The sequence below is a fragment of the Salinivibrio sp. ML198 genome, from assembly GCF_001996015.1.
GTDB classification, from domain to species: domain Bacteria; phylum Pseudomonadota; class Gammaproteobacteria; order Enterobacterales; family Vibrionaceae; genus Salinivibrio; species Salinivibrio siamensis.
This window is the reverse complement of sequence record NZ_MUEZ01000003.1, coordinates 115,344-173,014: the sequence shown is the minus strand read 5'-3', so window position 1 is coordinate 173,014 and position 57,671 is coordinate 115,344. Positions and strand designations below refer to the sequence as shown.

General features: G+C 49.7%; 51 protein-coding genes. 30 read left to right on the top strand and 21 right to left on the bottom strand.

The window, feature by feature from the left end:
• The first annotated feature begins 304 nt into the window (after positions 1 to 304).
• The 6 genes from betI to choV are packed head-to-tail and all read left to right on the top strand — an operon-like array spanning position 305 to position 7,257.
• Positions 305 to 907 (top strand): transcriptional regulator BetI, encoded by a 603-nt coding sequence (gene betI, locus BZG25_RS03260; RefSeq protein WP_046073607.1) that lies wholly within the window; start codon positions 305 to 307, stop codon positions 905 to 907.
• A gap of 54 nt (positions 908 to 961) precedes the next feature.
• On the top strand, positions 962 to 2,422 hold the full coding sequence (betB, locus tag BZG25_RS03255) for a betaine-aldehyde dehydrogenase (protein WP_077638522.1): 1,461 nt from the start codon (positions 962 to 964) through the stop codon (positions 2,420 to 2,422).
• A 20-nt stretch (positions 2,423 to 2,442) separates the two neighbouring features.
• Positions 2,443 to 4,167 (top strand): choline dehydrogenase, encoded by a 1,725-nt coding sequence (gene betA / locus BZG25_RS03250; protein ID WP_046073605.1) that lies wholly within the window; start codon positions 2,443 to 2,445, stop codon positions 4,165 to 4,167.
• Positions 4,168 to 4,186: 19 nt separating this feature from the next.
• Positions 4,187 to 5,146, top strand: coding sequence for a choline ABC transporter substrate-binding protein (locus tag BZG25_RS03245; RefSeq protein ID WP_046073604.1), 960 nt, complete (start codon positions 4,187 to 4,189; stop codon positions 5,144 to 5,146).
• 55 nt (positions 5,147 to 5,201) lie between these two features.
• Positions 5,202 to 6,044, top strand: coding sequence for a choline ABC transporter permease subunit (gene choW / locus BZG25_RS03240; protein WP_046073603.1), 843 nt, complete (start codon positions 5,202 to 5,204; stop codon positions 6,042 to 6,044).
• A gap of 10 nt (positions 6,045 to 6,054) precedes the next feature.
• Complete coding sequence (gene choV / locus BZG25_RS03235) at positions 6,055 to 7,257, top strand: choline ABC transporter ATP-binding protein (protein WP_046073602.1); 1,203 nt, start codon at positions 6,055 to 6,057, stop codon at positions 7,255 to 7,257.
• Positions 7,258 to 7,408: 151 nt separating this feature from the next.
• On the opposite strand, the gene BZG25_RS03230 is transcribed toward choV, so the two are convergent.
• A complete protein-coding gene (locus tag BZG25_RS03230) occupies positions 7,409 to 7,903 on the bottom strand; it encodes a fasciclin domain-containing protein (protein ID WP_077638521.1) in 495 nt (164 codons plus the stop codon).
• 415 nt (positions 7,904 to 8,318) lie between these two features.
• Between BZG25_RS03230 and BZG25_RS03225 the strand changes: the two genes are divergently transcribed.
• Positions 8,319 to 8,624, top strand: a complete 306-nt coding sequence (locus BZG25_RS03225; RefSeq protein WP_077578518.1) for a hypothetical protein — start codon at positions 8,319 to 8,321, stop codon at positions 8,622 to 8,624.
• Positions 8,625 to 8,710: 86 nt separating this feature from the next.
• On the opposite strand, the gene yjjG is transcribed toward BZG25_RS03225, so the two are convergent.
• Both yjjG and BZG25_RS03215 read right to left on the bottom strand, forming a co-directional pair.
• Positions 8,711 to 9,388, bottom strand: coding sequence for a pyrimidine 5'-nucleotidase (gene yjjG / locus BZG25_RS03220; RefSeq protein WP_077638520.1), 678 nt, complete (start codon positions 9,386 to 9,388; stop codon positions 8,711 to 8,713).
• A gap of 133 nt (positions 9,389 to 9,521) precedes the next feature.
• Positions 9,522 to 10,745: a NupC/NupG family nucleoside CNT transporter gene (locus BZG25_RS03215; protein WP_046073598.1), complete on the bottom strand. Its 1,224-nt coding sequence runs from the start codon at positions 10,743 to 10,745 to the stop codon at positions 9,522 to 9,524.
• 548 nt (positions 10,746 to 11,293) lie between these two features.
• Here BZG25_RS03215 and BZG25_RS03210 point away from each other — a divergent pair.
• The 5 genes from BZG25_RS03210 to BZG25_RS03190 all read left to right on the top strand — a co-directional run bounded on the left by BZG25_RS03210 (position 11,294) and on the right by BZG25_RS03190 (position 18,070).
• Complete coding sequence (locus tag BZG25_RS03210) at positions 11,294 to 12,910, top strand: BCCT family transporter (protein ID WP_197075735.1); 1,617 nt, start codon at positions 11,294 to 11,296, stop codon at positions 12,908 to 12,910.
• 427 nt (positions 12,911 to 13,337) lie between these two features.
• Complete coding sequence (locus tag BZG25_RS03205) at positions 13,338 to 14,954, top strand: BCCT family transporter (protein ID WP_198531467.1); 1,617 nt, start codon at positions 13,338 to 13,340, stop codon at positions 14,952 to 14,954.
• A 160-nt stretch (positions 14,955 to 15,114) separates the two neighbouring features.
• Entirely contained in the window at positions 15,115 to 16,992 is a 1,878-nt protein-coding gene (locus BZG25_RS03200) for a DUF294 nucleotidyltransferase-like domain-containing protein (RefSeq protein ID WP_046073595.1), read from the top strand.
• Positions 16,993 to 17,001: 9 nt separating this feature from the next.
• Complete coding sequence (locus BZG25_RS03195; RefSeq protein WP_046073594.1) at positions 17,002 to 17,733, top strand: 3'-5' exonuclease; 732 nt, start codon at positions 17,002 to 17,004, stop codon at positions 17,731 to 17,733.
• A 133-nt stretch (positions 17,734 to 17,866) separates the two neighbouring features.
• Entirely contained in the window at positions 17,867 to 18,070 is a 204-nt protein-coding gene (locus BZG25_RS03190; protein ID WP_046073593.1) for a hypothetical protein, read from the top strand.
• A 106-nt stretch (positions 18,071 to 18,176) separates the two neighbouring features.
• On the opposite strand, the gene BZG25_RS03185 is transcribed toward BZG25_RS03190, so the two are convergent.
• The 6 genes from BZG25_RS03185 to dinG all read right to left on the bottom strand — a co-directional run bounded on the left by BZG25_RS03185 (position 18,177) and on the right by dinG (position 24,744).
• Positions 18,177 to 19,607, bottom strand: a complete 1,431-nt coding sequence (locus tag BZG25_RS03185; RefSeq protein ID WP_077578512.1) for a sodium:alanine symporter family protein — start codon at positions 19,605 to 19,607, stop codon at positions 18,177 to 18,179.
• Between the two features lie 581 nt (positions 19,608 to 20,188).
• Complete coding sequence (locus tag BZG25_RS03180) at positions 20,189 to 20,371, bottom strand: DUF2496 domain-containing protein (protein WP_077605903.1); 183 nt, start codon at positions 20,369 to 20,371, stop codon at positions 20,189 to 20,191.
• Positions 20,368 to 21,294, bottom strand: a complete 927-nt coding sequence (locus tag BZG25_RS03175) for a histone deacetylase (protein ID WP_077638519.1) — start codon at positions 21,292 to 21,294, stop codon at positions 20,368 to 20,370. The genes BZG25_RS03180 and BZG25_RS03175 overlap by 4 nt, the downstream gene beginning before the upstream one ends.
• 14 nt (positions 21,295 to 21,308) lie before the next feature.
• Positions 21,309 to 21,860 (bottom strand): primosomal replication protein, encoded by a 552-nt coding sequence (locus BZG25_RS03170; RefSeq protein WP_046073589.1) that lies wholly within the window; start codon positions 21,858 to 21,860, stop codon positions 21,309 to 21,311.
• Between the two features lie 23 nt (positions 21,861 to 21,883).
• The gene (locus BZG25_RS03165; protein ID WP_077578509.1) at positions 21,884 to 22,657 is read right to left on the bottom strand and encodes a TSUP family transporter; all 774 of its coding nucleotides are present in this window, start codon (positions 22,655 to 22,657) and stop codon (positions 21,884 to 21,886) included.
• 14 nt (positions 22,658 to 22,671) lie between these two features.
• Complete coding sequence (gene dinG, locus BZG25_RS03160; RefSeq protein WP_077638529.1) at positions 22,672 to 24,744, bottom strand: ATP-dependent DNA helicase DinG; 2,073 nt, start codon at positions 24,742 to 24,744, stop codon at positions 22,672 to 22,674.
• A gap of 538 nt (positions 24,745 to 25,282) precedes the next feature.
• Here dinG and BZG25_RS03155 point away from each other — a divergent pair.
• Both BZG25_RS03155 and BZG25_RS03150 read left to right on the top strand, forming a co-directional pair.
• On the top strand, positions 25,283 to 26,290 hold the full coding sequence (locus BZG25_RS03155) for a porin (protein ID WP_077579191.1): 1,008 nt from the start codon (positions 25,283 to 25,285) through the stop codon (positions 26,288 to 26,290).
• A gap of 88 nt (positions 26,291 to 26,378) precedes the next feature.
• Complete coding sequence (locus BZG25_RS03150) at positions 26,379 to 27,023, top strand: DUF2057 domain-containing protein (protein ID WP_077579192.1); 645 nt, start codon at positions 26,379 to 26,381, stop codon at positions 27,021 to 27,023.
• Between the two features lie 134 nt (positions 27,024 to 27,157).
• On the opposite strand, the gene BZG25_RS03145 is transcribed toward BZG25_RS03150, so the two are convergent.
• Positions 27,158 to 27,541, bottom strand: a complete 384-nt coding sequence (locus BZG25_RS03145) for a hypothetical protein (protein ID WP_046073585.1) — start codon at positions 27,539 to 27,541, stop codon at positions 27,158 to 27,160.
• 423 nt (positions 27,542 to 27,964) lie between these two features.
• Here BZG25_RS03145 and BZG25_RS03140 point away from each other — a divergent pair, with 423 nt between their 5' ends.
• The 9 genes from BZG25_RS03140 (at position 27,965) to BZG25_RS03100 (ending at position 37,834) form a co-directional block, all read left to right on the top strand.
• Complete coding sequence (locus tag BZG25_RS03140; protein WP_046073583.1) at positions 27,965 to 28,372, top strand: YbaN family protein; 408 nt, start codon at positions 27,965 to 27,967, stop codon at positions 28,370 to 28,372.
• Positions 28,373 to 28,409: 37 nt separating this feature from the next.
• Positions 28,410 to 28,955 carry an adenine phosphoribosyltransferase gene (gene apt, locus BZG25_RS03135; RefSeq protein WP_077579261.1) on the top strand — a complete coding sequence of 182 codons (546 nt, stop codon included), beginning with the start codon at positions 28,410 to 28,412 and terminating at the stop codon, positions 28,953 to 28,955.
• Between the two features lie 57 nt (positions 28,956 to 29,012).
• Positions 29,013 to 31,277 (top strand): DNA polymerase III subunit gamma/tau, encoded by a 2,265-nt coding sequence (gene dnaX / locus BZG25_RS03130; RefSeq protein WP_077579193.1) that lies wholly within the window; start codon positions 29,013 to 29,015, stop codon positions 31,275 to 31,277.
• Between the two features lie 24 nt (positions 31,278 to 31,301).
• Positions 31,302 to 31,631: a YbaB/EbfC family nucleoid-associated protein gene (locus tag BZG25_RS03125; RefSeq protein WP_046073581.1), complete on the top strand. Its 330-nt coding sequence runs from the start codon at positions 31,302 to 31,304 to the stop codon at positions 31,629 to 31,631.
• A 3-nt stretch (positions 31,632 to 31,634) separates the two neighbouring features.
• Complete coding sequence (gene recR / locus BZG25_RS03120) at positions 31,635 to 32,243, top strand: recombination mediator RecR (protein WP_046073580.1); 609 nt, start codon at positions 31,635 to 31,637, stop codon at positions 32,241 to 32,243.
• A gap of 322 nt (positions 32,244 to 32,565) precedes the next feature.
• On the top strand, positions 32,566 to 34,461 hold the full coding sequence (htpG, locus tag BZG25_RS03115; protein ID WP_046073579.1) for a molecular chaperone HtpG: 1,896 nt from the start codon (positions 32,566 to 32,568) through the stop codon (positions 34,459 to 34,461).
• Between the two features lie 157 nt (positions 34,462 to 34,618).
• Positions 34,619 to 35,263, top strand: a complete 645-nt coding sequence (adk, locus tag BZG25_RS03110) for an adenylate kinase (RefSeq protein ID WP_046073578.1) — start codon at positions 34,619 to 34,621, stop codon at positions 35,261 to 35,263.
• Between the two features lie 205 nt (positions 35,264 to 35,468).
• Positions 35,469 to 36,443, top strand: coding sequence for a ferrochelatase (hemH, locus tag BZG25_RS03105; RefSeq protein WP_077579194.1), 975 nt, complete (start codon positions 35,469 to 35,471; stop codon positions 36,441 to 36,443).
• 89 nt (positions 36,444 to 36,532) lie between these two features.
• The gene (locus BZG25_RS03100) at positions 36,533 to 37,834 is read left to right on the top strand and encodes an inosine/guanosine kinase (protein ID WP_046073576.1); all 1,302 of its coding nucleotides are present in this window, start codon (positions 36,533 to 36,535) and stop codon (positions 37,832 to 37,834) included.
• A gap of 74 nt (positions 37,835 to 37,908) precedes the next feature.
• On the opposite strand, the gene asnB is transcribed toward BZG25_RS03100, so the two are convergent.
• The 5 genes from asnB to nagB all read right to left on the bottom strand — a co-directional run bounded on the left by asnB (position 37,909) and on the right by nagB (position 44,893).
• Positions 37,909 to 39,576, bottom strand: coding sequence for an asparagine synthase B (asnB, locus tag BZG25_RS03095; protein ID WP_046073575.1), 1,668 nt, complete (start codon positions 39,574 to 39,576; stop codon positions 37,909 to 37,911).
• A gap of 268 nt (positions 39,577 to 39,844) precedes the next feature.
• A complete protein-coding gene (locus tag BZG25_RS03090; protein WP_077638518.1) occupies positions 39,845 to 41,425 on the bottom strand; it encodes a cation:proton antiporter family protein in 1,581 nt (526 codons plus the stop codon).
• Between the two features lie 297 nt (positions 41,426 to 41,722).
• Positions 41,723 to 42,937: an ROK family protein gene (locus tag BZG25_RS03085; RefSeq protein WP_046073573.1), complete on the bottom strand. Its 1,215-nt coding sequence runs from the start codon at positions 42,935 to 42,937 to the stop codon at positions 41,723 to 41,725.
• A gap of 7 nt (positions 42,938 to 42,944) precedes the next feature.
• Positions 42,945 to 44,081, bottom strand: a complete 1,137-nt coding sequence (nagA, locus tag BZG25_RS03080; protein WP_046073572.1) for an N-acetylglucosamine-6-phosphate deacetylase — start codon at positions 44,079 to 44,081, stop codon at positions 42,945 to 42,947.
• 11 nt (positions 44,082 to 44,092) lie between these two features.
• A complete protein-coding gene (nagB, locus tag BZG25_RS03075) occupies positions 44,093 to 44,893 on the bottom strand; it encodes a glucosamine-6-phosphate deaminase (RefSeq protein ID WP_046073571.1) in 801 nt (266 codons plus the stop codon).
• Between the two features lie 317 nt (positions 44,894 to 45,210).
• Here nagB and nagE point away from each other — a divergent pair, with 317 nt between their 5' ends.
• On the top strand, positions 45,211 to 46,719 hold the full coding sequence (nagE, locus tag BZG25_RS03070) for an N-acetylglucosamine-specific PTS transporter subunit IIBC (protein ID WP_046073570.1): 1,509 nt from the start codon (positions 45,211 to 45,213) through the stop codon (positions 46,717 to 46,719).
• A 211-nt stretch (positions 46,720 to 46,930) separates the two neighbouring features.
• Complete coding sequence (gene glnS / locus BZG25_RS03065; RefSeq protein WP_046073569.1) at positions 46,931 to 48,598, top strand: glutamine--tRNA ligase; 1,668 nt, start codon at positions 46,931 to 46,933, stop codon at positions 48,596 to 48,598.
• Positions 48,599 to 48,650: 52 nt separating this feature from the next.
• On the opposite strand, the gene fcrX is transcribed toward glnS, so the two are convergent.
• Positions 48,651 to 49,097 carry a ferric iron uptake transcriptional regulator FcrX gene (gene fcrX / locus BZG25_RS03060; protein ID WP_046073568.1) on the bottom strand — a complete coding sequence of 149 codons (447 nt, stop codon included), beginning with the start codon at positions 49,095 to 49,097 and terminating at the stop codon, positions 48,651 to 48,653.
• Positions 49,098 to 49,281: 184 nt separating this feature from the next.
• On the opposite strand from fcrX, the gene BZG25_RS03055 reads away from it, so the two are divergent.
• Positions 49,282 to 49,782: a DUF4442 domain-containing protein gene (locus BZG25_RS03055; protein ID WP_046073567.1), complete on the top strand. Its 501-nt coding sequence runs from the start codon at positions 49,282 to 49,284 to the stop codon at positions 49,780 to 49,782.
• Positions 49,783 to 49,852: 70 nt separating this feature from the next.
• On the opposite strand, the gene fldA is transcribed toward BZG25_RS03055, so the two are convergent.
• The 3 genes from fldA to BZG25_RS03040 all read right to left on the bottom strand — a co-directional run bounded on the left by fldA (position 49,853) and on the right by BZG25_RS03040 (position 51,547).
• Positions 49,853 to 50,380: a flavodoxin FldA gene (gene fldA / locus BZG25_RS03050; RefSeq protein ID WP_046073566.1), complete on the bottom strand. Its 528-nt coding sequence runs from the start codon at positions 50,378 to 50,380 to the stop codon at positions 49,853 to 49,855.
• A 111-nt stretch (positions 50,381 to 50,491) separates the two neighbouring features.
• The gene (locus tag BZG25_RS03045) at positions 50,492 to 50,713 is read right to left on the bottom strand and encodes a DUF2788 domain-containing protein (RefSeq protein ID WP_021022467.1); all 222 of its coding nucleotides are present in this window, start codon (positions 50,711 to 50,713) and stop codon (positions 50,492 to 50,494) included.
• A 60-nt stretch (positions 50,714 to 50,773) separates the two neighbouring features.
• On the bottom strand, positions 50,774 to 51,547 hold the full coding sequence (locus tag BZG25_RS03040; protein WP_077638517.1) for an alpha/beta fold hydrolase: 774 nt from the start codon (positions 51,545 to 51,547) through the stop codon (positions 50,774 to 50,776).
• A gap of 99 nt (positions 51,548 to 51,646) precedes the next feature.
• Here BZG25_RS03040 and seqA point away from each other — a divergent pair, with 99 nt between their 5' ends.
• Together seqA and pgm are read left to right on the top strand one after the other, a co-directional pair.
• On the top strand, positions 51,647 to 52,192 hold the full coding sequence (gene seqA, locus BZG25_RS03035; protein ID WP_046073564.1) for a replication initiation negative regulator SeqA: 546 nt from the start codon (positions 51,647 to 51,649) through the stop codon (positions 52,190 to 52,192).
• Between the two features lie 28 nt (positions 52,193 to 52,220).
• Entirely contained in the window at positions 52,221 to 53,867 is a 1,647-nt protein-coding gene (gene pgm, locus BZG25_RS03030) for a phosphoglucomutase (alpha-D-glucose-1,6-bisphosphate-dependent) (RefSeq protein WP_077638516.1), read from the top strand.
• Between the two features lie 55 nt (positions 53,868 to 53,922).
• Here pgm and BZG25_RS03025 read toward each other — a convergent pair whose 3' ends face one another.
• Positions 53,923 to 54,732 (bottom strand): DUF1853 family protein, encoded by an 810-nt coding sequence (locus BZG25_RS03025; protein ID WP_077579200.1) that lies wholly within the window; start codon positions 54,730 to 54,732, stop codon positions 53,923 to 53,925.
• Between the two features lie 147 nt (positions 54,733 to 54,879).
• On the opposite strand from BZG25_RS03025, the gene BZG25_RS03020 reads away from it, so the two are divergent.
• Both BZG25_RS03020 and BZG25_RS03015 read left to right on the top strand, forming a co-directional pair.
• The gene (locus BZG25_RS03020; protein WP_046073561.1) at positions 54,880 to 55,077 is read left to right on the top strand and encodes a DUF2517 family protein; all 198 of its coding nucleotides are present in this window, start codon (positions 54,880 to 54,882) and stop codon (positions 55,075 to 55,077) included.
• A gap of 176 nt (positions 55,078 to 55,253) precedes the next feature.
• Positions 55,254 to 56,012 (top strand): Nif3-like dinuclear metal center hexameric protein, encoded by a 759-nt coding sequence (locus BZG25_RS03015; RefSeq protein ID WP_077579201.1) that lies wholly within the window; start codon positions 55,254 to 55,256, stop codon positions 56,010 to 56,012.
• A 112-nt stretch (positions 56,013 to 56,124) separates the two neighbouring features.
• On the opposite strand, the gene BZG25_RS03010 is transcribed toward BZG25_RS03015, so the two are convergent.
• A complete protein-coding gene (locus BZG25_RS03010; RefSeq protein ID WP_046073559.1) occupies positions 56,125 to 57,414 on the bottom strand; it encodes a citrate synthase in 1,290 nt (429 codons plus the stop codon).
• Between the last annotated feature and the right edge of the window lie 257 nt (positions 57,415 to 57,671).

Genomic DNA, 57,671 nt, shown 5'->3' with positions numbered 1-57,671 from the left:
ACGTCTCCGTCGTCGAGACAATGAAGCGTTTTTCTTCTTTATGCCCCTTATTAAAGCCAGCTTTTAGGGTTTGGTAAGGCGGTTTTTTACACGATTTGCTCACAAATAGTGCTATCATCACAAAATATTAGGTCTGGAATCAGTCAGGGTAAAATTGACCTAAATCATTGTTTTGTCTTTATCTAGCTGTTTTTTGGTAGGGGTGGGTGTAGCAAATTGGTTAAAAATAATGTTTGAGATCTAAAGATTAGCGTGTAAGATTATCTTTAACTAATCGTTCAATTAAAAACGAATGGGAGACGAAATGCCTAAGGTAGGGATGCCGGAAGTACGAAAACCGCAACTTGTTAGAGCCACCATGACGGTGATTGGTCGAGTGGGGCTACATGCGGCAAGTATTTCTCTGATTAGTAAGGAAGCCGGCGTATCGACAGGCATTATCAACCACTACTTCGGTGGTAAGCATGGCTTGCTGGAAGAAACGATGCGCGTGGTATTGCGCGAGCTTTCAGCCACTGTGATCGGCGCATTGAAAGAAATTCCGCGTCATCACCACCAAGCGCGTATTAACGCGATTATTAATGCCAACTTTGAAGGTTTTCAGGCCAAATCTGATGTGGTTAAAACCTGGTTGGCGTTCTGGTCTTATGCCATGCATGACAACGAGTTACATCGTTTACAACGCGTGAACGAGAAACGCTTGCTGTCACATTTGCGCATTGAACTTCGCGCACTATTGCCAGAAGAGCAGGCTGCGATGGTTGCTCAGGGGATTGCCGCATTGATTGATGGTATCTGGTTACGTGGTGCATTGAACCCTAAAGGTATTGATGCCAACAACGCACGCACCATTATCAATGACTATTTGGATAAGCAACTGACCTTTTATGGTCGTCCTCAGAGCTAAGCCTCAACAGAGCCTTACATGCACACTCGAACAGAAATGAATTCAGGATTAATCATGGATGCGAAAACGCTTTTTATTAACGGTCAGCTTACCTCCGCAACAAGCGGTGAGCAGTTTGCAACGGTAAACCCAGCAACGGGCGAGACACTGGCGCAAATTGGCCAAGCCTCGGCAGACGATGTGCAAGCTGCGGTGGATGCCGCTAAGCAAGGTTTTGCGGTTTGGTCACGTATGACGGCCATGGAGCGTAGCCGTATTTTGCTTAAAGCCGTTGCGTTGTTACGTGAGCGTAATGATGAGCTAGCTAAACTGGAAGTACTAGACACCGGTAAACCGATGCAAGAAGCGGTAGAGGTTGACGTGGTGACGGGCGCGGATGCGATTGAGTACTTTGCTAACTTGGTACCATCAATGCAAGGTGAGCAGCAACCGCTTTCTGACAACCAATTCTTCTACACCCGTCGTGAGCCACTGGGTGTGTGTGCAGGCATTGGTGCATGGAACTATCCGATTCAAATTGCCATGTGGAAGTCAGCACCTGCCTTGGCCGCCGGTAATGCCATGGTTTTCAAACCGTCTGAAGAAACGCCGCTGACCGCACTGAAACTGGCAGAGATCTTTGCTGAAGCGGGTATACCTGCCGGCGTATTTAATGTGGTGCAAGGTGATTATCGTGTGGGTCAAATGCTGACGGCACATCCTGAGATTGCCAAAGTCTCGTTTACTGGTGAAGTGGGCACGGGCAAAACCGTGATGGGTGACGCCGCGAAGACCCTGAAATCAGTCACGATGGAACTAGGCGGTAAATCGCCATGTATCGTGTTTGATGATGCCGACCTGGACAACGCGGTATCCGCAGCAATGGTGGCAAACTTCTACACCCAGGGTGAAGTGTGTACGCACGGTACACGTGTGTTTGTTCATGACAGCATCTATGACCGCTTTATTGAACAGCTTAAACATCGTACTGAAAAGCTTGTTATCGGTGACCCAACCGACATGAACACGCAAATTGGTGCGCTGATCTCAACCGAGCACCTTGAGAAAGTGATGACGGCTATCGAGACCGCAAAGCAAAGCGGCGCGACCTTGCTCTCTGGGGGGTATCGCGTGACTGAGAATGGTCTCGACAAGGGGAACTTTGTTGCCCCAACCATCTTTACTGACTGTGATGACAGCATGGCGCATGTTCGTGACGAGATCTTTGGCCCTGTGATGTCAGTGCTGCGTTTCTCTGACGAGGAAGAAGTGGTAGCACGTGCCAACAATACTCACTATGGCCTAGCGGCTGGTGTCTTCACCCAAAACCTATCGCGTGCACATCGCATTATTCATCAACTCGAAGCGGGTATTTGCTGGGTCAATACCTGGGGCGATTCGCCGGCTGAAATGCCTGTCGGTGGCTATAAGCATTCAGGGGTAGGGCGTGAAAATGGTGTCGAAACCCTCACGCATTATACCCAAACCAAGAGTGTGTTGATCGAGCTTGGCGACTTCGCCAGCCCTTACGCCTAATTTCTAACGGAGCGACCAATATGTCACAACGCTACGATTATATTATCGTCGGCGCGGGTTCGGCCGGCTGTGCATTGGCTGATCGGCTGACTGAGTCAGGCCAACATCAAGTGTTATTGCTGGAAGCCGGTGGTACCGATAAGAGCATTTTTATTCAGATGCCAACGGCGCTATCGATCCCGATGAATACCAAACGCTACGCGTGGCAGTTTGAATCTTTGCCTGAGCCAGGCCTTGACGGCCGCCAACTGCATTGTCCACGTGGCAAAGTGCTGGGTGGAAGCTCATCGATTAATGGCATGGTGTATGTCCGCGGTCACGCTTGTGACTTTGAAGAGTGGGTTGAGCACGGTGCTAACGGTTGGGATTACGCGAGCTGTTTGCCGTACTTTAAGCGCGCAGAAACCTGGTCTGGCGGTGCCGATACTTACCGTGGCGGTCAGGGGCCTGTGGGCACATGTAACGGTAACGACATGAAACTCAACCCGCTGTATCAAGCCTTTATTGATGCGGGTGTCGAAGCAGGCTATCCCGAAACCAACGATTACAACGGTTATCAGCAAGAGGGCTTTGGCCCTATGCACATGACCGTCGATAAGGGCGTGCGTGCCTCAACGTCGAACGCTTATCTGCGCCGCGCACTGAAGCGCAGCAACCTGACCTTGAAAAAAGGTGTGGTCACCCGCCGCATCTTGTTGGAAGGCAAGCGCGCGGTGGGCGTGGAATTTGAAAAAGGCGGCAACATCGAGCATGTGATGGCCGACAAAGAAGTCATTTCGAGTGCGGGTTCAGTGGGATCGCCACAGCTGCTGCAGTTATCAGGGATTGGTTCACGTGATGTGCTCGAGAAAGCTGGCGTAGATGTTAAGCATGAACTGCCGGGTGTGGGTGAAAACCTGCAAGATCACCTCGAAGTCTACTTCCAGTTCCACTGCAAACAGCCTATTACGCTTAATAGCAAGCTGGGCCTTATCAGCAAAGGCATGATTGGCACTGAGTGGATCTTAACCCGTAAGGGGCTGGGTGCCACCAACCACTTTGAGTCATGCGCTTTTATTCGCTCTCGCGAAGGATTGAAGTGGCCGAACGTTCAGTATCACTTCTTGCCTGCAGCTATGCGCTATGACGGCAAAGCCGCGTTTGATGGCCATGGTTTTCAGGTACACGTCGGCCCGAACAAACCAGAGAGCCGCGGCCACGTTCGGATCAAATCAGCCGATCCGCACGATAAGCCGTCAATCTTATTTAACTACATTACCACCGAGCAAGATCGCCAAGACTGGCGTGACACCATCCGTTTGACCCGTGAAATCATGGCGCAAAACGCGATGGATACCTTCCGCGGCGATGAAATTCAGCCGGGCAATGATGTTCAGTCTGATGAAGCGATTGACCGTTGGGTGAAAGACAACGTGGAAAGCGCGTATCACCCCTCGTGTACTTGCAAAATGGGCGCCGACGATGACGCATTGGCTGTGCTTGATGAGCAGTGCCGTGTGCGTGGAATTCAAGGGTTGCGGGTGGTGGACTCGTCTGTCTTCCCGACAATCCCTAACGGCAACCTAAATGCCCCAACCATCATGGTAGCGGAGCGCGCCGCTGACATGATCCTTGAAAAGCCACTCTTGCCTGCCGAGCAGGTGCCAGTATGGATTGCGGCTGAGTGGCAGCACAAGCAACGCAATCAAAACGCGCAGAGTGATGATGCCACCGTTGGTGAGCACACACTAGAAACTAATCAGTAAGCATTACAAGGAAACTAAGATGTCAATGAATAAACGTAAAACCAGCAAAACTCTGATGACCGCAGTCGGTTTGAGCTCAATGGTCGCTTTTAGCGCCGCCGCTAATCAGTGTGAGACAGTCCGCTTTTCGGATATCGGTTGGACAGACGTGACCTCAACGACTGCCATCACTACTGAAGTGCTGAAAGGCATGGGTTACGAGACACAAACCGATCTATTGTCTTTGCCGGTAACCTTCTCATCACTTGCGTCGGGCGACATCGACGTATTCCTCGGTAACTGGATGCCTACGCAAACAGGCGATATCAAAAAGTATCTTGACGAAGGCTCGATCGACAGCGTTCGCGCCAACCTGACAGGTGCCAAATATACCCTCGCCGTGCCTAAGTATGTTTACGATGCGGGTGTTACTAGCGTCGCAGATATCGCGAAATACGCTGACAAGTTCGACTCACGCATTTATGGCATTGAGCCAGGTAACGACGGTAACCGCCAGATCCAGAAAATGATCGATACCGATGATTTCAACCTGGGTGACTTCCGTCTTATCGAATCCAGTGAAGCTGGCATGGTGTCTCAGGTGTCTCGTGCCGTTCGTCGTGACAAGTGGGTTGCCTTCCTCGGTTGGGCCCCGCACCCAATGAACAGCAACTTTGATATGAAATACCTATCTGGTGCTGACGAGTACTTTGGTCCTAACTATGGCGGTGCCACGGTTCATACCAACGTACGTAGCGGCTATGTCGAGCAGTGTGCGAACGTCGGTCAAATGCTTGAGCAACTTGAGTTCAGCCTCAAGATGGAAAACGAAATGATGGGCAAAATCCTTAATGACGGAGAGAAGCCTCAGGCCGCGGCACGCGAGTGGTTGCGTAATAACCCAAGTGTGCTGAACAAGTGGCTGGACGGCGTGACCACCGTTGATGGTGAGAACGCGGTTGAAGCGGTCACTGAGTACCTGAAAAAGACTGAAGCGTAAATAAAAAAAGTGTAGAAGGAGAGGGCGGTGTTAACGCCGCCCCTAAGGTTTTATTGTGAATATTATTACAGATAACAAGATCCCACTCGGTCAATGGATGGAAAATGGTGTTGACTGGCTAACCATGAACGCCGCCGGCTTTTTTGATGCGATCTCAATTGGCTTAGATACGACCATCACACTATTAGTCGACATTTTTAAATGGATGCCAGCGGCAGGGCCGATCATTATGACAGCCGCCTTAGCATGGTACCTGCAGCGTCGAATTTCCATCGTGATCTTTGTTGTGAGTGCGCTCTTGTTGATCCTCAACCTGGGCTACTGGCAAGAGATGCTGGAAACCTTTGTTCTGGTATTTGCCGCGACAACGATTTCCGTATTAATTGGCATACCGCTTGGGATAATGGCCGCGCATCGGCCCTTGGTGTACACCATTATGCGGCCCTTATTGGACTTGATGCAGACGGTACCGCCGTTTGTGTACTTGATCCCAACCTTGGTGCTGTTCGGTTTGGGCATTGTCCCAGGTCTGATTTCAACCATCATTTTTGCCATCGCGGCGCCGATTCGTTTGACGTATCTCGGCATTACCCGTGTACCGGAAGAGTTGGTAGAGGCAGGACGCGCATTTGGTGCTAACCGTATGAAACTACTGTTTAAAGTGGAGCTTCCTGCGGCACTGCCTAGCATTATGACGGGTGTGACTCAGTGCATTATGTTGTCACTGTCGATGGTGGTGATCGCGGCGCTGGTAGGTGCTGACGGCCTCGGTAAACCAGTGGTTCGTGCACTGAATACCGTCAACATTTCTCAGGGTTTTGAAGCGGGTCTGGCGATTGTATTGGTAGCCATCATTCTTGACCGCCTGTGTAAAGCACCAAATCAAGGCAACGAATAAGGGGGAAACCATGGACGCAATCGCAATTAAAAATTTAGACGTGGTGTTTGGCGACAATGTTAAGCCAGCACTGGATCTGCTTGATGACGGATTAAGCCGCTCAGAGATTATCGAAAAGACCGGTCAAGTTGTGGGCGTGGACAATGTCTCACTCAATGTGAAAGAAGGTGAAATCTGTGTCTTGATGGGTTTATCAGGCTCAGGTAAATCGAGCCTACTGCGCGCCGTGAATGGATTGAACCCCATCAGCCGCGGTAGTCTTGAAGTCCGTGATGGCAACAGAATGGTCGACATGGCAACAGTTGACTCGCAAACGCTTCGCCACCTTCGTACTAACCGTGCATCTATGGTGTTTCAAAAGTTTGCACTTATGCCTTGGATGACAGTGGTTGATAACGTCGCCTTTGGCCTAGAAATGAAAGGTATCAGCAAGAAAGAGCGTCGTCGACAAGCGCTGGAAAAGCTAGAAATGGTCGGGTTGGATGACTGGGCTTATCAATATCCGCATGAGCTGTCTGGTGGTATGCAGCAGCGCGTTGGCTTGGCCCGTGCGTTCGCGATGGACAGTGATATTCTACTGATGGATGAACCTTTCTCGGCACTGGATCCACTGATCCGTGCGCAGCTACAAGATGAGTTGCTAGAGTTGCAGAAAAAGCTCAACAAAACGATTTTGTTTGTGAGCCATGATTTGGACGAAGCCCTGAAAATTGGTAATAACATTGCCATTATGGAATCAGGCCAGCTTATTCAACATGGTAAGCCTGAAGACATTGTGCTGCGTCCTGAGACGGATTACGTGCGTGACTTTGTTGCTCATACTAATCCATTGAACGTGTTGAAAGGGCGTTCGATGATGAAGTCTGTTGACGACTTACCTCATGTCGACAACCGTTGGAAAGTGTGTGAGCAGCGTGATATTTGGGTCACCGCAGAGCAGGGCGGTCGCTTGTCAGCCGCTGCAGGCTCACAGCCCCTACGAGTCGTTGAATGGGAAAAAGACGTTCAAGATCTGTCACAAGTTGGAGACGACACTATTGTGGTTGCCTCGCCTGACATTGAAATGCGTGATGCGATTGAAATTCGCTATCACACTGTTAAGCCAGTGTTACTCATCGAAGAAGGGAAACTGGTTGGTACCTTATCTGACCATGACTTCTACCACGCGCTGTTAGGTAAGTTTCAACAAAAGTGCACTGATAAAGCGGCGTGACATTCGGTGTATGATTTGTCTATAGACAGATGAATAAAACAGCCTGCTCCAAGAGCAGGCTGTTTTTTTACGTATCTATGTGTGTACCGAGGCTTGGTGCCTCACTCATATCGCCTCACGAGCGACCTTGTTGAGCGAGATGGACAAAGTACTAGGGCATTATCACGGTATCAATCACATGGATTACGCCGTTGGAGGTCATGATATCGGGCTTGACGACGGTAGCGTTATCGATTTTGACATCCCCGTACGATGTTTTGATCATTACGTCACTGCCTTGCACTGTGGTCGCGGAAGACATTCCCATCACTTGCTCTGCCGTTACTTTTCCAGGGACGACGTGGTAGGTCAGGATCTCGGTGAGTTTGTCTTTGTTTTCTGGCTTGAGTAGGGTGTCCACCGTGCCATCAGGTAACTTATCGAAAGCCGCGTTCGTGGGGGCAAAGACGGTAAACGGGCCCTTTCCTTTCAATGTATCAACAAGGTCCGCGGCTTTAACGGCTGCCACCAATGTTGAAAAGTCGTCATTTTTCATTGCTGTATCAACAATGTCATGCTCACCTTTGTGGTGGGCAGCGACGGCGCTTCCCACCCCAACCAGCAATGTCGCAGTGATGGCTAATTTCGTGATCGTGCGTGTTAACATCATTATTCTCCCTTTTACGTTCGTTTCCCCACCCAATAAGTTGCCTTATTACAACCCTTGGTGACGACTTGGGAAGTATCAACTTGTTGCAAGGGTGAAAACGAGGACGGAAGCGAAGTCGATCACTGGTAAGGAGAATATTCCCCATCTTCCTCTTTTCTACGCCTAATAACCGCCGCCGTCTTGTGAAATTTTTCGAACGAGTCATTCATATTATTGTGATTGTCGTCACGGTCTGTCAGGCGTAATCTCATTCTCGTTCCACGGCAATAGCGCAATGACAATGTCGAACCGTGATTGCGCCTTGATGAGTCTCTGGAGACAGATTTTTAGAAATGGAGACATTGAGGTGACAAATCACCGGCACAATTTGCGTTTAATAGCTGTCAACCCATTACGAAAGAGGAAACAAACCATGAAAAAACTTGCTGCAATCTTTGCCCTAACGTTCGCTTCAACGTCTGTCATGGCTGGTGGTCTGAACCTCGATGTAGACCCTGCAGAAGGGGGCGCTTGGGTAACGGTCACTGAACAAGGCCAAGCGGTAAAAGGCGCTAAAGTCGCCAATGAGTCGGGTCTTGATGCGAAGGTAACGGATGAGTCTGGTCGTGTATTTATCCACGCTCAGAACCAAAACAGCCGCTCAATCAACTTTGTGGCTAGCACCGATCAAGGTGAGCGCGCAGAGCAAGCCGCATTCATCAAAGGCGACCACAGCTAAAAGACACGCGATTGAGTTCAAGCCGCCGTTAACAATGGCGGCGCCGATAAAAAGAGAGCATGTTTGCTCTCTTTTTTTGTCACTGTTTAGGTTGGCAGTAGCCAATTTTTTAATTGATGTAGAGAGTCAACTTGGTGTGTCGGCGCAATATCTTCAGGGACAGGAGTATTATCGACATTTAACCAACATGTATCGATGCCGGCTTGCATGCCACCGAGAACGTCAGAATGTGGGTTATCACCCACCATCAAGATTTTTTCTTTAGGCGGATGCCCCATTTTTTCAAACGCATGTTCAAAGATACGTGGGTCAGGCTTAGCGACACCGACCTGCTCAGAAATGACCAACGTAGAGATCGCCGCCTTCAATCCTGTTTTCTCTAAACGAATATCTTGTAAAGCCGTAAACCCGTTGGTGATGATACCAATATGGGCATGCGGGGAAATGGCGTCGATGAGCTCCCGAGCCCCTGGCAATGGTTCACAGATGTCTGCCATGGCATCTAAAAACCCTTGGTTTAAGGAAGAAGGGGCGACGTTTAAGCGCTTTCCCCAGTCCGTAAAGCGTTCGGCCTGTAGAGTCTGGGCATCAATTTCCCCATTTTGATACTGTACCCACAGCGGTTTATTGCGTGCGGAGTATTCGGCAAACGCCTGCTGATCAAAATCGACATCGTAATGCGAGAACAGACGTTGTAAGCCGGAGAACGCATCAAAGTGAAACAAGGTCTCGTCGGCATCGAATAAAACCCATGGGTATCGCATGTTATTACATCTCTTTACGTGAAGTTAACTAAGTGTAACAGAGTGCCAGTGCGGTTTTCGAGTCCATTTTTGTTTACTCACCGTCCATGGTGAGAAACAGCGTGAGTGGTCGCGAGCGAATACGCTAGGGGAATCACAAGGAAAGGTAGAGACCTGCCAAGGTCGCACTCATCAGGTTGGCGAGTGTCGCCGCGAGAATGGCGCGCATACCGAGTGTCGCAATATCGCCTCGGCGTTCGGGTACGATGCCGCCTAGGCCTCCCATCAGCATGGCAATGGAGGTCAAGTTGGCAAAACCACACAGCGCAAACGTCACGATAGCTTGACTGTGGGCGGATAATTGGCCTTTTAAGTTCATAAAATCGGCAAAAGCAACAAACTCGTTCACTGCGATTTTTTTACCAATCAAGGTGCCTGCGGTCATGGCTTCATGCCAAGGAATGCCAATTAACCAAGCCACCGGCGCGAACAGGTAGCCAAACAGCCATTCAAGGCTCAGCTGAGGCAGGTTCAAAAGAGGACCAAGCTTACCTAACCCACCATTGATGAGCGCAATCATACTGATCACGGCCAATAAACTGGCACCCACTGCCATGGCGATTTGTAAGCCACTTAAGGCGCCTTGCGTGCCGGCATCAATCAGGTTCACTGGTTTGTCCTGTGTGTCTTGCACTGATTGATGTTGCGTCGGGGTCATCGGTGTTTCGGTTTGTGGCACGATGATCTTGGCCATCATGAGTCCTGCCGGTGCCGACATAAACGCCGCCGCAATAAGGTACTTCATTTCCACACCGAGCCCTGCATAGCCTACCATGGTGCCGCCAGCCACTGAGGCGAGCCCACCCACCATGACAGCAAACAGCTCTGAGCGTGTCATGGCAGCAAGAAAAGGCCGAACAACCAGCGGCGCTTCAACAGAGCCAACAAAAATATTGGCGGTGGCAGACATTGATTCTGTACGCGACGTGCCGAGTACACGTCGTAGTAGTCCACCAATCAGGCTAATGACCCATGTCATGACCCCAATGTGGTACAGCACAGCGATCAGTGCAGAGAAAAAAACGATGGTGGGCAATACATTAAAGGCGAATATAAAACCGAGTTTGAATTTAGCGAGATCGCCAAAGAGGAACTCTGCGCCTATGTCACCAAAGCTGATGATCGCAGAGACGGTGTCAGACGCGTTGGCCAAAATACGCTGGCCAAGGGGAACCGAGATGATAAAGCCAGCAAAGACGATTTGTATGAGGAATGCACCGCCAACGGTGCGCCAGTTAATCGCGGATCGATTTTCAGAAAAACCCATCGCGATAAGAAAGAGGACGCTAATCCCCAACAGGCCAATGCCAAACTGCATGATGTTGCTCCGCAAACGTTAAACTTGAGATGGAAAACGATTGCGGCGGTATTGTACGTGGTTTTTCTTATGTGACAAGTGTCACTTTGTGTGTTTTGTGTTTGCATTTTGTTTCATCAATGGTGTCTTTGATATGAGCAAGCGAGTTGCCCAAGCGTGATGACTTTCACGATCGTTATGTTTGCTTAGCAATGGTGGAAAATACGACTATGATTTTAAAAGGGTGTTAGGCGTTCTAAAACGCTATTAACCAAATTGTTTATTGTTCTGAAATAAAGAGTTCAAATAACCGGGAAAGCCAGTAAAATCGGGGCATGGAGGGAAGTTGGTGTTGGGTGCTTGGTTAGAAAGTAAACATTTGGTTAGGGGCCTAATTAAATTTTTTCTCAGATGTGGTAATGTAGTTGATTGTGTGGTGACAGCTGGTCTTTTATTGCTGGTAAAGATGGCTTGAACAGCAATGAATAATGGGCGCACCACCAACACTCACAGGCTTCCGAATAAACGGACTAAGGAGTTAACTCGTGAGCGATAAAAGCCATGAAGATATGATGACACCAGACGGGAAGGTTAACCCGATCGATACTGATTATCAGGTCGGTCAGGATAACGTGGCACTGAAACTCGGCCCGTTTGGTTTTGATATTCACAACCGAGTATTTATGGTCTCAGGGCTGGCTATTTTGGCCTTCATTTTTGTCACCCTGGCCTTTCAAAACCAAATTGGTCCTGTTTTTGGGGATCTACGTGGATGGCTAACTTCAAACCTAGACTGGTTCTTCCTTTCAGCAGGAAACATTTTTGTTATTGCCTGTCTAGTGCTGATTGCGTCTCCACTGGGTAAAGTGAGACTCGGTGGTACCGAAGCTAAGCCCGATTACAGCTACGGCGGCTGGTTTGCGATGCTTTTCGCAGCCGGTATGGGTATTGGTCTGATGTTCTACGGAGTTTCAGAGCCACTGACGCATTTCCAAACGGCGTTAGGCGGGACATCCGTGGGCGCTGATGGTCTTCGCACTGACTGGGCGCCTTTGGGTGCGGCAGCCGGTGATACAGAGGCGGCGCGCCGCTTGGGTATGTCTGCCACGATTTTCCACTGGGGCTTACACCCATGGGCGATTTACGCGGTATTGGCGTTAGGCCTGGCACTGTTTGCGTACAACAAAGGCTTGCCTTTGACCATGCGTTCTGTGTTCTACCCACTGTTCGGTGAACGTGTTTGGGGCTGGACGGGCCACGTGATTGACATTTTGGCAATCATCGCGACCTTGTTTGGTCTTGCAACATCGCTTGGCTTGGGTGCCTCACAGGCATCAGCGGGTCTTCACTATCTGTTTGATACACCGCTAGGTGATACCACAGAAGTGTTGCTGGTAATGGGTATCACAGGCGCCGCGATTCTTTCGGTTGTGGCTGGTGTTGATAAAGGGGTCAAGCGCCTATCTGAAATCAACATGATGCTTGCGCTATTGCTGCTTATCTTTGTGATTGCAGTGGGTCCAACCATCGCTATCCTAACCGGTTTCTTTGGTAACTTGGGCGCGTATCTACAAAACTTGCCTGCGCTGTCAATGCCATTTGGCCGTGAAGATGCCAACTTTACTCAAGGTTGGACATCCTTCTACTGGGCATGGTGGATTTCTTGGTCCCCATTCGTCGGTATGTTTATTGCGCGCGTATCGCGTGGCCGTACCGTGCGTGAATTCATCACTTGTGTGTTGATCATCCCATCAGCAGCCTGTGTATTGTGGATGACTGCCTTTGGTGGCACCGCAATTGGTCAGTTCGTCAATGAAGGCTATACCGCGGTTACGGACGCAGAGCTGTCACTGAAACTGTTTGCGATGTTAGATGATCTGCCACTAGCAGCGATCACCTCGTTTATCGGCATTATCCTGGTCATGGTGTTCTTTATCACCTCGTCAGACTCAGGGTCATTGGTTATCGACACCATTTCTGCCGGCGGTAAAGTGAATGTTCCTGTGCCACAGCGTGTATTCTGGGCCTCTTTCGAGGGCTTGGTGGCCGTTGCGCTGATCCTTGGCGGTGGCTTGGTCGCCCTGCAAGCAATGGCGGTGTCGACAGGCTTCCCATTCACGATTGTGTTGCTGGTTGCTACCGTGTCACTGTTTAAAGGTTTGGCCTCAGAGCCTCGTGCTTCGTAAGCCAAACACTTAACGTCACGTTAAGGTTTTATAAGCAGCCCCAAGTGGGCTGCTTTTTTTATTGGTTACGTTTTTTCCTGCCTATTGTTCGTTTTTCTTCCCTGATTGCGCCAAAAGCGAGCACCTTTATCCAATCGTTATAACTGTTAAAGAATGAGTTCAAAGGATCTGCTTCGTTGTAAATAAGCTGTGCTGGCAAGGTATGTGTGTAACAACCTTGATGACAAAGTGACCAAGCGGTTAGGGGCCTAATTAAAGCGCGTTCGCTCTATGGTATTCTTGCTGACCGTGTTGTCATTGCCACCCTTTTTGGTGTTTTTATCACGCTTAAATACCAAGCAACCTTCGGCAGTGTTCGGCAACACAGAGAGGCTTGTGAATCGACGGACTAAGGAGTTAACGCGTGAGCGATAAAAGCCATGAAGATATGATGACACCAGACGGTCAGGTGAACCCGATCGACACTGACTACCAAGTGGGTCAGGATAACGTCGCTTTGAAAGTCGGCCCGTTTGGTTTTGATATTCACAACCGTGTATTTATGGTCTCAGGGCTGGCGATTATGGCCTTTGTCTTTGTGACCTTGGCCTTTCAAGATAAAATGGGGCCGATTTTTGGCGATTTACGTGCTTGGCTGACTGCAAATCTCGATTGGTTTTTCCTCTCGACAGGCAATGTTTTCGTCATTGCTTGCTTAATACTGATTGTCTCGCCGTTAGGAAAAGTGCGGCTGGGTGGCACAGAAGCCAAGCCGGACTTTGGCTATGGTGGCTGGTTCGCGATGCTTTTCGCCGCGGGTATGGGCATTGGTCTTATGTTCTATGGCGTGTCAGAGCCGTTGACGCATTTTCAAACCGCGCTCGATGGCACGTCGACAAATGCTAATGGTATCCGGACTGACTGGGCCCCGTTAGGCGGCGCCGCGGGGGATACAGACGCGGCACGTCGTTTAGGTATGTCCGCGACCATTTTCCACTGGGGACTGCACCCTTGGGCCATCTATGCGGTGCTGGCGCTTGGTCTCGCACTGTTTGCTTACAATAAAGGGTTGCCGCTGACTATCCGTTCGGTGTTCTATCCCTTGTTTGGTGAGCGCGTATGGGGCTGGACCGGTCATGTGATTGATATTTTAGCTATTGTGGCGACGCTCTTTGGTCTTGCCACCTCGCTCGGTATTGGTGCCTCACAAGCGTCCGGTGGTTTACATTACTTGTTCGATACGCCGTTAGGCGCAACGACCGAGATCATCTTGGTGGTGGTGATCACCGCGATGGCGATCTTCTCCGTTGTTGCTGGCGTCGATAAAGGGGTGAAGCGCCTATCTGAGCTTAACCTCATCCTTGCGTTTTTATTGTTGCTGTTTGTGATTGCGGTTGGCCCGACGCTCGCGATTCTGACCGGTTTCTTTGGGAATCTTGGTGCTTATTTAGAAAATTTGCCAGCACTGGCGATGCCATTTGGGCGAGATGACGCCAACTTTACCCAAGGTTGGACATCCTTCTATTGGGCGTGGTGGATCTCTTGGTCTCCATTTGTCGGGATGTTTATCGCGCGCGTATCTCGGGGTCGAACGGTACGCGAGTTCATTACCTGTGTGTTGTTGATCCCATCGGCGGCCAGTGTGCTTTGGATGACGTCATTCGGGGGCACGGCGATTGACCAGTTTGTCAACGACGGATACACCGCCGTTGTCGATGCCGAGCTGTCTCTGACGTTGTTTGCGATGCTTGAAGGCCTGCCACTTGCGACGATCACCTCGTTCATTGGTATTATTCTTGTCATTGTCTTCTTCGTCACGTCATCCGACTCAGGCTCTTTGGTGCTTGATACCATCTCGGCGGGCGGAAAAATGGATGTACCCGTATCACAACGGGTGTTCTGGGCCACTTTTGAAGGTTTAGTGGCGGTGGCGCTGATCCTTGGCGGCGGCTTGGTGGCGTTGCAAGCGATGGCTGTCTCCACCGGCTTCCCATTCGCCGTGGTGCTCCTGGTAGCGACTGTCTCCTTGTTTAAAGGCTTGGCCTCTGAGCCACGCGCGAAATAAACAGGTGTGCTAACTGTTTGATTGTTAGCTAAGATAGGAAAGGCAGGCCTTCGGGGCTGCCTTTTTTATTACCCGGCCAGCGCTTGAGCTGTGCCGCTGGCGAAAGAACGGATGCCCCAAAGGGGAGCCCTTCAATAAAATGCAGGTTTAGGTGAGCATTATGGAAGCTGAACAAATTGAAATCGCGACATTTCTTGCGCAGTACGCCCCTTTTGACGCAATGCCGGAAGAGGTGGTGGCTGAGGTAGCAACCAGTATTGAAATCAGTTACTACCGTGCAGGCACCGATATTTTTGCTTACGGTGATGAAATTCACGATTTAGCCATCCTGCGCAGTGGCGCGGTCGAGCTCTTTCGCCGGAATGGAACCTTGTACAACCGTATTTCAGAAGGCGATATCTTTGGTCAGATGGGCCTTTTGATGAACAACCGCGTCCGGATGCCCGCCAAAGCGATCGAGGATACCTTGGTCTATTTTATCCCAGAGGCGATGTTCAACCGGCTCTTTGATGACTTTGAGCACTTTGCTGATTTTGTTGAGGTAGAGGACAGAACCCGATTGCGCCAAGCGGTATCGAGTCACAACGAAGCCAATGATTTGACCACCTCTAAAGTGAAAAAACTGATTATCCGTGACCCGGTAATGATATCCAGTACGGACTCGGTTCAGCACGCTGCTCAGGTCATGTCACAAGAGACAGTCTCTTCTATTCTGGTGATGGGCGATGAGCCAGATCCTGATACTGGTATAAAGCCGGTACTGGGGATCATAACGGATCGTGACTTACGTAATCGCGTCTTAGCGGAAGGGTTGCCTTATGAGACGCCAGTGCAAGAAATCATGTCACCACAGCTGATCACGCTTGACCACAATGCGTATATCTTTGAGGCAATGCTGACCATCTTGCGCTCAAACCTTCATCATGTGCCCGTGATTCAACACGGTAAGCCGATTGGTGTGGTCGCACTGTCTGATATCGCGCGCTATGAGTCGCAAAACAGTTTGTTCTTGGTGGCGAGTATCTTCCGCCAACAATCTGTGGATGATTTGGTCATCTTGTCTAAACAAGTGAAAGATTGCTTTGTCCGTATGGTCAACGAAGACGCGAACTCGCACATGATAGGCTCCGCGTTGTCGGTGATTGGCCGTAGTTTTAAACAGCGCTTGCTTGAGCTTGCTGAGGAAGAGCTCGGTGAGCCGCCAGTGCCGTATTGCTTTTTGGCCATGGGGTCAATGGCACGTGACGAGCAGTTAATTGTTACTGACCAAGATAACGCCATTATTTTGGACGATAGTTATGATCACAGTCAGCACAATGCGTATTTTGAAGCCTTGTCTAAACGTGTCTCTGATGGATTGAATGCGTGTGGGTATACGTATTGCACCGGCAATATTATGGCGACTAACCCTGAGTGGCGAAAAACGCTGAAAGAGTGGGAGCAATGCTTTGCTGATTGGATTGATAATCCCAGTCCGCGATCGCTACTTGATAGCAATATCTTTTTTGACCTTGATGGCGTCCATGGTCGCACCAACTGGGCAGAGCAACTTAAAGCCTTTATTGGTCGTCGTGCGCGCCGCAACAACCGCTTCTTGGCGGCGATGGCACGCAATGCGCTCAATCGCACACCGCCACTGGGCTTTTTCAAAGACTTTGTCATGGAGCAAGACGGGCGTCATAACAATTCCATTAACTTAAAACGTCGTGGCACGGCACCTTTGGCCGATCTGATTCGGGTACATTCATTGGCGATCGATTCACGCTCGCAAAACTCCTTTGAGCGTTTGGACGATATTATCGAGTCGGGGATCTTGCCTAAAGGTCGAGGCCCAGACTTACGCGATGCAATGGAATTTATCTCTATGGTGCGCATTCGTCATCAAGCGTTAGACATCGAAGCGGGTCGCGAGCCGGACAACAACATCGAGCCAGAGAACCTATCTGACTTTGAACGTCGAAACTTAAAAGATGCATTTCAGATCTTAAGTAACGCGCAGAAGTTCTTGAAATTCCGCTATCAGCCGAATCGGTCTTAAGGGGAGGGTATGCTTCATTTCGATTTGAGAAAAAAAGAGGATGCCGACGACGTGGATTGGCGTGCCATGCTGGAAACCAAACGTGAGACGGTCCAGCATGAGACGTTGCAAGCGTTTTATCAGCAAGGCTGGGTATCGCCTGATACGCCTGTCTCCCAGGTGTCTTTTGTGGCGTTAGACTTTGAAACCACAGGGCTTGATAGCCAGCAAGATGCGATTGTCAGTATTGGCTTGGTGCCCTTTACCCTGAATCGCATTCGTTGTCAGCATGCGCAACACTGGATTGTTAACCCTAACCGGCCGTTGGCAGAGTCGTCGATTGTCATTCATGGGATCACCCACTCAGATATCGTGAATGCCCCTGACTTTTCGCATGTGATTGAACCTTTACTGAGCGCGCTAGCCGGCTCAGTAGTCGTGGTTCATTATCGCCGTATTGAGCGGGAGTTTCTGGACCGTGCGATCAAACAGCGCCTAGGCGAGGGGATCATTTTCCCAATGGTCGATACCATGGAATTAGAAGCGCGCAAACATAGAAACGGTAAACGCAGCTTTATGGATTGGATTGCCCGTCGCCCGCCTGAGTCGATTCGTTTAGCCGATAGTCGTCATCGTTATCACTTACCCTTTTACCAGAGCCACCATGCGCTGACGGATGCGATGGCAACGGCTGAACTACTGCAAGCGCAAATTGCCCATGACTTTTCACCGGACACGCCCATCAGTGAACTATGGCGCTAACCGTGGGAACGGTCCTCGCGACTAAAGTAGAGGCTCGTGGCGAGACAATGAACCCTTTGCTGATGGTTTTCGTAATGACTGATAAGGCGTATAATCAACGTGCTACAAGTCAGTGACGAAAGTGAGAGGAAAAATGACATTGATCCATGCGGTTGAAGGGTTAGCGTTCGGTCTCGGTGTGCTATTGCTGTCATCGTCCATTGGCTTTGCGTATTGGGGGATCACTTTAAAGCCTGAAGAGGCTGAGGACATGACCGCACGTAAGATTGAGTTGGGGTTTTATGCGGGCGCGTGTCTTGTTTTCGCCCTACTCATTGGCTATTGGTTGAGCGTGTAGCCTTAGAAACTTTGGTATAACGGCGACAGCGCAAGTCTAAGACTTAAAAGTGAGTGTAAAAAAACCACCGATTGCTCGGTGGTTTTTTCGTATGGCCCGTAGGGGATTACCAAACGTCTTTATCGATTTGCTTATCCAGTTTCGGGAACTTGGTGCGATCAAAGGTTGGGTTTTTGCCCGCACGGCGCTGGTCTTCATAGTCTTTCATCAGCGCGAAGGCGACACCCGACAAGAGCGCAATCGCCACCAAGTTGATCACGGCCATCATGCCCATCGACAAGTCAGCAAAGCTCCAGATTAACGGTAAGTCGGTAATCGATCCCACCAACACCATAGCTAGCACAGCAATACGGTAGAGCAGAATCGCGTTTTTCGAGCGGAAAATATACTCGATGTTTGACTCACCATAAGAATAGTTGGCAATGATAGAGGTGAAAGCGAATAAGAGGATTGCGATAGCAATAAACGCCGCACCCCAGTCACCCACTTGGCTAACCAATGCTTCTTGGGTAAGCGCAATACCCGTTAGGCCGCTATTTGGCTCAAGCATACCGGAGATTAAGATGATCGATGCTGTCGCGGTACAGATAACGATGGTGTCGACAAAAACACCCAGCATCTGAACATAGCCTTGCGCCGCTGGGTGATTTGGCTTGGTGGTTGCGGTAGCGGCCGCATTCGGTGCTGAACCCATACCTGCTTCGTTTGAGAACAAACCGCGCTTGATACCGTGCATCATCGCTTGCGCGATCGCATAACCCATTGCACCACCCGCCGCTTGTTCAAGCCCGAGCGCGCTTTTAACAATGGTGGAGATCACAGCAGGTAGCTGCTCGATATTCATGCCAACCACGACAAGCGCAACCAGCAAATACGCCAGTGCCATAAACGGCACGATCAGCTCCGCCACACGCGCAACCGAACGCATACCGCCAAAAATCACGGGCGCGGTCACTACGGCAAGGCCGATGCCAACCGCTAAGGCATCAAAGCCAAACGCGGTATTCATTGCTGCAGCAATCGAGTTGGACTGGACACCGTTAAACGCCAGACCAAAGGCGATAATCAGACAAATAGCGAACGCAATACCTAACCAGCGCTGACCTAAGCCTTTCTCAATGTAGTAAGCCGGGCCACCGCGAAAGGTCTTATCGTTGTGGTTAACTTTGTACGCCTGCGCCAAGGTGGACTCGACGAAACTGGTTGCCATGCCGACCAATGCCGTTAGCCACATCCAGAAGATAGCACCAGGGCCACCCAGATAGAGTGCGACGGCCACACCGGCCATGTTTCCGGTACCGACGCGCGCTGCCAGACTGGTACTAAAGGCTTGGAAAGAAGAGATACCACCTGACGCGCCATCGCGGCTGTTGGCCATGAGTTTGAACATGTGGCCAAAGTTACGGAATTGAATAAAGCCAGATCGTACGGTGAAGTACAAACCTAAGCCAATCAAAAGATAAATGAGTACGCTGCCCCAAAGGAGGCCGTTACCTGTATCGACTATGGACACAAATAGATTTTTAAGTTGTTCCATCATTAAACTCTGTTTTGTCTGCTGGGAGACACCTAACTCGATAAACACGTGAACTCAGGTTCATCGTGAAAGAGCGAGGGTCGACAACCACTGTCCATGTGAGATCTCTGCCGTCCATGCAGGTGAGCAACGAAACGCGCGATAGCACCAAAACATCTGGCTTGCTATGACGCGCGATGTTGGATCTGCAACAGCATTTTGAATCCATGCTCGGCTGTTGCCAGAGTGCGCCGTTGCCAGTGATAGCGATGTCTTAGCACATCAATACACTAGGTGGAGCACGCCGGATAATACCGACATTTGTGAGACAAAACACTAGATGATTATTGAACTGTTGGTTTTTGAGCGGTCTTGGGTGTTAATAACAGCACTAAAAACTGTAACAAGAATGTAATGGGTTGCATGCTAATTACTTGATGTTAAAGCAGTCATCTCGACGCCTTTCGCATATTACTCCGTATTTTTTGACTAAATAACGTTTTCTTGCGCGCTGAACGAAATGTGATCAATGCCTCATATTACCGCCGATTCATCGTACCGACTGTCGAACGAATTTGCCCGAACCGGTAGATAAAGGTGACTTATTCACTGGATGACGCTGCTTTTTTGGTCAGCAAATCATGCTTAACGATATCGATCGCGGAGAGCGCTGTGTCGGTATCGATCGCATGGCTTTCAAGCAAGTAAATAAGATCGACGGCGAGTTTAACGTCGTCGGGGGCCTCTTCGAGTGCTTTTGACGAGGAAGAATGTGAGTCAGTCATGATGCCTCCAGGCTGGCGGAAAAGTCGGGAAAGTGGGTGAGCGCGGCTTGTATCAGTTGTTCGTGCAACGGGATTAGCTGCTCATGGGTTTCATGATAGCCTCCTCCTATGACCGCAGCGACAGGTATCTGGTGGGAGGCACACCGTGATAACACGCCTGTGTCGCGTTGAAAAATACCTTCAGCGGTGAGTGACAAATACCCCAACGCATCGTCTTTATGCACGTCGACACCCGCATCATAGATCACCATGTCGGGGCGGTGCTGAGCCAGTGCAAGGTCGAGTAAAGGCAAAAAGGCATCGAGATAGTCGCTATCTTGGGTGCCAATCGGGAGGGGTAAATCAAGCGTTGATGATGGCTTTCGCGAGGGGAAATTTTTCTCACAGTGGACGGAAAAGGTCACAATATCTGGATGTGAGGAGGCTAGCGCGGCGGTGCCGTCACCGTGGTGAACATCGCAATCGACGATCATCACTGTCTCTATGCCCGGCTGCGTGAGGGCATGACGCGCAGCAATCATTAAGTCGTTAAATAAACAAAAGCCACTGCCAAAGTCATAATGGGCGTGATGGTAGCCGCCGGTAAGGTGAATAGCCAGACCCGTGCGCAATGCCTGATCCACCGTTAAGGTGGTGCCACCCAGTGAGGTTAAACTGCGCTTTATTAGCGACTCACTCCAAGGAAACCCAATACGACGCATTTTTACCAAAGGCAAGTTGCCCTCGAGTAATTGACTCACATAGGCGGGGTCATGAATCGCGTCAATGATCTCTCTGTGCGCGGCGGTGGGCTGGTAAAACTCAACCGGCAATCCAAGCGCTTGCAATCGTTCGAACAGCAGCCGGTACTTTTGCAGTGGATAACGGTGACCCTCGGGAAGCGGGAAATCAGAGTAAATGGGATGGTATATCAGTGGTAGCACATTCGCTCCTTACGTTATCGCTTTTCCCGGTAAGTAATGGTGGTTTCAATGCGTTCTCGGGCTTTGGTGCACCGCGCTAGACGCTGCTCGAGCGCGAGAACTTGCTTTTGATGCTGTTGCCGTACAGCCGGACTGGAGGCCATCTCAACACTGGCGTTGGCATCACGGAGTTTGTCGGCGAGACGCCGCTCCCAGTCTTGATGCTTGGCCAAGTCTTGATAGAGCTCACCGATAGATTGGCGTCTTGGACCACGACGAGCTTGTTCTTGCTTACGTAAAGGTTGAGTGGCAAGTTCACGCTGGAGTGCGGTGATTTGTGCTAACAAGGTTTCGCAAATATGGGTGGCTCGCGCATCCGTTAGTACCCCTTGCTGATGATCGCGGCGCATCACGGCTAACAGGCCTTGTGCTTCATTAACACAGGGCGTTAATAACTTACCTTTGCAGTGAAAAAGTGGCGTGGCAAATAGCGGTGCCTTGGCTTCTCCTCGGCGACGATCAACCTCTGCGGCTTGAACGGCGAGTTGATCTAAATGTTGAGCCATGGCATCGATTTGCGCTTTCATGATGTTTTCTCTCTCAATGAGGGCTAGAACCAAGCATCAACGGCGAGTTTGCCCGCTAGAATAACCACCGCGGTGATAAAAATAGGGCGAATAAAACGGCTACCAAAGCGGATGGCTGAGTGAGCGCCAATAAAAGCCCCTAGCATTAAGCAGGCTCCCATGGTTAAGCCCAGCGCCCAGCTTACATGGCCTAACAGCGCGAACGCCACCAGTGAGGTGAAGTTACTGGTAAAGTTCATCGCCTTTGCTAATCCCGAGGATAGCAAAATATTCATCCGATAGAGCGACATGGTGGAAACCGTCCAAAACGCGCCGGTTCCCGGACCTGCCACCCCGTCATAAAAGCCAAGTGATAAACCCTGACTCCACTGTTTTATGGGCAGCTTTGGGCAACGTGCGGGTAGCTGGTTGTTATCGCCTTTAGGGTGTGGATGCCAGATGGTATACACGGCGGCGACCAACACCACAATGGGAATGGCCTTCTCTAACCATTCGGTACTCAGAACGTCCACCAGCAGGGTGCCGGCCGTGGCGCCAATTAAGGTCCCCCAAAACGCATGCTGCCAAAATAAGGGAGAAAATAGGCGCTTTTTATAATAAGTGAACGCGGCGGTGCTCGACGCAAAGGTCGCGGCCAGCTTATTGGTGCCTAACGCAACATGCGGCGGCAGGCCAAGTGATAATAGGGCAGGGACAGTGAGCATGCCGCCACCGCCAGCTACCGCATCAATAAATCCAGCGACAAACGCGGTCAGCCCCAGAATAACTAAAGTAGAGAGGTCAATCAGTTCCAGCATGTTAACTCGTCAGTTTAAGGTTCGATCACGCGTGTAAAGGGAGGTAGCGAGTCGAGTAAGGATTGGCCATATCTACGGGTGATAATGCGCCGGTCAAGAAGCACTACTTTACCAGAGTCCTCTTCTTTGCGCAGTAGACGACCGACTGATTGTACAAGCTTTTTACTCGCCTCTGGCACCGCGATTTGTAAAAACGGGTTGCCACCACAGCGCTCGATATACTCCGCGTGCGCTTCTTCCACCGGCGAGGTGGGCACGGCAAAAGGGATCTTAGTAATAATGAGGTTGGTCAATAATTTACCCGGTAAATCCAAGCCTTCGGAAAAGCTGCCGGTACCAAAAATGATACTGGTTTTGTCAGCGTTAACCGCTTGCTGATGCGCCTTTAGTAATCCGGTACGCGACTGGCTCCCTTGGCAAAGCAGCTGCCAGCCCCGTTGCTTGCAGGTGCTTTCTATCGCTTTTGTCACTTGCTGCATTTGCCAGTAGGAGGCGAAGAGCACCAAAGAGGCGCGTTCGCCTTCCAGATGTTCGAGTATTTTATCGCTCAGCACATCCGTAAAGTCGCTCGCTTGAGGTTCACAAGGCATCGTCGGGATCACCAAGCGCGCTTTGTTGGGGTAATCAAATGGAGAAGGCAAGGCTAAATAACGCGAGCCGTCGGTTTCGCTCAAGCCCACTTGACGGCAGAAATAATTGAACCGGTTGAGTGCACGTAAGGTCGCGGAAAAGAGGCCAACCCCGGCTGCACGGGACCAGAGCATTTGGTCTAAACGCCAACCCACTTCCAAGGGGGAGACATGGATCCAAAGGTCGCCTTCGCGCTCGCGACACGCTCGCACCCAACGTGCCAAGGGGGCGCCTTTATCCGAATTAGGTTGAGCCATCAAGGTCCACACCTTTTCTAAATTTTCTAACCGTTGCAGGAAAAAAGCCGTTTCCGCGAGCGCCGGATCAGCCAGTTTGGCCGAAATGTCATTTTCTTTCAGACGTTCATTGATCAAATCATGAATTTTTCCCAATGCCTGATGGGCTTTTTTACTCGCCTTTTTGAGTTGCTCACTGGGTGAGGTAAGCGCATCGGGGAGCTCGCCATCAGCAAAGCGGTAGCAACCATCATCGTTGAGCGGCAATTGACTGAGCTGTTGTTTAACCTCGCGTAAGCCTGGGATTAAGGTTTGAATCGCGTCTAGCAAGCTATCCACAAACCGATGTGCGCGCTTAATATCAGCGGTATTCCCCAACTTGGTCGTCGCTTGATTGAGCTTTTCCAGCCAGCTGACCACACCCAACAGGCTGGCACTGGCGGCAGAAAAGTCTCGCGCGACAGTAGGCAAGTGATGAGCTTCGTCAACCATATACAGGCATTGCTCCGGCTCGGGCAAGATCACTCCGCCGCCTAGTTCGAGATCGGCGAGCAGCAAACTGTGGTTCACCACCACCACATCCGCTTTATCCATCGCCTCTCGTGCTTTAGCAAACGGGCAAGCACGGTGGGCGGGCAAACCGGCATGACAAGTGTGCTTATCAGAGGCGATGGCTTGCCAAAGATGATCAGCAATGGGTTTTGGCCAACTGTCTCTGTCACCATCCCACTTACCTCGGCTCAGCGCAGCGTAGAGATCGTTGAGTAATAATTGCTCGCTGCGCTTGGGTTTTTGGGTAAATAGCGCCCCTTGAATGCTTTCCATGTCCGCTACCGCACTGAGCTTATGTGCACAGCAATAGCGTTGACGCCCTTTGGCTAAAATAAAATCGAACGGTTTGGGGCAGATGCGATGAAAAAACGGGATGTCTTTATTGGCAAGCTGTTCTTGCAACGCCACCGTCGCGGTTGAAATAACCACTTTTTTATTGTTGTTGAGTGCAAACGGGATCGCGCCCATCAGATAGGCCATCGACTTACCGACCCCTGTGCCTGCTTCTGCCACTAATAGTCGCCGTTTAGGCTCGTAATCGCCAGCTAGGGTCTTCGCGAGCTCTGCCACCAAATAGTTCTGAGCTTTACGGGGAATAAAGTGGGGAAGTTGATCTTGTAGCGTTTGGTAGCACGCGCGAATGTCTGATTTTACGGCAGGACTGAGCATCAACAGGTCCGAGTTGCAAAGGTTGGCACCTAGTATAACACGGGGCAAAAACGTGAAAACGATCGCGAACTGCAAGATTTCCTTACAGATATGAGATCCTGGTCACGAATTTAATTTGAACCATTCTTCGCTATCTTGCTGATCTGCCGTTTGATTAACAAAACGCCTGATTTAAGCTATTGATTAGTTTTTTATTCCAATATAAGCAATAAATACTGTAATTTTTGGTGTTTTATGTTGTTAGTGTTTGTTGTTTATTTTCATCAAAAGGCGGGTGTTGAGTCAATTAAACTGTGATCTCAGTTCAACAAATATTACTATATTGTTGTTTTTAAGCGGTTTTTGTCTAGATTGTAATGCGCTTCCGGCGAGTTGACAGAACTACAAATGTTCTGCACGATTAGCCACGAAGTTTCAGTGAACTGGCATTTTGTTCTTCGCAGCGTTTTTGCTGCTGGTAATAGAGTGACAGTCACCATAAAACAGAGTTCCAAGAAGGAACTCATAATGACTAAATAGAAAAGGCAGTGGATTAACCATGAAAAAGACTATTCTAGCAATGGCAGTACCAGCTCTGCTGGCTGCTGGCTCAGCATCAGCAAGCATCAACCTGTATGACGCAGAAGGCGTTAAAGTAGACGCGTCTGGTGCAGCTGAAGTTCAGTACATCCAGAAAATCGGTAACGACCGTGACGGTGCATGGCGTCTAGACGACGGTGATGTTCAGTTTGATACTGAAGTAACCGTTTCTGACAAACTGAGTGCAATCGCTGCTGTTGATTTCGAATTCGAAGGCGCAGACGAAGACACTGACACAAACGGTAATGTTGAAAACAACGTGCTCTACGTTGGTCTGAAAGGTGATTGGGGTCAATTCACCGCGGGTCGTCAGCTATTGCTGATGGATGACGCTGGTATCACTAAAGACTACGAGCTATCTGTAAACTCGTTTGGCTCTGACTACACTCACGCGCAACAAGTAGGCAAGTACGTTTATGATAACGGTACTTTCTATGCAGCAGCGACTTATACTGACAAGAGCGACGGCTTTGAAGATGACTCTCTCGGTGAAGCTGAAGACACAGATAAAGGCTACTACGGCGGCGGCGATGACATCGCAATCTACGAAGGCCGTTTAGGCTACCGTGTAGCTGACGTAGACGCACGTGTTTACTATCAAAAAGCTGACAACATCAACCGTGATAGCAATGACTCAGTTGATACTTACAACTTCGAAGTTGAGTACGCAGGTATCGAAAACGTAGGTATTGCAGCATCTGTTGGTCGTAAATCAGCAGACTTGGAAGGTGTAGATACTGACACTGATTATGTGTCTATCGCTGCTGACTACACTATGGGTAAAACTACTTACGCAATCGGCTTTGATAACCAAGACGTTGACGGTCAACAAGACGACGTAAACGGTTACTACGCTAACGTTACTTACGCACTGCACAGCAATGCAAAAGTATACGCTGAAGTGGGTGACAGCGACGGTGACGAGCAAGATTGGGGTTACGTAGCTGGTATGGAAGTTAAGTTCTAATTGAGCTTATACCATCATTGCTAAATGTAGCACTGGTTACAAAAGCCGCCTTAGGGCGGCTTTTTTATTATCACGGTTTGGAGAAAAGATGAAAAAAGTAGTAGGTGTGGGCTTGGTGCTATGTACTCTCATGGCATCGAGTGTGACTAATGCCGCAGAAATTACCTCAGCACGCAATATCGAATTCGTTGTTGTTGATGGCGAAAAAGTGACGTTTGACAACTGGTCTCCAACTCAGACGATTGAGTTGCCGGATGGCAACCATCAAATTGTGGTGCGGTTTGAGGGTGAGGTTAAGCGAGGTAGTCGAGATCTTGTCTTTACATCACGACCGTACCTCTTTGAACTCAACGTTGATGGGCGTGATACGACGATTGATCTCGATACTCGACTAAAAACAAAAGTCCAAGCAGAGCATTATTTTGACGATGCTCAATGGCAAGCCGAGTTCGATAACGGTGATGTGATGCCTTTAGATGCCGTCGAGTTAAAAGGGGATGGCTTTGCCGCCTATGCCGACATGGAAGCGCTGGTGGCGGAGTATAACCGTGAGAATGGTATCATTATCGACCAAGGTGAAAGCAAGAACCTCAACGATGTATTGGTCGAGGTGGATGATCAAGGTAAAGCCTCTATTAAAGGTGATGCCTTGTCGCAGTTAAAGCTTTGGTATACCAAAGCCAGTGACCAAGAGCGTAAGTCGTTCCGTCGTTGGATTATTGACCAAGATTAAACGCCTCAGGATGATGTGTGATCGTTAGTATCACCCGCTTGTCAGCTTTAAATAGTCAATAAAAAACGCGCCCAGCTGATGCTGGGCGCGTTCCGTTTAAGCCACGATGAGACAAGCGAAAGTCAACCTCGCGATCACACGGTTTTACGTGCTCCTGCTGTGGCTCGGCGAGTGGCTGGATCGTGATGATAATAATTCGACGCGCGACACTGTGGGCAGCGCTGCTCGGCGGCGTCTTTCATTAAATCATCCAGTGGAATTTCACTTTCACAATCGGCACACAAGCCATAAATCTCCAAATCCATGGCACATAAAGCCGCATCGACTTTTTCTAAACGTTCACCGAGGCATCGGATGGCGCCAGGTACCCCTTGGCTTTCTTTAATCAGATCCGAAATGGTGAGGTTCTCGCAATGCTTGTCCCAGTCTTCACGCAATCGCGTGGTTAATGTTGCTACTAGCTCAGTGCGTTCGCGGTTAAGTTCACGCCCCAGCTGAGCAAGGGTTGTTTTATCCATGGTCAGTTCGCTTGATTGGCTAAAATGACTTTTATCATGACGCAGTCACACAAGTTGTTACCCTGATGTAAATCAATGAACCGGCTAAAACCTTACAAAGAGTCCGTTTTTAGCGGTGTTGACCTGAGCTATAGTACCTGCTCACTGTTGTTATGCTGTTGTGAGTGAAGTAACAAAATGGAACATGATTTTAAAGAGCCTTATAACGTCAAATACTTCATCGGCTTCCTGCTGGTATTACTGATCCCGACCTTACCTGCCAGTCTCACTTGGCTTGGCATTATTTTTGGCGGCTAATCACCGCCTTATTCACTCGCCGTGCGGCATTCCTTATTCGCCACCCTGTACCTCCATCGTCTCTGACACTACACTTAGCGTGAGTGAACAAGCGCGACCATCTCGAATCGAAGGGTAATAGAGACTATGCAACAAGCACCGACAGCCGCATGGCGTTGGTTATGGAATGGGTTAGGTTGGTTATGGGTCGCGCTGGGTGCGGCGGGCGCCTTTTTGCCGGTACTCCCGACCACGCCGTTTTTGCTGCTCGCCAGTGGTTGCTTTATGCGAGGCTCTCCTCGTATCGCTAACTGGCTACACGCCCATCCTACGTTCGGGCCGATATTGACGGACTGGTACCAAAAGCGCGCGATTAGTCGCAAAGTAAAACGACGCGCGACCGTCATGATAGTGGCAAGTTTTAGCTTTTCGATTTATATCGTCGGGGCGATGTGGCTGAAAGCGTTACTGGTTACCTGCCTAATTGTGCTCTTATGCTGGTTTCTCCGCCTACCTGAAACGGAATCTGTTGCTGGTTCGGCCGAAAATTCATAACATGACGGTTTGCGTTTTTTACCGGCGAGAATTGGCCATGAGCACCGACAGCTTGAATGTCATCAAACAAAGTATTCAAACCATCCCAGACTATCCCAAACCTGGCATCTTATTTCGCGATGTCACCAGCTTAATGGAAGACCCTGCTGCCTACCAAGCCACCATTGATGCCCTGGTTGCGCAATACCGCGATCATGGATTTACCAAGGTGATTGGTACCGAGTCACGTGGATTTTTATTTGGTGCACCATTGGCGCTTGCGCTAGGGCTCCCGTTTGTGCCAGTGCGTAAGCCTGGCAAGTTGCCACGCGCGGTGATCAGCGAAAACTATCAGCTAGAATACGGTGAAGATACCCTGGAAATCCATCGTGATGCGATTGCTGAGGGGGATAAAGTACTGGTGATTGATGATCTACTGGCGACAGGCGGCACCATAGAAGCCACCGTGAAGCTGGTACGCCGTTTAGGCGGCACCGTGGCGCATGCTGGGTTTGTGATAAGCTTGCCGGATATCGGCGGTGAAGAAAAGCTGGCCGCGCTTGGGATCAACGTTTATAGCTTGTGCGAATTTGCAGGCCATTAATGCCAGGCTATATGCAGGGTCCCGCGTTAGCAATAAGCATACAGGAAGCGGATTGACATGAGTTACCAAGTCCTCGCTCGCAAGTGGCGACCCCATAATTTTGAGTCTGTTGCCGGTCAAAGTCATGTGCTCACGGCCTTAGCCAATGCATTGGATCATGACCGCTTGCACCACGCATATTTGTTCAGTGGTACTCGCGGTGTGGGCAAAACCACCATTGCGCGCATTTTTGCCAAAGGGCTCAATTGCGAACAAGGGGTGTCTTCTTCGCCATGTGGTCAGTGCGCAACCTGCCGTGAAATTGACGAGGGACGTTACGTTGATTTGCTGGAGATTGACGCTGCATCCCGGACCAAGGTGGAAGACACGCGAGAGCTGCTCGATAACGTCCAGTACAAGCCCGCACGTGGCCGCTTCAAAGTGTACCTCATTGATGAAGTCCATATGCTGTCACGACACAGCTTCAATGCGCTGCTAAAAACGCTGGAAGAGCCGCCTGAGTACGTAAAGTTTTTATTGGCGACCACGGATCCACAAAAGCTGCCGGTCACCATTTTATCGCGTTGTTTGCAATTTCACCTAAAACACTTTGATGCGAGCCAGATTCAGACGCAGCTAGAGCATATCCTTGGTCAAGAAGGTGTCGAGGCAGAGTCACGTGCCTTAATGCTATTGTCACGGGCTGCGGAAGGCAGTATGCGTGATGCCTTGAGCTTAACCGACCAGGCCATCGCGCTGGGAAATGGCCACATCAGCACCCAAGCTGTCGCTGACATGCTGGGGACCTTGAGTACCGATAACGCACTCTTGCTCCTTGAAGCCTTGGCGAATCATGATGCGGTCGAGTTGATGAATATGCTGGCGCAGATTGCGCACGTCGGGGTGGAGTGGGATGGTTTACTCAAAGAGTTAGCCAGCCAGCTTCACCATGTGGCGCTTGCCCAAGCACTGCCTCAGACCCATGATGATGACAGCGGGGAGCAAGCACGGATTCACGCCTTGGCCTCGCGGCTTGCGCCACAAGATGTGCAGCTGTGTTACCAAATGGCACTGCAAGGACGGCAAGACCTGCCCTATGCCCCTGATGGGCGGGCCGGTCTAGAAATGGTCTTGCTGCGTATGTTGGCGTTTCAGCCGGTGAAAACGGTACCGTATGAACCGGCTACCATATCGGTGCCGACACACGATCCCGCATCTTCACCACAACAGCCGGTCAAAAAAGATCCCTCGCAAGCACTGAACGCGTTGAAAGCGCAGGTCTCATCGGCCAGTGCGGCGTCGCCAAACCAGTCGTCACCAAGCCAGGGGCACGAAGTACAACAGAACCGGCCCATGGGCGATACCCCGGAGAGCAATGACCGAGACACGCCGGAAAGTCCCCAAGATATCAATGACACACGCGCGCCAGCTCCTCAGCAGGCGATGGCAAAGACTAGCGCGGAGGTGCCTAGCGCAGGTGCATCCGGCAGAGGGGCACATGAAGCGAGTGTTTCCGAGCTGAACCAACCAGCAGTCGATGACTCGGCGCCAGATGCCGCGTCATCACTTGCGAATCAGCCGTCTGCCTCTTCGCCTGCCTCTAGTCTTATTCAGGCTCGTAATCAGTTGCGTAGTCGTATGAAACGTCAATCCGAACAATCGGGGAGTGGAGCAAAAAAGACGGAACGGACACCGGCCAAGACTGATGCGTTATCTGTGCTCGATCGCGTCGCGACGGCGGCAGAGAGTGCATCGCCTGTGTCCGCGCCTGAACAAAAGACACCGAGTGTGTCGTTGTCACCCGTGACTGAACCTACTAACGGGTCGTCAGAGCCTTACCAGTGGCGCTCTACGCAACCTGTGTCACCGGAGCCCGAGACGGTGCCTTCACTGACACCTAAGTCGTTGAAACAGGGGTTAGAACATGAAAAAACGCCCGCCATGCGCGACAAACTGGTGCAGGAAACCAACGCGCAAGATCCTTGGTGTGCCTTGGCAGACAGTTTAGAGGTAGAGCGCCTGGTTAAACAAATGGCACTGAATGCGGCGATGTCCCAGCAAGGCGAGCGCGTACAGCTTACATTGCGCCCGGATCAATCGCACCTTAATACCGAAAAAGCGCAGCAGCAATTGACTCAGGCCTTGACGACGGCGCTGGGCGCCCCCATAACCTTGGAGGTACAGCTCGGGGAAGCGGGAATCACACCTTTAGAGCGGCGCGAGCAGCTCTATCAACAAAAATTAGCGCAGGCGACACACAGCCTGCATAATGATCCGAATGTGACTTTTATTCTTCAACGCTTTGCGGCGGAGTTAGAAGAAGATAGCATTCGACCAATTTAAGACACCTAACCAAGAGAGAGAATTATGTTTGGTAAAGGCGGCATGGGTAACATGATGAAGCAGGCGCAGCAAATGCAAGAGCGCATGCAAAAAGTACAAGAAGAAATTGCCAGCATGGAAGTGACAGGCGAAGCGGGCGCAGGCATGGTGAAAGTCACCATGACAGGTAGCCACAGCATCCGTCGTGTCGACATCGACGATAGCTTGATGGAAGATGATAAAGACATGCTGGAAGACTTGATTGCGGCTGCATTCAACGATGCTGCCCGTCGTGTCGAGGAGCAACAAAAAGAGAAAATGGCGGAAGTGACAGGTGGTATGCAGTTACCACCAGGCATGAAAATGCCCTTTTAATCTATGCGCACCAGCCAGTTACTTGAACAACTGATGGACTCGCTGCGTTGTTTACCAGGCGTTGGCCCCAAATCAGCGCAGCGGATGGCCTACCACTTATTGCAACGAAACCGCCAAGGCGGGCTGGCCCTCGCGCAAGCACTGAGTACGGCAATGACTGACATTGGCCACTGCAGCCAATGTCGAACCTTTACCGAGCAAGACGTGTGCGCGATTTGCGATAACCCGAAACGCCAAGAAACAGGGTTGATTTGTGTGGTTGAAAGCCCGGCAGATATTGCAGCCGTGGAAGCCACGGGTCAGTACTCAGGGCGGTATTTTGTTTTGATGGGACACCTGTCACCCCTTGATGGCATTGGTCCGGCAGACATTGGCCTTGATGTGTTGGAAAAGCGTCTGCAACACGAACCGATCCAAGAGCTTATCTTGGCGACCAACCCGACAGTGGAAGGCGAGGCAACGGCGCAATACATCGCTGAGCTATGCCAAGAGCACCAAGTGGGTGCGAGCCGTATTGCACATGGCGTCCCCATGGGAGGCGAGCTAGAGCTGGTGGACGGTACCACGCTATCTCACTCAATTATCGGTCGCCAACAGTTGAAATATCGCTAGAAGCGCCTGACGTGTCCTGAGACCGCAGCTACCGTTGGTGACATTGTCTTCCACCGCGAGGGGCGGCAAGACAATGTGGCAACATCCACCGTCAAAGCAGCGATGTCAATCACACGACTGACGTGTAAAGCCTAGCCTCTGGTTAGGCTTTTCTTTTTTATTGTCTATCGACTTACTACTAACTGACTTATATTTGACCACTTAGGCCTTGAAAGCGTGGTACCGGATCCCTATATCCAAGGAGACGGAAACAACGAATTCATTGTGACGCGGGCAGATTGTCCGCGTCGCCATTAATCCTCATAGTGTTAGGTAGATTGACATGAGCGTGAAAACCCCAGAAAAACATCAGTTTGGTTCTGATACCTCCAAATTGCTGCAGTTGATGATCCACTCTCTCTACTCAAACAAAGAGATTTTCCTGCGAGAGTTAGTGTCAAACGCGTCGGATGCCGCCGATAAGTTGCGCTTTAAAGCATTGTCAGCGCCTGAGCTTTACGAAAATGACGGTGACCTGCGTGTCCGTCTTTCTTTTGATAGCGAAGCCGGTACGTTAACTGTCTCAGACAATGGTATTGGTATGAGCCGTGACGATGTCATCGCTAACCTCGGCACCATTGCAAAATCAGGCACAGAAGAGTTTCTTAAACAGCTTAACGAAGATCAAAGCAAAGACTCGAACCTCATTGGCCAATTCGGGGTCGGCTTTTACTCTGCCTTTATTGTGGCTGACAAGGTAACCGTAAGCACTCGAGCGGCGGGTCTTGCGGCCGACGAGGCAGTGCAGTGGGAATCAACCGGAGAAGGTGAGTATACCCTAGAGCCTATCAGCAAAGCTGACCGTGGCACTGAGATTACGCTGCACCTTAAAGACGACGAGAAAGAATTCCTCAATGATTGGCGCCTACGTGAGGTGATCGGTAAATATTCCGACCACATCGGTATTCCGGTAGAAATGTGGACGCAAGAGAAAGACGAGGAAGGTAACGAGACGGGAGAAGGCAAGTGGGAGCAAGTTAACAAAGCGCAAGCGCTTTGGACTCGTGCTAAGTCAGATATCTCGGCAGACGAATACAAAGAGTTCTATAAGCATGTGTCTCACGACTTTGCCGAGCCGCTGACGTGGAGCCACAACCGTGTAGAGGGTAAAAACGACTACACCAGCTTGCTGTATATCCCGTCAAAAGCCCCTTGGGATCTATACAACCGCGAGCACAAACATGGACTGAAACTCTATGTACAACGCGTCTTTATCATGGATGATGCGTCACAGTTCATGCCAAGCTACTTGCGTTTTGTTCGTGGTTTGATTGACTCTAACGATCTGCCGCTTAACGTCTCGCGTGAGATCCTGCAAGACAACAAGATCACCCAGTCACTGCGCGGTGCGTGCACCAAGCGTGTGTTGTCAATGCTAGAAAAACTGGCTAAAAACGATGCTGAAAAATATCAGACATTTTGGCGTGAATTTGGCCTAGTAATGAAAGAAGGGCCGGCGGAAGATTTCAGCAACAAAGAAAAAATTGCTGGCTTGCTGCGCTTTGCCTCAACGCATGAAGACAGCGCTGAGCAAACCGTCTCCTTGGCCGACTACGTGTCGCGCATGAAAGAAGAGCAAGACAAAATCTACTACATCACCGCGGATAGCTACAATGCGGCCAAACACAGCCCGCACTTGGAGCAGTTTAAAGCCAAAGGCATCGAAGTTATCTTGATGTATGACCGCATCGATGAGTGGTTGATGAGCTACCTGACCGAGTTTGATGGTAAGTCGTTCCAAGCAATCACCAAGGCAGATCTCGATCTGAGCCAATTCGATGATGAAGAAGCAAAAGCAGAGCGTGAAGAAACCGAAAAAGCGTTTGAGTCTGTGATTGAGCGAGTAAAATCGCACTTGGGTGATCGTGTTAAAGATGTACGTACCACCTTTAAACTTTCTGGCACACCGGCGGTGGTGGTGACCGATCAGTTTGAAATGGGCACGCAAATGGCGAAGCTTTTAGAAGCCGCTGGCCAGCAAGCGCCGGATGTGAAGTACATCTTTGAACTGAACCCAGAGCACGCTCTGGTTAAGCGCATGGCAGATGAAAGCGATGAGCAGAAATTCGGTACTTGGGTAGAAATGCTGCTGGGTCAAGCGATGCTGGCAGAGAAAGGCAGCATGGACGATCCGTCAGACTTCTTGGCCTCGGTCAACCAGCTTCTGACTAAGGTATAATCGACAGGCGATTGTCGAGACCACATACTGAATGACTATCGAACAAGCCCGGCCGGATTGCCGGGCTTGATAGCGTTTAGTTAAGCGTGTATGTTTCGTGTCTTTGCGAATATAGACGCAGTTTAACGAAACCTAAATAATCATAAAGGGGATCACTATGCGCATCATTCTGTTGGGTGCACCGGGCGCGGGTAAAGGGACGCAAGCGCAGTTCATCATGGAAAAATACGGGATTCCGCAGATTTCTACGGGTGACATGCTGCGCGCCGCGATTAAAGCGGGCACTGAGCTTGGCAAACAAGCCAAAGCGGTTATTGATGCTGGCGAATTGGTGTCTGATGACATCATTCTTGGCTTGGTTAAAGAGCGTATCTCGCAAGATGATTGTGCCAACGGCTTCTTGCTAGATGGGTTCCCACGTACCATTCCACAAGCTGATGGACTGAAAGAGATCGGTGTTGCGATCGATTACGTACTCGAGTTCGATGTTCCGGATGACGTTATTGTTGAGCGTATGAGTGGTCGCCGTGCTCACCTTGCTTCAGGCCGTACTTATCACGTTGTTTATAACCCACCGAAAGTGGAAGGGAAAGACGACGTGACTGGCGAAGCGCTAGTGGTACGTGATGATGATAAAGAAGAGACGGTGCGCGCGCGTTTGAATGTTTATCATAATCAAACTGCACCACTGATTGCTTACTATAAAAAAGAAGCCGATGCTGGCAACACCCAGTTTGTGACCTTCGATGGTACTCAAGGGGTTGAGCAAGTCAGCGCAGAGATCCAAAAGGTTCTCGGCTAATTTTTTGTTTAAAGGGTCAGTGCTCAGGCGCTGACACCGATTCTCATCGGTATGACTGATGCCAGAAACCGGAGCTGACGATTAGTCGCTCCGGTTTTTTTATGGCAAGCTACGCGTCATTCTCCAAGCCATTTAATCAGATAACGTTAAATTGGAAAGGTACAACAAAAATAATCGGCTCGCGAATAAGCCAAGGACAACAAACATGACCGAAAAGCATAACCAAGTTGGCGTACTTCTGGTCAACCTGGGAACCCCAGATGCGCCTACTTCTTCTTCTGTAAAGCGCTTTTTATCTGAATTTCTGCATGATCATCGAGTGGTCGATTTAACGCGTTGGTTGTGGTGCCCACTGCTGCATGGTGTGATTCTCCCGGTACGCTCTCCCAAGGTGGCTAAGCTCTATCAAAGTGTTTGGATGAACGAGGGATCGCCTTTGATGGTGTACGCTACACGTCAGCGTGATGCCTTAGCCACCAAGACGGGATTACCTGTCGCTTTAGGAATGACCTATGGTTCACCTTCGATGACGGATGGTATTGAGCAACTGCAGCAACAAGGTTGCGAAAAGGTCATGGTTTTGCCTTTGTATCCACAATACTCTGCGACCACCACCGCCGCGGTATTTGATAAAGTCGCCAAATCCCTAAAAGGACGCCCCTTGCTTCCTGAGCTTCGCTTTGTGCATCACTATCACGATCATCCGTCGTATCAATCCGCATTGGCAGACTCCGTCAGGCGCCACTGGGATAAACACGGCAAGGGCGATCTCTTACTGTGTTCATACCATGGGATCCCGCAACGTTTCGCGGATAATGGCGACCCGTATCCGCAACATTGCGAACAAACCACGGCATTGTTGCAGGCGGAACTTGGGCTCCCCGACCAAGCGATCATGATGAGCTACCAATCGCGTTTTGGGCGTGAAGAATGGCTTAAGCCCTATACCGATAAAACCTTGGAAGCACTACCCGCAAAAGGGGTTAAAACCCTCGATATCATGACACCAGCCTTTTCTTCTGACTGTTTGGAAACCTTGGAAGAAATTGCTGGCGAGTGTCGGGATATCTTTTTAGAAGCGGGTGGCGAAGCCTTTCGTTTTATCCCATGCTTGAATGATGACGAGGCGCATATTGAGTTAATGGCGACGCTGGTGGCAGAGCATACCCAAGGGTGGTAGACGGATAAAATTCGTTTCTCCAACGCTATGCAGGCGCAAATTCTGTGGTAGAATTCGCGCCTCCCTTCCATTAGCTAGTTACACGAACCATGAAATTTCCAGGACAACGTAAGTCTAAACACTACTTTCCGGTTCACGCCCGGGATCCTTTGCTTAACCCTGCCAGTGAGCGTGGCTTTAAACGCCCTCATGTGATTGGCATAGACCAAACCTTGGTGGACATAGAAGCAAAAGTGAGTGATGACTTCCTGGAGCGCTATGGTTTGAGCAAAGGCCACTCGTTAGTGATTGACGATGAGCGCGCTGAAGCCTTGTATCAAGAGCTCAAAGACAACAATTTGGTGACGCATGAATTTGCCGGCGGCACCATTGGCAATACCTTGCACAACTACTCCGCTTTAGCGGACGACCAATCGATTCTGCTTGGCGTGATGAGTCAGGATATTCGTATTGGGAGCTACTCTTATCGCTACCTATGCAACACGTCCAGCCGTATGGACCTCAATTATCTGCAACCTGTCGAAGGCCCGATTGGCCGTTGCTATGCACTGATTGGCGATTGTGGCGAACGTACTTTTGCCATCAACGAAGGCTTAATGAATCAGCTGCGTCCTGAGTCGATTCCGGAACATATCTTTGAGCATGCGTCTGCCTTAGTCCTGACAGCCTATCTGGTACGTTGCAAGGACGGTGATCCGATGCCGGATGCGACCATGCGTGCCATCGAGTATGCCAAAAAGCATAACGTGCCTGTGGTGATGACGTTGGGCACCAAGTATGTGATTGAACAAAATCCACAGTGGTGGCGTGATTTTCTGGCTGAGCACGTCAGTGTGGTGGCGATGAACGAAGATGAGGGCGAAGCGCTCACGGGTGAAAGTGACCCGCTGCTCGCGGCCGACGCCGCCTTACAATGGGTAGATATGGTGCTTTGCACGGCCGGTCCGATTGGCCTCTACATGGCGGGTTATAGTGAAGATAAAGCCAAACGCGAAACCTCACTGCCTTTATTACCCGGCGCCATTCCCGAATTCAATATGTATGAGTTCAGCCGTCCAATGATCAAAGCCGATTGCGAAAATCCGATCAAAATTTATTCGCACATTGCCCCATACATGGGTGGGCCGGAACGGATCAAAAACACCAATGGCGCGGGGGACGGTGCACTGTCTGCGTTGCTGCACGATATGTCAGCGAATCGTTACCACCGTGATAACGTGCCCAATTCGAGCAAACACCAGTACCCATTTTTAACTTACTCATCGTTTTCTCAGGTGTGCAAATACGCCAACCGTGTTAGCTATGAGGTGCTGGCGCAGCATTCTCCGCGTTTGTCACGTGGCTTGCCGGAGCGCGAAGATAGCTTGGAAGAGGCTTACTGGGAACGTTAATCTCATTGCCATAAAAGATAAAAAACCGCCAATTGCTGTTGGCGGTTTTTTATTATTGGTCGTGAGGGATGGGCTTATTGATACGCTTTTTCGTGTACGTTGCGGACCGCACGACCTGATGGATCAGCTTGGTTTTTGAACGATTCATCCCATTCAATCGCTTTGGCACTTGAGCAGGCGATCGACGGGCCGCCAGGAACACACTTCGCGGCATCTTCCAGAGGGAAGAGTTCGGCGAAAATCTCACGATACATATACGCTTCTTTGGTGGTCGGCGTGTTGTATGGGAAACGGAAGGCTGCCGTTGCCAACTGTTGATCGCTGACTTTTTCATCGGCAATGGCTTTCAAGGTATCAATCCAGCCGTAACCGACGCCATCGCTAAACTGCTCTTTTTGACGCCATGCCACCGATTCTGGCAACAGATCCCCGAAGCATTCACGAATGATGTGCTTTTCCATTTTACCCTCACCGCACATTTTATCATCCGGTTTGATTTGCATCGCCACTTCCAAAAATTCTTTATCCAAGAAGGGGACACGCGCTTCAACGCCCCATGCGGCCATTGATTTGTTCGCACGAGCACAATCAAACATGTTGAGTGCGAGCAGCTTGCGAACGGTTTCCTCGTGGAATTCTTGAGCGTTGGGCGCTTTGTGGAAATATAAGTAGCCGCCAAATACCTCATCGGCGCCTTCTCCCGATAGCACCATTTTAATTCCCATTGCACGAATCTTACGTGACATCAAATACATGGGGGTTGATGCTCGAATAGTGGTCACATCATAGGTTTCGATGTGATATACCACGTCGCGGATGGCATCCAAGCCTTCTTGAATACTATAGGTAAACTCGTGGTGCACGGTGCCAAGGTGGTCGGCGACTTCTTTGGCGGCTTTCAAATCCGGCGCGCCTTCCAGGCCGATAGCAAACGAGTGCAAACGTGGCCACCAAGCTTGGCTTTGATCGTCATCCTCGATACGGTTGGCGGCATATTGCTTGGTCACTGCGGAAATCACCGATGAATCCAACCCGCCAGATAGCAGAACGCCATAAGGTACATCGGTCATAAGTTGACGGTGAACCGCTTTCTCTAGGGCTTCTTTGAGTGCTGCTTTATCCGTGGTGCTGTCTTTTACCCCGTCATATTCCATCCATGCGCGTTTGTAATAACGAACAGGCTCACCTTGTTTACTCCATAAAAAGTGACCCGGAGGGAACTCACTGATGGTTTTACAAATAGGCGTCAGTGCTTTCATTTCCGAAGCAACGTAGTAGTTGCCATGTTCATCGTGTCCATGATAAAGCGGGATAATGCCGATATGATCGCGACCAATTAAATACGCATCCTGCTCTTCATCATACAAAATAAAGGCAAAGATACCGTTGAGATAATCGAGCAGTTCTGGCCCTTTCTCTTGATATAGGGCGAGAATGATTTCGCAGTCTGACTCTGTTTGGAACGGATAATCGGCGGCGAATTCAGCGCGGAGCTCTTTGTGATTGTAGATCTCACCGTTGACTGCGAGGGCTTGGGTTTGGTTTTGGTTATAAAGTGGCTGTGCCCCACTGTTAAGATCGACAATCGCAAGGCGCTCATGAACGAGAATGGCTTTTTCAGACGAATAAATCCCTGACCAGTCCGGACCTCGGTGACGCATGGTCTTCGACATTTTTAACGCGATTTCCCGCAATTGTTGCGAGTCGGTTTTAATGTCAAGCGCTCCAAAAATTGAACACATAATCTTCCTCTCTGTTTGTGTTATACGGTGTTTTCGCCGTGGCATGTCTGCGATATAGGACCACTGGTGGCGACCTGTTAATCACACTCTGCCCTGTGGCAGAGAAAGACACAAGTAGATAAAACAAATTCGTTATCCAAACTGACCTTGTGGTAAATATTATTTAATAAAAACCATGAAAAATGAATATAATTCAAAAATGGCGCAGTTTTTATACAAAAAAGCACAAGTGAAGCATCACTTGTGCGTGAGGAGGGTGGCAGAGTGGTTAGGGATCCGGATGTGAGAAGCGGTCTCTTACGTGACGCGCAAAGCCACTACCTGCCTCTTGATAGATATTAAAGGCTTCATCCACGCCAAGTGCTTTGAGTTGGTCGAGCTCATCTTGATATTTGGCAATGGCGGCGACCTTACCACTGAATTGTGTTTGTCGAATTTGCTCGAGTGCCAACGTATTGGCGTGGCTGTGAGGCATGGCCAGTAAAATGAGCGAGATATTGCCATCAGACACGGCTCGTGACCAAAAGTCGGGATCAGTCGCGTCGCCTAAAATAACACGTCTTCCTTCTTGCTGATGACGAGTGACAGAGTCTTCTCGTGTGTCAATTCCCACAATGGGTTGGTGGTGTGTGGTGGCGAGTTCGTCGTAGGCGCCTGAGCCAATACGTCCCATCCCCAATACCAAAATACTGGCATCACCGAGATTGATTTGTTGATCGCTGGGGTGAAGTTTGTCGGGTGCACGCTCAGGTAGCCAGCGTGATGCCCAACCATACAGCTGGTTACTAAATGTATTGAGCGGGGCGGAAAAGGCAAAACTGAGTGATACCGCGATGGCGATGGAGACCAAGATCGGGCCGGGCATCAGTCCTGTTTTATACGCCAAGCCACCCACAATGAGTCCAAACTCACTGAAGTTGAATAAGGTGAGCGTGGTAAATAAGGCAGTACGGACGCGGTAACGGAATCCATTAACGATCCAATAGTAGAGTACGCCCTTGATGGGCAGTAATAACATCAAAATCAGGGCAAAACTAAAGCTTTGCCAGGTAGGCTGTTCGGACAAGCCAATGTTGAGGAAAAAGCAAACTAGAAAAAGCTCTTTCATATTAAACAGTGACTTGGCCATTTCGGATGCACGTGGGTGACTGGCAAGCAGCATACCGAGAATAAGTGCGCCTAAGTCAGGTTTAATCCCCACCGCCTCAAACAATCCAGCGCCAGCCACTAGGGCGAGGAACACGGCATAAAGAACCAACATTTCACCGTGACCTGCCTTATCCAAAAGCTTACCCAATAGAGGTTTTAGCAGAGGTAAACCAAAGAGGAGGAGGGCGGTGAGTTCGGGGGTTTTTCCCGATGTGGCGGTGAGGAAAATCACGGCAAAGATATCTTGCATGATCAGCATGCCGATGGCCAAGGTGCCATAGGTGGCATTAAGCTCACCTTTTTCTTGCAGCGCTTTGATGGCAAAGACGGTGCTAGAAAACGAAAGCGCGAAGCCAAGCAGTAGCATTTCAGACACACTCATGCCTGACAGCATAGGAATGCTCAGTGCTTTAAGGCCCATTAGCGCGAGAGTAAAAAACGCGGTTGTCAGGACATTATGGGCCGTGGCCCCAAACCAGATTTCTTTCGCAAGCAAGGTTTTGACATCAAGCTTTAAGCCGATAGTAAACAGCAGCAATGTGACACCCAGATCGGCCAGCTGCGTGATCACCGGTGTCGACTGGTAGCCCATGGCATGGAGAACAAAGCCAGCGATAAGAAAGCCAACCAGTGGCGGGAGGTGGCAGCGCATTAATGCATAGCCACTGATAAATGCAGCGGAAATAAAAACCAGTTCCATATCTTGTACTTATTCTAAAGTTGAGTGAGACAAGGCATTGTCGGTAACGTGGCTATAATGTACACGTTTTGTGGTCAGTATGTGAATGTAAAATAAGGAAGCGTGAGAAAAGGCCGGTGAAGATAAGATGAGGCAAGGCGACATTTGCAGAGAAGACTGACGTTGCGAGAGAAGATGCCCGCTCTCCTAACCGCTGGCTGACCAACGGTTAGGGATTAACGTTTCGGCTAGGTTTAACGGCGATGCTTTAACTGACATGTTTTAATCACTCAACATGTCAATCCAAGTAGTGAAAAACTACTCCTCCAACAGCTCTTGTAGGAGCTCACCATTAAGCATCGCCCGCTTGACTAAGGAAAACGCAGCCATTGTAGGCTGAGCCTCCAGATTTGCGCTAACAATCGCCAGCTTCTCGTGGAAACTTGGCAGTGATTGATTCTCTACACAGCGCTCAATGGCAGGAAACACCACACTTTTTGCCGCGGTAATTTTGCCAGCAATCACCACCAGTTGTGGATTAAACAGGTTTACGGTCATCGCGATCGCTTTACCCAGATGATTGCCAACTTTAACCAACACTTGGCGTGCTAACTCATCACCTTGCTCTGCGGCTTGGCAAATGGCTTCGATGGTTAGGCTTTGATCATAACTGAGGCTACTGGGATGCCCTTGCGCAAGCAGTTGTTGGGCGTGCTCAATGATGGCTTCGTTTGAGGCCACGGTTTCTAAGCAGCCAAAGTTGCCACACTGACATTTTTTACCCAGTGGATCGATCTGCACATGGCCGAGCTCACCGACATTGCGGTTATGGCCAAGAAAAATTTGCCCATTGACGATGATCCCCGCGCCAGTACCATGATGCACACTGACCAGCATAGAGTCATAGTAGTCTTGGCTCGCCCCAAAGTAGTGCTCCGCCAGCGCTTGACCGCGAATATCGTTGCCAACGAAAGCCTGCACACCAAACTCTTCGCGCAAGGTATCAGCAAGTGCAAGTTGTTTGATATTGATGTTGGGCATGTATTCGACCACCCCTGAATCAGGGTCAACCAAGCCAGGCATGACCACGGATATCGCAATCAGTTCTCGGAGTGCGTGTTGGTGCGTTTCCAAAAATTGGCTAACGATATGAATCAAGCCTTGAACAAGCTCGTCCTGATCATGGTAGTGGAAGGTTTCGCCGTGTTCGGCCAAAGAGGCACCACTCAAGTCATACAAAGACAACTCAATAAAATGACGACCCAATCGTACCGCAAGGGTATGAAAGGGCGCACACTCGGTGGTGAGAGAAATGGCACGACGTCCACCTGTCGATGCTTGTTGTGCCACCTCTTTAATGAGGCCTCTTTCTAGCAGTTGGCGGGTAATTTTGGTCACACTTGCCGGCGCCAATCGGCTTACATCGGCAATTTGTATGCGTGAAATAGGCCCTTGTTGATCAATTAATCGATAAACGGCAGCTCCGTTAAGTTGCTTTACGAGATCGACATTCCCGATTTTTCCGCCAGTCATAGGTGTCCTAGCTTTGTAGATATTGTCCGTTTACGATCGTCGCTTGAACGTTGATTGCACGGTCGAAAATGGCAAGATTCGCAACTTTCCCCGGACGAATGCTGCCATAGTGTTGTTCGATACCGATTGCGCGAGCGGGATAGAGCGTAGCCATCCGCAAAGCTTCATCCAAGGCGATCCCTACATGCTCAACACTGTTATAAATCGCCTGATCCATCGTCAGTGCCGAGCCGCCAAGCGTGCCATTTTCATCTACACACTTACCGTCACGGTAATATACTTTCTTACCTACAAAAATAAAGTGATCCATGTCGGCTCCTGCTGGTGCAACAGCATCCGTAACCAACACTAATTTCTCACCTTTTACTTTATGTGCGAGACGAATATTAGGGTACGAGACGTGAAAGCCGTCAGCAATTACACCAGTGTACACATCAGATGTATCGTAGATGGCACCGACGACACCTGGCTCACGGCCTGAAATAGAGGTCATTGCGTTAAACAGGTGCGTGGCAAAGGAAATGCCGTGGGTAAAGCCTTGCTTAGCTTGTGCGTAAGTGGCATTGGTATGGCCAGCAGAGACCACGATACCAGCTCGCTTCAGGGATTGAATATGCGACGCGGGCGCCAGTTCAGGCGCGAGGGTGACTTTGGCAATCACATCCGCATTTTCGCATAAGTAGTTGATCATCTCATCGTTGCTTGGGCGAATATAGTCAGCGCTGTGTATCCCCTTTTTTTCGATATTCAAATAAGGGCCTTCAAGGTGTAACCCCAGCGCCTGATGAGGCTGCTGTTTTTGGTAAGCACGCATGGCGTTGATGGCGGCTTGCATATCGGTATCAGAGCTAGTGATCAGGGTGGGGAGAAAGTTGGTGCAACCTGATTTAAGGTTAGCCTGATGCATGGTCGCGATGGTGTCAGGGGTAATGGCATCATTAAACATCACGCCGCCACAGCCATTAAGCTGAAGGTCAATGAAGCCTGGGCTGACTAATGCACCGTCGAGCGCGCGCGTGGCAATATCATTGGGCAGGGCGTCTTGTCGACAGACGGCGTCAATCAGGCCTTCTTTAATCACGATGGCATGATCATCCAACACCTCATGGCCAGTAAAAATCCGGCAGTGGGTTAACGCATACATGCTTCAATTCCTTATAAATGGTGTATATTTTGGGCTTCAAGCTCTTGAAAATACTTCACAGTTTTTACTTTTAGTTCTGCTGTTGAAGGCGCATCGCACACAATCATCGCTTTTGGGTGCAGTTGTAGCGCTGATACTGTCCATAAGTGGTTCACTGACCCTTCTACCGCGGCCTCAAGTGCCTGGGCTTTATTGTGTCCTGTCACTAGGATCATGACTTCTTCTGCATCTAACAAGGTGCCGACACCAATGGTGAGCGCATGCTTAGGTACTTGATTGATATCATTATCAAAGAAGCGAGAGTTTGCCACACGGGTATCCTCGGTCAAGGTTTTGATCCGTGTTCTTGATGCTAATGATGACGCGGGTTCATTAAACGCAATATGACCATCGTTACCTACACCACCCATAAAGAGATGGATTTTGCCGTACGCTTTGATTTTTTCTTCATAGCGTTGGCACTCGGCATCGACATCGGTCGCATTTCCATTAAGCAAGTTGATGTTTTTTTCTTGAATATCAATATGGTTAAAAAAGTTTTCGTACATAAAGGTACGATACGCTTGTGGGTGATCAGCAGGGATCCCACAGTATTCGTCCATATTAAAGGTCACCACGTGCTCAAAACTGATTTCGCCTTGCTGGTGGAGCTTAATGAGTTGCTTATAGGTGTTGAGTGGCGTCCCCCCTGTGGGTAAGCCCAGAACAAAGGGGTTATCGGCAGTCGGCGAAAACGTGTTGATGGTATCGACGATATAGCGAGCCGACCATAGGCCGACTTGTTGGCTGGTTTGTAAAGGAATGAGTCGCATCGGTCACCTCGTTCTATCAATGCTCAGTTCGTGGCCATAGCATAACGGATATGCTCATTTATTTTCATCATAAAATAAGTTTTATGATCAGGCTAACAATTTTCTCTGTGTATGGGGTGTTTTGGTGATGATTCTCACAAATAACGCGGGTTTAATTTGCGAGGCGAATTTATTGACATAAACTGCAATTGACTAACATTGCTTTACAAAAGAAGTGATTTAACAAAAGTCCTTGGGCAAGCGTCCAAGTTAGATGCCCAGCCGCGGAGCAAGCGTTAGCGTGGTGGGGCACTGAAAAATATAAAGGGGGAACGACGGTGAATATTCTTGGTTATGCACAACGTATAGGTCGTGCGCTGATGGTACCGGTTGCGGTATTACCAGCGGCTGCGATCTTGATGGGGGTCGGCTACTGGCTTGACCCAACTGGATGGGGGGGCAACAGTGCCCTAGCTGCTTTCTTGATAAAATCAGGGGCAGCGATTATCGACAATATGTCAGTGTTATTTGCCATCGGTGTGGCATATGGCATGTCAAAAGATAAAGACGGCGCCGCCGCTCTGGCAGGCTTTGTTGGCTTTATGGTGATCACCACGCTGTGTGCGCCGGGTGCGGTAAGTCAAATTGGCTTGGTCGATATTTCAGTGGGCAACAATGAGCTTGCGTTCAGCAAAATCAACAACCAGTTTATCGGTATCTTGATCGGTGTGGTGTCTGCTGAGCTGTACAACCGTTATAGCGGTGTTGAGCTGCCTAAAGCCTTGGCTTTCTTTAGTGGCCGGCGTTTGGTGCCTATTTTGGTCTCTGTTGTGGCGATCATCATCTCGTTTGTATTGATGTTTGTCTGGCCTGTGTTATTTGGCGGCTTGGTTCACTTTGGTGAAAGCATCACCAACCTAGGTGCCGCGGGTGCCGGTGTTTATGGCTTCTTTAACCGCTTACTTATCCCTGTTGGTCTGCACCACGCGCTTAACGCCGTATTCTGGTTCGATACGGTCGGTATTAACGACTTGGGCCGCTTCTGGATGGGGGCACAAGGCCTTGAAACAGGCGAAGCGATTAAAGGGACCACAGGCATGTACATGGCAGGCTTCTTCCCCGTCATGATGTTTGGTCTACCGGGTGCAGCGCTTGCGATTTATCACACAGCGCGTCCTGAGAACAAAGCACGTGTTGCGTCTATCATGATTGCTGCTGGTTTTGCGTCTTTCTTTACTGGGGTGACCGAGCCACTTGAATTCTCATTCTTGTTTGTCGCACCTTTGTTGTTCGTGTTGCATGCGCTATTAACCGGTGTTTCCTTGTTTATCGCGGCCACTTTCGACTGGACGGCAGGCTTCGGCTTCTCGGCAGGTTTAGTTGACTTGGTGTTGTCGTCGAAAAACCCTGTGGCTAACCAGTGGTACATGCTGCCTATCATGGGCCTTGTATTCTTTGCGCTTTATTATGTGTCATTCCGCGCCGCGATTTCAGCGCTCAATCTGAAAACGCCAGGCCGAGAAGATGACGCAGTAGAAAGTGCACCGGCGAGCGCCAATACCGGTGAAGCGAGCGATAATCGCGAGCTTGCACGCAAGTACCTTAAAGCCCTTGGTGGTCATCAAAACCTAACATCGATTGATGCGTGTATCACCCGTCTGCGTCTGTCGGTTGCCGACCGCGAGGTGGTTGATGAAGCGAAATTGAAAGCCATTGGGGCGATGGGAGTCGTCAAGCTTGGCGAGAACAACTTGCAGGTCATTCTTGGCCCTCTAGCAGAAATCATTGCCGGTGAGCTGAAACAAATTCCAGAAGATGAAGATTTGTCAAACGTCGCGCTGCCATAAACGAGGCACTGTACGACAATGATCTGAACAAAGCGCCCAGCCAACAGCTGGGCGTTTTTTAGGTTTGTGTCATCGCTTTCGCGCAAAAAAGTAACAAATAGGCCTACACCGCGATGACAATGACAACAACGGGTTGAGTCGCAGCACGGAATAGGAGATCATAGTATCTATGTAGCTTTAAAATTCGCATTTTTGATACGAGGTAACCTTGATGAGTGATGCTGAAGCTCGTCCCACTAACTTTATTCGCCAAATCATTGATAAAGACTTGGCGGAAGGGAAACACACAGCGATCGTGACACGTTTCCCACCAGAGCCGAATGGCTATCTGCACATCGGCCATGCCAAATCAATTTGTTTGAATTTCGGGATCGCACAAGACTATCAGGGTGAATGCAACCTGCGTTTTGATGATACCAACCCAGAAAAAGAAAACGTGGAGTACGTTGAGTCTATCAAGCGTGACGTGCAATGGTTGGGCTTTGACTGGGCAGGAGAGGTGCGTTACTCCTCAAACTACTTTGATAAGCTTTATGGTTACGCGGTTGAACTGATTGAAAAAGGGCTAGCGTACGTCGAAGAGCTGACGCCCGATGAGATCCGAGAGTATCGTGGAACATTGACCGAGCCGGGCAAGCACAGCCCTTATCGCGAACGTTCGGTTGAAGAGAACTTAGCATTGTTTGAAAAAATGCGTGCTGGTGAGTTTGCAGAAGGTAAAGCCTGTTTGCGTGCCAAAATCGATATGGCGTCGCCCTTTATGGTGATGCGTGATCCGGTTTTATACCGCGTGCGTTTTGCGCATCATCACCAGACTGGGGATAAGTGGTGCATTTATCCAATGTATGACTTTACTCATTGTATCTCGGATGCACTAGAAGGAATTACCCATTCTCTTTGCACCCTTGAATTTCAAGATAACCGACGCCTATACGATTGGGTGTTGGAAAATATCACCATCGACTGTACGCCGCGCCAATATGAGTTCAGCCGCTTAAATCTCGAGTATACCGTGATGTCCAAGCGTAAGCTGAACCAACTGGTGGAAGAGCAGTTAGTGAACGGCTGGGATGACCCGCGTATGCTGACTATCTCTGGCTTGCGTCGTCGTGGTTACACGCCTGCCTCGATTCGTGAATTTTGCCAGCGTATTGGTGTGACCAAGCAAGACAATACCATAGAGATGAGTGCGCTTGAGTCTTGTGTACGCGATGATTTGAACGAAAATGCGCCACGCGCAATGGCGGTGCTCGATCCGATTAAACTGGTGATTGAAAACAAAGCCGATGATGTCGAATGGCTTGATGCGCCAAATCATCCCAATCAGCCCGAGATGGGCACGCGTCAGGTGCCCTTTTCGCGCGAGATCTGGATTGAACGTGAAGATTTCCGTGAATCAGCCAACAAGAAGTACAAGCGACTGGTGCTGGACAAGGAAGTGCGTTTGCGCAATGCCTATGTGGTAAAAGCAGAGCGTTGTGAGAAAGACGATGATGGCAATATTACCACTGTGTATTGCAGCTATGATCCAGACACCCTCGGTAAAGATCCTGCCGATGGGCGTAAAGTGAAAGGGGTGATCCATTGGGTCTCTGCTGCTGAGGCGTTACCCGCTGAATTCCGTTTGTACGACCGTTTATTCACGGTGCCAAATCCGGCGGGTGCGGATAACTTCGCTGAGACGATTAATCCGGCGTCATTGCAGGTACAACAGGGGTTTGTTGAACCAAGTATGCAAAATGCGCCAGTAGAGAAGGGTTATCAGTTTGAACGGACAGGCTATTTCTGTGCAGATAATAAAGATAGCCGTAAAGATGCACTTGTCTTTAACCGGACCGTGAGTTTACGTGATACCTGGGCGAAGATAGAAGGTAAATAATAAAAAGCCGGCGTGATGACCACGCCGGCTTTTTTCGAACGTTCACACTGAATCAATCAGCGTTATGAATGGATGGGTCGGCTTTGCAATCGCCTTCCTTACAGTGACCATACAAATACAAACTATGGTTTGTCAGTTGCACATTAAAGCGTGCGGCGATTTCTTTCTGACGCTCTTCAATCAAATCATCAGAAAATTCAATCACTTTACCGCAGTCAAGGCAGACTAGGTGGTCATGATGATGCTGTGTTGCCAATTCAAATACGGACTTTCCGCCTTCAAAATGGTGACGCGTGACAATGCCTGCATCGTCAAATTGGTTCAGTACGCGGTACACGGTTGCTAGGCCAATTTCTTCACCTAGGTCGATTAATTTCTTATACAGGTCTTCGGCACTGATGTGCTGGCAATCTGGCTGTTGCAGCACTTCTAGGATCTTGAGCCGTGGGAGGGTGACTTTGAGCCCAGCTTGCTTCAACGCCTGGTTATTGTCTGACATGTGTATCTACCTGTTTTCTGCCTGAGTTAAGACAGTTGGATTAGCAAGGAAAATATCTTATAAGCCTATCAAAATTGCACTGCTCTCGCTACTCTCGACATGCGTTCTTAGGACGAAATTTGATCATTTGTGGTTGCATCAATGTTTACGAGATGTGAATATTATCTGGTTAGACCAGATAAGGATGTCAACTTACATGTATCGCTTCTACAAACCACGTATTGTTAAGTGGGCACTTAACAGCTGGCCACCGTTTTGGGGCGCAGGGATCCATATTGATGCGATTAGCCAGGATTTTAAACGCGTCAACATGCGTTTGAAACTCCGCTGGTGGAATAAAAATGCCAATCGTACCCAGTATGGCGGTAGCATCTTCTCCTTAACCGATCCTGTCTATGCGCTCATGTTAATGGGGATTCTCGGCCCTCAGTACCATGTTTGGGACAAACAAGCAGATATCAATTTTATTAAGCCGGGAACCACGGACTTGTACGCAGATTTTGTGATCAGTGATGCGGTGTTAACCGATATCCAACAACAAGCAGGGCGAGGCGATAAGGTATTGCCCGAGTTTGTTGTCCACGTCAAAGACGCGCATGGCGAGGTGGTTGCTGAAGTAAGGCGTACACTTTATGTGAGAAAAAAACGCCAGTATCGAGATACAGCCAGTAAACAAGCCGCATGATCGGCCCGTTGTGCACCGATTAGATAAAAAACGCCAAGGTTGAGTCCCCTTGGCGTTTGATAAGCCAGACTTAGTCTTCAAGCTCTGCGAGACACATTTCTTCGTAAACTTGTTTCACCCACTTGCTCACACGCTCGTCGGTCAGTTCAGGCTGGCGATCTTCATCCACACACAAGCCAACAAAATGGTTGTCATCAACCAATGCTTGTGAGGCTTCAAATTCATACCCCTCAGTTGGCCAATGACCAATGATGGTCGCGCCTTTCGCTTCAATGATGTCGCGGACGGTGCCCATGGCATCACAGAAGTATTCTGCGTAATCTTCTTGGTCGCCACAGCCGAAAATAGCCACGAGTTTTGTTGAGAAGTCAATTTGCTCTAACTCTGGGAAAAAGTCATCCCAGTCGCACTGTGCTTCACCGTAATACCATGTTGGAATACCGATCAGCAGCAAATCGAAGTTATCAATATCTTCTTTGCTGCTCTTCGCGATATCTTGCACGTGAACCATTTGCTTGCCTAACTGCTTTTGAATGGTTTTTGCAATTGCTTCCGTGTTTCCCGTGTCACTACCAAAGAAGAGACCTACACTCGCCATATAAAAAACACCCGTTTTGTCAGTGGGTTGCTGTTTGCAACTAACTCGAATTAAAGAAAAAGCGTCGCTTTTTCAAACCTATATGATTAACCAGTGACTTCAGTGCTAGGGTTAGCCGATGCCGACCCCTTCCCAAACCAACTGAATCACACCTTTTACGATAAAGCCGACACAGCCTAGTGTGAGTACAAACCAGACGATCCGTCGGCCGAATACTGGCACATTGCCCTCACGTAACACGTCTTTAATTGCCATGCCGATAAAAAAGAAAATCGCGGCGAAGACGAGATCTAGACCTATTTTCTCGAGCAATTGAAAGTGCTCGTAAAGCATGCGTGCCTCCATTGAGCACCGACTTATGCGGCGCAATATATCACAAGGGTCACTTAACTGTTAACGCTCGCTCGGCATTAAAAAACGTTCTATGACGCTGGCAACCACCGCCGGTTTTTCAGCATGTAGCCAATGACCCGTGCCTGCCACCATATGCGCTTTTGAATGAGGGAACTGAGCGACAATGGCCTCGCGGTGGTCTGGCAGAATGTATTCAGAGTTCTGCCCTTTGACAAACAGAGTTGGGCCCGAATACTGGCCAAACTCTGTCCATCCCATGATGTTACGATAGCCGTGATAAAGATTATCAATATTGAAGCGCCAGGCGTAGTGACCGTGATCGGTTTTATAGAGTGATTTCAATAAAAATTGGCTCACGCCTGGATTTTCAATCGATTCATTCATCATGGTTTGCGCTTGTTGGCGGCTTTCCAGTGTCACCGTTTGTGTCTGATGCAATGCCCTGAAAACATTGTCATGTCGGTTAACTTGATAATCGACTGGGGCAATATCCATCACCACCAATTGTTCTACGCGCTCTGGAAAACGCTGGGCGAGGGCCATCGCCACTTTGCCACCCATTGAATGACCAACGATAATGGCTGACTCAAGCTGTTGTGCATCCATCCACGCGACCACGGCATCGGACTGGCTTTGATAATCTGTGTCCTGTGTATGATAGGAGCGACCATGGTTAGGTAGATCAATTTGATAAACACAAAAATGCTCGGATAGTGTCTTAGCGAGCCCGCCTAAATTATCGAGATCACCGAATAAACCGTGGATCAATACAAGCGGTGAGCCCTCACCGCGAGACTTTCCGTTTAATAACACGTTGCTTTTCTCTCAGATTACTGGCTTTAACGTAGAGTATACCTATCTATCTCTGTATAATCGCCCCGTTAAACGATAAACAGGACGCGATGAAAAACAATGAAGACGATAGAGGTTGACGACGATCTATACCGGTATATTGCCAGCCAAACTCAGCATATTGGCGAAAGCGCATCAGACATCCTGCGTCGCTTACTGCTGTCGGACTCGGCACCGCAGCCCACTCAGGCTGCGCCGACGACGCCCTCTCGTTCTAGCGGTATTGTTGTCAGTAAAGACGCTGGGCGCAGTGCGTCCGTTGATCGTGTCAAAGCGATGCGAACGTTATTGATTTCAGATGAGTTTGCGGCTCAAGAACGAGCTATTGGTCGTTTTATGCTGATCCTCACCACCTTATACCGTGTTGACCAACAAGGATTCGCAGATGGTATGGCGCTAAAAGGGCGTACCCGTCTGTATTTTGCCGATAATCCACAAACTTTATTAGAAAGCGGCAAAACCACCAAACCCAAGCAGATTCCAGACACCCCTTTTTGGGTCATCACCAACACGAACACTGGCCGTAAGCGTCAGATGGTGGAGCAGCTTATGGAAAAAATGCAGTTCCCGAGTGATTTGACTGAGAAGGTTGTGAACGCGATTTAATCTATGCCACTCATGGGAGAAGAGAATTATGGCAGTGCATCCTCAAGCCGGACAGCGCGCGAATCCGCAAGATTTGTGTGATATCCCGGCGCTTGTGACGCGTTTTTTCCAGGCTCAACCACGTCCAGGTCATCCGTCGCAACGTGTTGCGTTTGGGACGTCAGGACACCGTGGAAGCGCGTTGAACACGACGTTTAACCGCGATCATATTTTGGCGATTGCACAAGCAATTTGTGATGAGCGCAGCGCGCGCGGCATTTCTGGCCCTGTCTTTGTGGGAAAAGACACTCATGCGCTTTCAGTACCAGCATTCGATGCCGTGGTTGAAGTGTTAACGGCCAATCACGTTACGGTGATTGGCCAAGCTGAGCAAGGGTATACACCCACCCCAGGGGTATCGCAGCAGATACTCGCCTACAACCGCGCGCATGACGCGAAAGCGGACGGGATTGTCATCACTCCCTCGCACAACCCACCGCAAGATGGGGGCATCAAATACAACCCGCCCCATGGTGGACCCGCCGAAGGCGAAATCACGAAAGCAATAGAAACGCGAGCGAATCACTATATTGAAACCCATCTCGTGGGTGTTAAACGCTCGGAGATTGATGCGGCGATGCACAGTGACTATTACCAAGCGCAAGATCTTGTGACGCCATATGTCTCTGGGCTGGACAAGGTTGTTGATATCGAGGCTATTCAAAAAGCGGGTTTAAAACTTGCCGTTGACCCTTTGGGGGGAGCAGGGATCCGCTATTGGCAGCAAATTGCCGCGCATTATCAACTGGATATTACCCTGATTAACGATCATGTCGACCCAACGTTTGGCTTTATGCCGCGCGATAGCGATGGCGTGATTCGTATGGATTGCTCGTCTGCATACGCAATGGCCGGACTATTGGCGTACAAAGATGATTATGATTTGGCATTTGGCAATGATCCAGACTTTGATCGCCACGGCATCGTGACCCCCGAAGGATTGATGAACCCGAATCACTATTTAGCCGTGTGCATCGATTATTTGTTCCGCCACCGTCCGCAATGGTCAGCCGATTTAGGAGTGGGTAAGACCCTGGTGTCCAGTGCGATCATTGATAAGGTGGTTGGCGATCTCGCTCGTCCGCTGGTTGAAGTGCCCGTCGGCTTTAAATGGTTTGTGCCTGGCTTGAGTGAAGGAACGCTTGGCTTTGGCGGGGAAGAAAGTGCCGGTGCCTCATTCTTAACCTTTGATGGGCAGCCATGGTCAACAGATAAAGATGGTATCATTCTTTGCTTACTGGCAGCAGAAATCCTGGCGGTAACGGGGCTTACGCCGCAGGCGTATTATCAAAAACTTGCCCACAAGCACGGTGATCCGTCGTATAACCGATTACAAGCGGTTGCCAATGCAGCGCAAAAGCAGGTGCTCAGTCAGCTCAGCCCCGAGATGGTGACGGCAGAGAGCTTGGCGGGCGATACCATCACCGCCAAACTGACGCATGCGCCGGGGAATGGCGCTGCCATCGGAGGACTGAAAGTGGTCACGGAGTTTGGTTGGTTCGCTGCGCGCCCATCAGGGACAGAAGATATTTATAAAATCTACTGTGAAAGCTTTAAAGGTGATGATCACTTGCGTTTGATTGAGCAAGAAGCGCAACAAATTGTTGACCGCGTGTTCAACGCTCAAGGCGTTTAGCGCGTCCCGTCGTGACGCTGTAGTCGAAAACGCGTACAGACAATGTGCGCGTTTTTTATTTCAAAGCGGGTAACGCGGGTATCGTCTCTGGCCAGTCGCGGGGTACCACGACCCAAGGGGTGAGTGAGTCATCTAACAAGTGACAGGTGCGAGATAGCTCATCAAGTGATGCGCGTTCGAGCTTGGGCAAATCAGCGAAAGCGGGCAGTGACAACCACTGGTCGCGGGCCAATACGGCAAATTCCCTGTCTGTTGGTAATGCATCTGGCCAACACCACCATCCCCCAATGCTGTCATGATTGACGGGGGGCCACTCTGGTAGGGGCTGCTCGCCATGATGATAATGGCGGTACAACCTTCCTTGCACCATCAAACGTTTCTCACTCGGTTGCCAGTGTGGGTATTGCTGACAGAAGCTTGGGTGGCTGGACAGCGCCAATTGGTGGTCAAGCATTCGCGCCACTTTGATATCCAACGCATCCTTGGCATTGGGGCCTAACCAACGGTTGTCATAGGCGAGGTAGAATTTTACCGCCACCTCCCAGTGCTCTAGTTGCCCCTGATATCTGACTAAAAAGTCGATGGCACCTCGCGTCTTGCCGCCCTCATTAATTTGTATTTCCTCAGCTTCTAACCCCAAATGCGGGTGACAATCAATGAGCTGAGTGAGCAGCCACTGATAGTAAAAGCCGATACGCTTTGGTCCCTTATAGGGCGAGGGAGATGGCAGTAATTTGTGTTGCCAAAGATGATGAGGCACAACCGGGAAGTGCTTGTCGCTGAGTAGTGAGAACTGATTTTGTAACCAGCTAAAGTCGGCATTGATTTGATCTTGGTTGCTAAATAGCGGATCGGTGTCACTCATGATGTAATTTTATTACCTTGTTAAAAGACTGTTAAAGCTGAATCTGGTGATTTTTGGGTGAAACATAACCATTTATGTAGTAAAAAAACAAAATGGGTGGTACACTACGTCCATACTTGCAAACTGGTCAGATGAGTGAGGTTGATTATGTATACACCGTTCGATAAAACCCGTGTTGTGTTGCGCCGCTGCGCGGTTGTGATCGCGGGCATCACTTGCCTGCCAACACTGATTGTGCCGCCCATGGCATCGCGTTTATATAGCCATTTACATCAAGTCTGGCTTAAAGACAGCACCAAGCCAGTCTGGTTAGCTGAGTCGGAAAAGGTCGGTGGTTTTTTCTAACCCACCTTTACCTCATCAAGGCTTAGCCTATCGTATAAGCCATAAATACGTATAGATGCAGCCGAACAGATAGGTAGCGATTAGATAAGCGGTGAGCCATTCGTGCTCGCCGCTTTTTTTATTTTTGCTTGTCAGGTTACACTGTTGCCATTGTCTCGCAAGTGGATGTGAATGCTATGAATAATTTTGAACTGGAAGCATTGCTCAACGCCGAACTAAAACCGGATAGCATCAAAGACTACAGCCCGAACGGACTGCAAGTGCAAGGGCGTGATGAGGTTCAAACCGTCGTCACAGGGGTGACGGCTTGCCAAGATCTTATTGATGCAGCGATTGAGCAGAATGCGGATGCCATCCTGGTGCACCATGGTTACTTTTGGCGCGGCGAACCACAGCAAATTCGCGGCATGAAGTATCAACGTATCAAGATGTTGATTGAACATGGCATCAATCTATACGGTTATCACTTGCCTTTGGATATTCACCCGACGCTGGGTAACAACGCGCAACTTGCCAAACGTTTAGGCATTGAGCTGCTTGGGGGACTGGAGCCTGACAACCCTGTCTCGATTCCTGTTTATGGAAAGCTTTCAACACCCATGACATTGGCACAGTTTGAGCAACAAGTGGCCACGGTGCTTAACCGGACGCCCCTTGTGATTGACGGTGGCCAACAAACGCGGATTGAAACCGTCGGGCTGTGTACTGGTGGCGCTCAAGATTTTATCGACTTGGCCGCTTCACAAGGGATGGATGCGTATCTGTCGGGTGAGATTTCTGAGCGCACAACCTTTTCGGCGCGTGAGCAGGGTGTGCATTATATCGCGGCAGGGCATCACGCGACCGAGCGTTATGGCGTGAAAGCGCTAGGGGAGTGGCTTGCCCAGCAGCATGGTTTGAATGTGCACTTTATCGATATCGACAATCCAGCGTAACGCCTAGGCGTTGAGGCTAAGCGCGATAAAAGGTAGACGCAGCAATGTGATAACCTGCTGATGATAAAGAAAAAGCCGCCTTTTGGCGGCTTTGTTATATGACATTCGCGGCTTAACTGCGCTTGTCCATCGGCGTAAACTCGCGTTGCGTATAGCCTGTGTAAAGCTGACGCGGGCGCCCAATACGCTTGTGTGGGTCGGTATGCATTTCATTCCAGTGAGCAATCCAACCAATGGTACGAGACATCGCGAAGATCACTGTAAACATCGACGTGGGAATCCCGATCGCTTTCAGGATAATGCCTGAATAGAAATCAACGTTCGGATAAAGTTTCTTATCGATAAAGTAATCATCTGACAATGCGATGCGCTCTAGCTCCATCGCTACGTCAAGCAGTGGGTCCTGTATTTGTAACTCATTGAGCACTTCGTGACAGGCTTCACGCATCACGGTTGCGCGAGGATCGTAGTTCTTGTAGACGCGGTGACCAAAGCCCATCAGGCGGAATGGATCATCTTTGTCTTTCGCGCGAGCAATATACTCAGGAATGTTATCAACATGCCCGATTTGCTCAAACATACGCAAGCACGCTTCATTCGCACCGCCGTGGGCGGGTCCCCATAACGAGGCAATCCCTGCCGCAATACAGGCAAATGGGTTCGCACCTGACGAGCCCGCAAGGCGTACTGTTGATGTGGATGCGTTTTGTTCGTGATCGGCGTGCAGCGTGAATATTTTATCCATTGCACGCGCAACCACAGGGTTGACCTCATACTCTTCGCATGGCGTGGCGAACATCATATGTAGGAAGTTCTCCGCGTAGTCGAGGTCGTTACGTGGATAAATAAATGGCTGCCCGATCGAGTACTTGTAACACATTGCAGCCAATGTTGGCATTTTCGACAGTAAACGGAACGCCGTGATTTCACGGTGTTGATCGTTGTTGATGTCGAGAGAGTCGTGATAGAACGCGGCCAGTGCACCTACAACCCCGACCATTACGGCCATTGGGTGAGCGTCACGGCGGAAGCCGTGGAAGAAGCTTGCAATCTGTTCATGCACCATGGTGTGGCGCACGATCATTGAGCGAAACTCATCGTATTGCTTTTGGGTAGGGACTTCACCGTAGAGCAGGATATAACAGACTTCTAAATAATCAGCGTTATTGGCAAGTTGATCTATCGGGTAACCGCGGTGCAGCAATACGCCGGCTGCGCCATCGATGTAGGTGATTTGCGAATTGCACGAACCCGTTGCGACAAAGCCAGGATCAAAGGTGAAATAGCCTTCGTTTACCAGCTGGCGCACATCAATGACTTCTGGACCGACGGTGCCCTCGATAATCGGCAGTTCGATTGGTGCTTTCCCTTCGATATGTAGGGTAGCTTTCTTCTCTGCCATAACAATCTCCTTTGTTATTTTATAATCCCATCCAGGATACGGACTCGACCGTTGTACCGATCGACCCTAATGATGTCAATTTTTAACCTATCGATGTGTGCGTCAGTTAATAACTTATTTGCAATGCGAGTTAAATATCTGTTGTGAGATTCCGGTCAATTTTGTGCGTTTGTAATTGTCTGTTACGCCACGTATACTTTTTCGAGGTCTCTGGGCAAATCAGTATCCTAGAGCGTTTAGGGGCTCAAACACCTTTC

Bases quoted from the DNA above. Each gene is read 5' to 3' on its own strand.
- betI (WP_046073607.1), top strand. From the start codon at position 305: ATGCCTAAGGTAGGGATGCCGGAAGTACGAAAACCGCAACTTGTTAGA.
- betB (WP_077638522.1), top strand. From the start codon at position 962: ATGGATGCGAAAACGCTTTTTATTAACGGTCAGCTTACCTCCGCAACA.
- betA (WP_046073605.1), top strand. From the start codon at position 2,443: ATGTCACAACGCTACGATTATATTATCGTCGGCGCGGGTTCGGCCGGC.
- BZG25_RS03245 (WP_046073604.1), top strand. From the start codon at position 4,187: ATGTCAATGAATAAACGTAAAACCAGCAAAACTCTGATGACCGCAGTC.
- choV (WP_046073602.1), top strand. From the start codon at position 6,055: ATGGACGCAATCGCAATTAAAAATTTAGACGTGGTGTTTGGCGACAAT.
- BZG25_RS03230 (WP_077638521.1), bottom strand. From the start codon at position 7,903: ATGTTAACACGCACGATCACGAAATTAGCCATCACTGCGACATTGCTG.
- BZG25_RS03225 (WP_077578518.1), top strand. From the start codon at position 8,319: ATGAAAAAACTTGCTGCAATCTTTGCCCTAACGTTCGCTTCAACGTCT.
- yjjG (WP_077638520.1), bottom strand. From the start codon at position 9,388: ATGCGATACCCATGGGTTTTATTCGATGCCGACGAGACCTTGTTTCAC.
- BZG25_RS03215 (WP_046073598.1), bottom strand. From the start codon at position 10,745: ATGCAGTTTGGCATTGGCCTGTTGGGGATTAGCGTCCTCTTTCTTATC.
- BZG25_RS03210 (WP_197075735.1), top strand. From the start codon at position 11,294: ATGATGACACCAGACGGGAAGGTTAACCCGATCGATACTGATTATCAG.
- BZG25_RS03205 (WP_198531467.1), top strand. From the start codon at position 13,338: ATGATGACACCAGACGGTCAGGTGAACCCGATCGACACTGACTACCAA.
- BZG25_RS03200 (WP_046073595.1), top strand. From the start codon at position 15,115: ATGGAAGCTGAACAAATTGAAATCGCGACATTTCTTGCGCAGTACGCC.
- BZG25_RS03195 (WP_046073594.1), top strand. From the start codon at position 17,002: ATGCTTCATTTCGATTTGAGAAAAAAAGAGGATGCCGACGACGTGGAT.
- BZG25_RS03190 (WP_046073593.1), top strand. From the start codon at position 17,867: ATGACATTGATCCATGCGGTTGAAGGGTTAGCGTTCGGTCTCGGTGTG.
- BZG25_RS03185 (WP_077578512.1), bottom strand. From the start codon at position 19,607: ATGGAACAACTTAAAAATCTATTTGTGTCCATAGTCGATACAGGTAAC.
- BZG25_RS03180 (WP_077605903.1), bottom strand. From the start codon at position 20,371: ATGACTGACTCACATTCTTCCTCGTCAAAAGCACTCGAAGAGGCCCCC.
- BZG25_RS03170 (WP_046073589.1), bottom strand. From the start codon at position 21,860: ATGAAAGCGCAAATCGATGCCATGGCTCAACATTTAGATCAACTCGCC.
- BZG25_RS03165 (WP_077578509.1), bottom strand. From the start codon at position 22,657: ATGCTGGAACTGATTGACCTCTCTACTTTAGTTATTCTGGGGCTGACC.
- dinG (WP_077638529.1), bottom strand. From the start codon at position 24,744: ATGCTCAGTCCTGCCGTAAAATCAGACATTCGCGCGTGCTACCAAACG.
- BZG25_RS03155 (WP_077579191.1), top strand. From the start codon at position 25,283: ATGAAAAAGACTATTCTAGCAATGGCAGTACCAGCTCTGCTGGCTGCT.
- BZG25_RS03150 (WP_077579192.1), top strand. From the start codon at position 26,379: ATGAAAAAAGTAGTAGGTGTGGGCTTGGTGCTATGTACTCTCATGGCA.
- BZG25_RS03145 (WP_046073585.1), bottom strand. From the start codon at position 27,541: ATGGATAAAACAACCCTTGCTCAGCTGGGGCGTGAACTTAACCGCGAA.
- BZG25_RS03140 (WP_046073583.1), top strand. From the start codon at position 27,965: ATGCAACAAGCACCGACAGCCGCATGGCGTTGGTTATGGAATGGGTTA.
- apt (WP_077579261.1), top strand. From the start codon at position 28,410: ATGAGCACCGACAGCTTGAATGTCATCAAACAAAGTATTCAAACCATC.
- dnaX (WP_077579193.1), top strand. From the start codon at position 29,013: ATGAGTTACCAAGTCCTCGCTCGCAAGTGGCGACCCCATAATTTTGAG.
- BZG25_RS03125 (WP_046073581.1), top strand. From the start codon at position 31,302: ATGTTTGGTAAAGGCGGCATGGGTAACATGATGAAGCAGGCGCAGCAA.
- recR (WP_046073580.1), top strand. From the start codon at position 31,635: ATGCGCACCAGCCAGTTACTTGAACAACTGATGGACTCGCTGCGTTGT.
- htpG (WP_046073579.1), top strand. From the start codon at position 32,566: ATGAGCGTGAAAACCCCAGAAAAACATCAGTTTGGTTCTGATACCTCC.
- adk (WP_046073578.1), top strand. From the start codon at position 34,619: ATGCGCATCATTCTGTTGGGTGCACCGGGCGCGGGTAAAGGGACGCAA.
- hemH (WP_077579194.1), top strand. From the start codon at position 35,469: ATGACCGAAAAGCATAACCAAGTTGGCGTACTTCTGGTCAACCTGGGA.
- BZG25_RS03100 (WP_046073576.1), top strand. From the start codon at position 36,533: ATGAAATTTCCAGGACAACGTAAGTCTAAACACTACTTTCCGGTTCAC.
- asnB (WP_046073575.1), bottom strand. From the start codon at position 39,576: ATGTGTTCAATTTTTGGAGCGCTTGACATTAAAACCGACTCGCAACAA.
- BZG25_RS03090 (WP_077638518.1), bottom strand. From the start codon at position 41,425: ATGGAACTGGTTTTTATTTCCGCTGCATTTATCAGTGGCTATGCATTA.
- BZG25_RS03085 (WP_046073573.1), bottom strand. From the start codon at position 42,937: ATGACTGGCGGAAAAATCGGGAATGTCGATCTCGTAAAGCAACTTAAC.
- nagA (WP_046073572.1), bottom strand. From the start codon at position 44,081: ATGTATGCGTTAACCCACTGCCGGATTTTTACTGGCCATGAGGTGTTG.
- nagB (WP_046073571.1), bottom strand. From the start codon at position 44,893: ATGCGACTCATTCCTTTACAAACCAGCCAACAAGTCGGCCTATGGTCG.
- glnS (WP_046073569.1), top strand. From the start codon at position 46,931: ATGAGTGATGCTGAAGCTCGTCCCACTAACTTTATTCGCCAAATCATT.
- fcrX (WP_046073568.1), bottom strand. From the start codon at position 49,097: ATGTCAGACAATAACCAGGCGTTGAAGCAAGCTGGGCTCAAAGTCACC.
- BZG25_RS03055 (WP_046073567.1), top strand. From the start codon at position 49,282: ATGTCAACTTACATGTATCGCTTCTACAAACCACGTATTGTTAAGTGG.
- fldA (WP_046073566.1), bottom strand. From the start codon at position 50,380: ATGGCGAGTGTAGGTCTCTTCTTTGGTAGTGACACGGGAAACACGGAA.
- BZG25_RS03045 (WP_021022467.1), bottom strand. From the start codon at position 50,713: ATGCTTTACGAGCACTTTCAATTGCTCGAGAAAATAGGTCTAGATCTC.
- seqA (WP_046073564.1), top strand. From the start codon at position 51,647: ATGAAGACGATAGAGGTTGACGACGATCTATACCGGTATATTGCCAGC.
- pgm (WP_077638516.1), top strand. From the start codon at position 52,221: ATGGCAGTGCATCCTCAAGCCGGACAGCGCGCGAATCCGCAAGATTTG.
- BZG25_RS03025 (WP_077579200.1), bottom strand. From the start codon at position 54,732: ATGAGTGACACCGATCCGCTATTTAGCAACCAAGATCAAATCAATGCC.
- BZG25_RS03020 (WP_046073561.1), top strand. From the start codon at position 54,880: ATGTATACACCGTTCGATAAAACCCGTGTTGTGTTGCGCCGCTGCGCG.
- BZG25_RS03015 (WP_077579201.1), top strand. From the start codon at position 55,254: ATGAATAATTTTGAACTGGAAGCATTGCTCAACGCCGAACTAAAACCG.
- BZG25_RS03010 (WP_046073559.1), bottom strand. From the start codon at position 57,414: ATGGCAGAGAAGAAAGCTACCCTACATATCGAAGGGAAAGCACCAATC.